Origin of the sequence: Halomonas sp. PGE1 (assembly GCF_013000985.1) — a bacterium.
Lineage (GTDB): Bacteria > Pseudomonadota > Gammaproteobacteria > Pseudomonadales > Halomonadaceae > Halomonas > Halomonas alkalicola.
In genome coordinates, this window is record NZ_CP053032.1 from 2185707 (window position 1) to 2239745 (window position 54039).

Consider the following 54039-nt stretch of genomic DNA (forward strand, 5'->3'; position numbering starts at 1 on the left):
CGTGGCCGATGCCCTGTCCTGCGGCGGTGATCAGGGCCGTCTTGTCCTTCAATCGCATGTCTCGGGCGTCCTCGGCAGGTATCGGATGGCGCGGGCCGTCCATGGGTTGTCTGGTATGACAGGATGCTAGGATGATGGTCGGTCAGAGTATGGCCCAGTTCCCGGCGGCTTGCCAACCCGAAGAAGACCCGCCGGTGACCACCGGCCCAACAAAAAGGCGGCCCGCAGGCCGCCTATGATCACCAGCGTGGAATCACCGTCTCGATCATTCCCGCTTGCCGTCCACCAGGCGGCTCACGCCGAGCGGGTTGCCCTCCTGAAGGGCCTCGGGCAGCAGGCCGGCCGGCAGGTTCTGGTAGCACACCGGGCGCAGGAAGCGGTGGATGGCCGCGCTGCCCACCGAGGTGGTGCGGGTGTCCGAGGTGGCGGGGAAGGGGCCGCCGTGGACCATGGCGTGGCACACCTCGACCCCGGTGGGCCAGCCGTTGGCCAGCACTCGGCCGGCCTTGCGCTCCAGCACCGGGAGCAGGGTTCGGGCGGCCTCGAGGTCGCCGTCGTCCATCTGCAGGGTGGCGGTGAGCTGGCCCTCCAGGTGCTCGGCCACGGCCCTGACCTGGTCGAGGTCGTCACACTCGACCACCAGCGACGCCGCGCCGAAGACCTCGGCCTGCAGTGCATCGCTCTTGAGGAAATCATTCGCCGAGGCGGCAAACAGCGCCGGCTGACAGGCGCAGGGGCCGTCGCCGAGCCGGCCTCGGGCGATCTCGCGGGCTTCGCCCACCAGGGCGCCCACGCCATCCTGATAGGCGGCGTGGATCCCCGGCGTGAGCATGGTCTGGGCCGAACTGTCCTTGATGGCTTCAGCGGCGGCCTCGATGAAGGCGTCCAGCGCCTTGCCTCGGACGGCGATTACCAGGCCCGGGTTGGTACAGAACTGTCCGGCGCCCATGTTCAGCGAGCCGATGAAGCCCTCGGCGATCTCCTGTCCGCGCGCCGCCAGTGCCTCCGGGAACAGGAACACCGGGTTGATGGAACTCATCTCGGCGTAGACCGGGATCGGCTGCGGCCGCGTCTGGGCGGTGGCCAGCAGCGCCAGGCCCCCGGCGCGGGAGCCGGTGAAGCCCACCGCCTGGATGCGCGGGTCGGCGACCAGCGCCTGGCCGATCTCCTTGCCGGCGCCGAACAGCAGCGAGAAGACCCCCTCGGGGAGCTGGCAGCGGGTCACGGCCGCCTGCACGGCACGGCCCACCAGCTCGGAGGTGCCGGGATGGGCGGAGTGGGCCTTGACCACCACGGGGCAGCCGGCGGCCAGTGCCGAGGCGGTGTCGCCCCCGGCTACGCTGAAGGCCAGCGGGAAATTGGAGGCGCCGAACACCGCTACGGGGCCCAGGGCCACGTGGCGTTGGCGCAGGTCGACCCGCGGCAGCGGCTGGCGATCGGGAAGCGCGGGGTCGATGCGCACATCAAGCCACTCGCCGGCACGTACCACGTCGGCAAACAGGCGCAGCTGGCCGCAGGTGCGGCCACGCTCGCCCTCGAGCCGCGCCCGGGGCAGGCCGGTCTCGGCCATGGCCCGGGTGATCAGCTCATCGCCGATGGCTTCGATCTCGGCGGCAATGGTCTCGAGAAAGGCCGCCCGCACCTCCGGCGAGGTCTCGCGGTACGCGGCGAAGGCCTCCTCGGCAAGCTGGCAGGCCCGGGCGACCGCGTGGCGGTCCAGGCCCGGATAGCCGGGGGCGAGGGCCGCGCCGCTGGCCGGGTCGATGGCGTGGATCACGGCCTGATCGCCGGTAACGGCCTCGCGGCCGATCAGGGAAGTGCCTTGCAGTGTCATGGGGACTCCTTCTGGGAAGTTCGGCTTCTCGAGAATTCGGCTTCTCGGGGATACGGCTTGTGGTACCAGGGCAGGCGTGCTACCTATCATGTCATCATACAGCCCTACACTAGGGCAATTCTCGCCGTGACGCCATTGCCCGGCCCCGCGGTCAAATCAGTCGGAGTTCTCATGTCACCCACTCGCCCTCGAGTCCGCCCCGACCAGCTACGGTCGCGCTGGTGGTTCGACAATCCCGACCATCCCGGCACCACCGCCCTGTGCATCGAGCGCTACATGAACCAGGGCATCACCCTGGAGGAGCTCACCGGGGGCCGGCCGATCATCGGCATCTGCCAGTCGGGCTCCGACCTGACGCCCTGCAACCGACACCACATGGAACTCGCCAAGCGGGTCAAGGATGGCATCCGCGCCGCCGGCGGCGTGCCCTTCGAGTTCCCCATGCACCCTATCCACGAGAACGTGCGCCGGCCCACGGCGGCGCTGGATCGCAATCTGGCCTATCTGGGGCTGGTGGAGGTGCTGCATGGCTATCCGCTGGACGGCGTGGTGCTGACCACCGGCTGTGACAAGACCACTCCGGCGGCGCTGATGGCCGCGGCGACGGTGAACATCCCGGCCATCGTGCTCTCCGGCGGCCCCATGCTCAACGGCTGGCATGGCGCCGAGCGCGTCGGCTCCGGGACCATCGTCTGGGAGATGCGCCGCCGGCTGGCCGCCGGCGATATCGACTACGCCGAGTTCCTGTCGCGCATCACCGAGTCCGCCCCTTCGGTGGGTCACTGCAACACCATGGGCACTGCCTCGACCATGAACTCCCTGGCCGAGGCGCTGGGCATGAGCCTGCCCGGTTCGGCGATGATCCCGGGCCCCTACAAGGAGCGCGCCATGGTCGCCTACCAGACCGGCGAGCGGATCACCGCGATGGTCTGGGAGGATCTTAGGCCCGGCGACATCCTCACCCGGGAAGCCTTCGAGAATGCCATCGTCACCTGCTCGGCGCTGGGGGGCTCCTCTAACGCGCCCATCCATGTCAATGCCATCGCCCGCCATGCCGGGGTCGAGCTGGACAACGACGACTGGCAGCGGCTGGGCCATTCGATTCCGCTGCTGGCCAATGTCATGCCCGCGGGGGCCTACCTCGGCGAGGAGTTCCACCGCGCCGGGGGCGTGCCGGCAGTGATGCATGAACTGCTCCAGGCCGGCCGGCTCCATGGCGAGGCGCTCACGGTCAACGGCCAGCCGCTTTCCGCCAACTTGGCGGGGCGCGAGACCCGGGACCCCGAGGTGATCCGCCGCTACGCCAATCCGCTGGTGGAACATGCCGGATTCCTCAACCTCAAGGGCAACCTCTTCGACTCGGCGCTGATGAAGACCAGCGTCATCTCGCCGGACTTCCGCGAGCGCTTCCTCAGTGACCCGGACGACCCCGAGGCCTTCGAGGGCCGGGTGGCGGTGTTCGATGGCTCGGAGGATTACCATGCGCGTATCGATGACCCGAGCCTGGGCATCGACGAGCGCACCATCCTGGTGATGCGCGGTGCCGGCCCGGTGGGCCATCCCGGCGGCGCCGAGGTGGTGAACATGCAGCCGCCTGAGGCGCTGATCCGCCGCGGCATCGAATCGCTACCCTGCCTGGGGGACGGCCGCCAGTCGGGCACTTCGGGGTCGCCGTCGATCCTCAACGCCTCGCCGGAGGCGGCGACCGGCGGTGGCCTGGCCTTGCTGGAGAGCGGCGACCGGCTGCGCATCGACCTGCGCCAGGGAGAGGTGATGCTGCTGATCGACGAGACCGAGCTCGCGGCGCGGCGGCAGCGGCTGGAGGCACAGGGGGGCTATCGCTACCCCGAGCACCAGACACCCTGGCAGGAGATCCAGCGTTCGATGGTGGAGCCGCTGGACCGCGGCATGACCCTGGCGCCGGCCACCAAGTACCGCGACGTGGCGCGCCGCAGCCCGCCTCGCGACAATCACTGAACGGGGCGGTGCCGATCGAGCACCGCGCCGGGAGCATTACCCATGCCGCATCCCGTCTTTTTGCCTGCGGGGCCCCGGGCGGGCAGCCTGAGCATCGTCCATCTCGGCCTCGGGGCCTTTCACCGCGCCCACCAGGCGGTCTACCTGGAGCGCTACCGCCAACGCAGCGGCGATACCTCCTGGGGCATCTGCAGCGCCAATCTGCGCTCGAGCATCGCCCTGGTGGATGGACTGCGTGAGGCGGATCATCGCTATCACGTGGCCCAGTTCACCGACAGCGAGACCGTTACCCTGCGCGAGATCGGGGTGATCGAGGAGGCCCTGTTTACCGGAAAGGACAAGCTCACCGGCCGAGACGCCAACGAGCGCTGGGGTCGCGACCTCGAGGTCCTGCTGGCGCGGCTGGCCGCCCCCGAGACCCGCCTGGTCACCCTGACCGTCACCGAGAAGGGCTACTTCCTCAACCCGGCCAGCGGCATGCTGCTCGCCGACGACCCCATGATCGCCGCCGACATCGCCGATCCCGCACGGCCGCGCACCGCGCCGGGGATTCTGGTGGCGGCGCTGGCGCGACGCCGCGCCCGGGGGATTGCGCCCTTCACGGTGCTCTCATGTGACAACATGCCGGACAACGGCCGGTGCGCCCGCCATGCCGTGGTCCAGCTCGCCGAGCGCCAGGACGCCACCCTGGCGGACTGGATCGAGCGCGAGGGGGCCTTCCCCAGCAGCATGGTCGACGGCATCGTGCCGGCCATGACCGAGGCCGATTTCACCAGGCTCTCGGCGCTGGGGATCGAGGACCCCAACGCCGTAGTGGCCGAGGCCTATCTCCAGTGGGTGGTGGAGGATGACTTCCCTCTGGGACGGCCGGACTGGACGGCCGACGGCGTGGAGATGGTCGCCGACGTCGCTCCCTTCGAGGCCATGAAGCTGCGTCTGCTCAATGCCAGCCACTCGCTGCTGGCCTACCTGGGGGCTCCTGAGGGCATCGAGACCGTCTACGAGGCAGTGAGCCGGGACGATCTGAGGGCCCTGCTGCGTCGCTACATGCTGGAGGAGGCGGCGCCGACCCTGGTCATGCCCGAGGGCACCGACCTTGCGACCTATGCCGAATCGCTGCTGGCGCGCTTCGCTAACGACAGCCTGCGCCACCGCCTGCACCAGATCGCCATGGACGGTAGCCAGAAGCTGCCTCAGCGCTGGCTGATCGGTACCTCGGCACGCCGTGAGAAAGGCTGGGAATCGCCTTGTATTGCCCTGGGCCTGGCGGGCTGGATCCGCTATACCGCCGGGCGGGACACCCGCGGCAACGCCTACGTGGTGGACGATCCCCTGGCGGCGCGGTTTGCCGACCTGCACGCCCGTCACGGGCAGGCGCCCGAGGCGCTGGTCGGTGTCTTCCTGGCCATGGACGATGTCGTCCCGTCGGCGCTGGCGGCGGATGCCGACTTCGCCGAGGCGGTGCTCGCCGCCTACCACCGACTGACCGAGCAGGGGCTCGACGCAGCGCTTGCCCACCTGACGTAGGGGCCAGGCGCCTCTACGCCAGTCCGGCGAGCGTCACCGTCGGTCAGCGAGCCAGCCAGCCGCCGTCCACCGCCAGCGCATGGCCGTTGACGTAGGCGGCGGCGTCGGAGCAGAGGAATATCGCTGCGCCGGCCAGGTCCTCGGGGGTCCCCCAGCGCCCGGCGGGGATCCGCGCCAGGATCTCGGCGCTGCGGTCGGGGTCCTCGCGCAGCGCCTGGGTGTTGTCGGTGGCCATGTACCCGGGGGCGATGGCGTTGACGGTGATGCCGTGGGCCGCCCACTCGTTGGCCAGCAGCCGGGTCAGGCCGAGCAGGCCGCTCTTGCTGGCAGTGTAGGAGGGCACGCGGATCCCGCCCTGGAAGGAGAGCACCGAGGCGACGTTGACGATGCGGCCAGGGGCCCGGCGCGCCACCAGGTGGCGGGCCACCGCCTGGGCCAGGAAGAAGGCCGCCTTCAGGTTCACGTCGATCACCGCGTCCCAGTCCGCCTCGCTGAACTCCAAGGCGGGGGCGCGGCGGATGGTGCCGGCGTTGTTGATCAGGATATCGATCCGCCCGGCCTGGCTCAGCGCCTGGTCGACGATGTCCGACGGGGCGTCGCGTCCCAGTTCCGCCGCAATGCCGGTATAGCGACGCCCCAAGGCCTCGATGCGCTCCCGGGTTTCGTCGGCCTCGCGGCGATTGACGCCGACGATGTCGGCGCCGGCCTCGGCCAGCGCGATGGCCAGGCCCTGGCCGAGCCCCTTGTTGCAGCCGGTGACCATGGCCACCCGGCCGGCCAGCGAGAAGCGGTTCATGACGCCCTCCAGGCGGCCTCGTTGACCAGGCTGATCGGACGGTCGCCGTTGAGTGCCAGGATGAGGTTGTCCACGGCGTGCTGGGCCATGGCGGTGCGCGTTTCGTGGGTGGCCGAGCCGATATGGGGCAGGGCCACCACGTTGGTCATGTGGGGCAGCGGCGATTCCGTCGACAGCGGCTCCTGCTCGAAGACATCCAGACCGGCGGCGCGGATGCGCCCCATCTCGAGCGCCTCGATGAGCGCCGCCTCGTGTACCACCTTGCCGCGGGCAATGTTGACGAAGATGGCCGAGGGCTTCATCAGGGTAAACTCGCGTTCGCCGATCAGGTGCTCGGTCTCGGGGGTAAGGGGGACAGTGACGCAGACGAAGTCCGACTCGGCGAGCAGCGCGTCCAGCTCGCGGTGCTCGGCGCCCAGCTCCGCTTCCAGCGCTGGCTTGGGTGAGGCGTTGGAATAGAGCACGCGCATGCCGAAGCCCAGTGCGCCGCGACGGGCGATGGCGGCACCGATGCGGCCGAAGCCGATCATGCCGAGGGTCTTGCCGTGGACGTCGCTGCCGAAGTGCTCGGGTCCCACGCCGGCCTGCCAGTCGCCGCGCTTGACCCACTCGGCCAGCTCCACGGCGCGCCGTGCCGCGGCCATCACCAGCAGGAAACCGGTATCGGCAGTGGTCTCGGTAAGCACGTCCGGCGTGTTGCAGAGCAGGATGCCGCGTCGGGTCAGCTCGTCAACTGGGTAGTTGTCGTAGCCCACCGAGATGGTGGCGATGGCCTCCAGGTTTGGGGCCGCATCCAGCAACTCGGGGGTGACGGTCAGGCTGGCACCGATCAGGCCATGGGCACCCGGCAGCGCGGCGCGGAAGTCGGGATCGTCGGCGGATGCGAGACCGTTGAAGGTCCGGACCTCGAACTGCTCGTCGAGTTGGGCAAGCTGGCTCTCGTTCAGTCGGCCGTAGGCCAGGACACGCTTCTTCATGAGTCAGGCTCCTTGTTGTTTGTGTTCCAGTCACGCGGTTTCCAGGGCGGCGAGACGCTCACGATTCGGCAGCCCCTCCATGTCGCCTACCACCTGCACGGCCAGCGAGCCGATCAGGTTGCCGCGTCGGACGGCCTCCCGGGCTGAACGGCCATCGAGAAGGGCGCTGATCACGCCCACGGCGAAGGCATCCCCGGCCCCCACGGTATCCACTACCTCGACCACCGCGAAGCCCGGCAGGGTAAAGCTCTCCAGCTGGCCATCCAGGATGCCGCGATAGTAGCTGCCTTCGGGCCCTAGCTTGATGATCACGGCCTGGGCGCCGCGTTCGAGATAGAAGTCGGCGATCGCCTCGGGGCTGTCACACCCGGTGAGCAGGCGCCCCTCGGCGAGGCCCGGCAGCACCCAGTCGGCACTGGCGGCCAGCCCGTTCAAGGTGGCGCGCATGTCGGCCTCGCTCGACCACAGGCTGGGCCGCAGGTTGGGGTCGAAGGAGACGCTGGCGCCCTTGGCGCGGGCCTGTTCCACCAGGTGTCGGGACAGCTCACGGGCGCTGGGTGAGAGGGCGGGAGGAATGCCGGTGGCATGGAGGTGGCGAAGGGTGGTGAAGTCGACGCCGTCGGTATCCCCTGGCGCGAGGTGGCTGGCGGCGCTGCCGCGGCGAAAGTAGGTGACGCGAGGGTCGGCACCGTCCTCGGCACGCTCCTTGAAGAGCAGGCCGGTGGGATGATCGGGGTCTACCCGCAGGTGGCGACAGTCCAGCCCTTCGGCCTCCAGCGTGCGGCGGATGAACGTGCCGAAGCCGTCGCTGCCGACCCGGCTCAGCCAGCCGACATGGAAGCCCAGCCGGGCCAGGCCGATTGCAACGTTGGTGTCGGCGCCGGCGATACGGCGCTGGAAGCGCTCCACATCGGCAAGCTCTCCGGGCCTTTCGGCGACGAACATCGCCATGGCTTCGCCGAAGGCGAGGATCTCTGGGCTGGGCGTCTGTGGCTGAGTCATGCTGTGCCTCATGTGAGCGGAAAGGTTGCCGTGTCGTCGCTGGCAGGGAAGGGGAGCCTTGCCGCCGTCCTGCCTCAGGCCGGACAGCGGGTGGAGCCTCTGGCGATCAGGATCGGCGCGTGGCGTCGTGCTGCGCCCTCGGGAGTGTCGAGATTAGCGGGCCCGGCCAGCAGGCGCTGCACGGCATCGCGCCCGATGGCGTCGGTGGGCTGGGCCAGCGTGGTGATGCCGGGGCCCACCAGGGCGCACCAGTCGAGCTCGTCGATGCCGATCAGGCCCGTGTCGCCGAGCCGGGCGCCCAGGGCCTGCAGGATGCGCGTCACGGCGAGGGTGATCTTGCCGTTGGCACAGAGCAGCGCCTTCGGCGAGTCGGTCGGTACAGCCAGGAAGTCGGCGATTGCCTGGCGCAGCGCAGCGTCGTCCTCCAGCGGCTGGCAGCGCACCTTGCCGCGCAGTTGGCGGGCCTCACAGCCGGATTGGTACCGCTTCAGCCGGGCCTTCCGAGAGCTGGCCCGGTCAGGAGGCTCGCTGATGTATAGCAGTTCTCGGTAGCCCCGGGCCTGGAGGTGATTCAGCGCCATGTCGATAGCCAGGGCATTGTCGAGACCCACTACCTTGGCGTTCAGGTCGGTCAGCTCCCGGTCGAGCAGCACCAGGGGAATGCCCTGGTCGATCAGTCGCTTCAGTTCGTGGTCAGGACTGCCGGTGATGTTTACCACCAGGCCCTCGACCCGGTAGGCGGTGAGGAGGGCCAGGTGCTCGCGTTCCTGGGCCGGGTCGTTGTCGGTATTGCAGACCAGCAGTGACAGCCCATGCTCTCGACAGGCCTGCTCCACGCCATGCATCACCGCGATGGAGAAGGGATTGCGAATGTCAGCGACCAGCATGCCGATCAACCGCGAGCCCGCGCCCTTGAGGCTCCGGGCCAGCTGGTTGGGCTGGTACCCCAACTGATCGGCTGCGTCGGCGATGCGCTGCTGAAGTTCACCGGAGAGTCGCTGACGTTCACTGCCGAAGTAGCGAGAGACGCTGGTCTTGGAGGCACCTGCAGCGCGAGCGACATCGAGAATGGTGGTGCGATGTGATGGATTCATTGGCTCAATGACCTGATGGAACCGTTACCATAGTAGTCAACACCGTGTTTTTCGCCAGTCATGCACCGCCCAAGAGGTAGCGTTGATGACCACGAGGCCTTAGACAGCGAGGAGAAGTCGGATTCTAATGTAGCGCTCGGCCTCAACTGTGCCTCGGATACCTAGAGGTTGATCAAAACCTTTATCTGTACGATGCGGTCTTGGGATTCACTATTTTCGAACTGCGAGGGACAAGCCGCCGATGGAAGAAGGAAGACGATCACGCCATGAGCTCCTTATAGGGAGAGGTCGCGACATCGCCGTTGCCGGGATGCTGGCCTTCACAGCCTCGAAACCTCCCGCTTTCGATGCAGGGGGTTCCAGCCGGTAGGGTGGCCGCGCCCGCCCGGGCGACGCATTATCCGCCGGAGGGGATAACGCACCAATAACCCCTCCAGAGGGTAATTTCCAAGTCATTCCACCCGCGGCGCCAGACCCGCCGCGGCCACCAGCGCCCGGGTGTAGTCGCTGCTCGGGTTCTCCAGCACCGCGAGGCAGTCGCCGCTCTCCACCACTTCCCCCTCCTTGAGCACCATGATGCGGTGTGCCATGGCGCGCACTACGGCGAGGTCGTGGCTGATGAAGAGGTAGCTCAGGCCGCGGCGGGCCTGGAGGTCGCGCAGGAGCGCCACCAGCTGCTTCTGCACGGTGCGGTCCAGCGCCGAGGTGGGCTCGTCGAGCACCAGCAGCTCGGGTTCGAGGATGATCGCCCGGGCCACGGCGATGCGCTGGCGCTGGCCACCGGAGAATTCGTGGGGGTAGCGGTCGGCGCAGTCCGCGGGCAGCCCCACTTCGGTGAGTGTGGCGGCCACGCGGCGGGCGACCTCGTCGGCGGAGAGCTCGGGGCGGTGGAAGCGCAGCCCCTCGCTGACGATCTCGGAGACCGGCAGGCGAGGGGAGAGCGAGCCGAAGGGGTCCTGGAAGACGATCTGGAAGCGCTGGCGCAGGCGGCGCAGGGCGCCGCCGGTGAGGGTATCCAGGCGGGTGTCACCGAAGGTGATCTCGCCGCGGCTCTGGGTCAGGCGCAGCAGCGCCAGCGCCAGGGTGGTCTTGCCGGAGCCCGACTCGCCAACGATGCCGAGGGTCTCCCCCGGCGCCAGGGTGAGCTCAAGCGGCCTGACCGCCTCGAACGCCGGCGGGCGCTTCATGAAGAGCTTCTTGGGACGCTGGAAGCTTACCCCGAGACCGGTGGCCTGCAGCAGCGGCGCCCCGCGGGGCACCGCCACCGGGCGCCCCACCGGCTCGGCATCGAGCAGGGTGCGGGTGTAGGTGCTGGAAGGCGCGTCGAAGACCCGGGCCACCGGCCCGGTCTCCTGCTCGCGCCCCTGATAGAGCACGCAGACCTGGTCGGCGTGGCGGCGTACCAGGTTGAGGTCGTGGGTGATGAAGAGCATGCCCATGCCGTGGTGGTCGCGCAGTTCGGCCAGCAGCGCCAGGATCTCCTGCTGCACGGTGACGTCGAGCGCCGTGGTGGGCTCGTCGGCGATGAGAAGCTCCGGGTCGTTGGCGATGGCCATCGCGATCATCACCCGCTGGCGCTGGCCGCCGGAAAGCTGGTGGGGCCAGGCGTCGATCAGCTCCTCGGGACGCGGCAGCTTCACCTGGCCGAGCAATTCGATGATGCGAGCGCGGGCGGCCCGCCCCGAGAGCCCCTGGTGCAGGCGCAGGGTCTCGCCGATCTGCTTGCCCACGGTATGCAGCGGATTCAGCGAGGTCATCGGCTCCTGGAAGATGAAGCCCACCCGGCCGCCGCGCAGCCCCTGCCAGTCGCGGCGTTTCAGGCGGCCAAGGTCGGTGTCACCCAGCCGCCGCTCGCCGCTGACCGCGGCATTGCCCGGCAGCAGGTCCATGGCGCCCAGCGCCGAGACCGACTTGCCGGAGCCGGACTCGCCCACTAGAGCCAGGGTCTCGCCGCGGTTCACGGTGAGCGTGAGGCGGTCCAGCACGGTGACGCCGTCGAAGGCGACGGAGAACTCCTCGAGGCGCAGCAGCGGGGAGCGGGGCGAGGGATCAGGCATCGGTCTGGCTCCGGGCGTTTGCAGTGGGCGCGCTCGCGGCCGGCACCGGGGTGGCGGCGTGGCGGACGTGACGGGGGTCGAAGGCGTCGCGCAGCCCCTCGCCGATGAAGACCAGCAGCGAGAGCATCAGCGACAGGCTGACGAAGGCGGTGATGCCGAGCCAGGGGGCATGCAGGTTGTTCTTGCCCTGGGCCACCAGCTCGCCAAGAGACGGCGAGCCCGGGGGCAGGCCGAAGCCCAGGAAGTCCAGCGCCGTGAGGGTGGTGATGGCGCCGGTGAAGAGGAAGGGCACGAAGGTGAGGGTGGCCACCATGGCGTTGGGCAGCACGTGGCGCCACATGATCAGCCGCGGCGGCAGCCCCATGGCCTTGGCGGCGCGCACGTACTCCAGGTTGCGGGCGCGCAGGAACTCGGCGCGCACCACGTCCACGAGCCCCAGCCAGGAGAAGAGCAGCATGATGCCGAGCAGCCACCAGAAGCCGGGCTGCACGAAGCTCGCCAGGATGATCAGCAGGAAGAGCACCGGCAGCCCCGACCAGATCTCGGTGAAGCGCTGGCCGATCAGGTCGGTCCTGCCGCCGAAGTAGCCCTGGATGCCGCCCACCAGCACCCCCATCACCAGGGAGCCGGCGGTGAGCACCAGGGCGAAGGCCACCGAGAGCCTGAAGCCGTAGATTACCCGGGCGATCACGTCGCGCCCCTGGTCGTCGGTGCCGAGCCAGTGGCGCCCATCCGGCGGCGCCGGCGACGGGCGCATCATCTGCATGTCCAGGGTCTGGTAGGAGAAGGGGATCGGCGGCCACAGCGCCCAGCCGTGCTCGGCGATCTGCGCCTGGACGAAGGGGTCGTGATAGTCGGCGGTGGTGGGCAGGAAACCGCCGAACTCGGTCTCCGGGTAGTCGACCAGCAGCGGCACATACCACTGGCCGTCGTAGCGCATCACCAGCGGCTTGTCGTTGGCGATCAGCTCGGCGCCGAGGCTCACCACGAAGAGCGCCAGGAACACCCAGAGCGAGACCCGGGCGCGGCGGTTGGCCTTGAACACCGCCAGGCGGCGGCGGGTGATCGGTGACACCTTGAACTTGGTGGCCATCGGCTCAGGACTCCCTCGTCTCGAAGTCGATGCGCGGGTCCACCCACACATAGGTCAGGTCGGAGATCAGCTTGAGGAGCAGGCCGATCAGCGTGTAGAGGTACAGGGTGCCGAAGATCACCGGGTAGTCGCGCTGCATCACCGCCTCGAAGCCGAGCAGCCCGAGTCCCTCCAGGGAGAAGATCACCTCGATCAACAGCGACCCGGTGAAGAAGATGGCGATCAGGGCGCCGGGCAGGCCGGCGATGATGATCAGCATGGCGTTGCGGAAGACGTGGCCGTAGAGCACGCCGCCGTCGCTTGCCCCCTTGGCCCGGGCGGTGAGCACGTACTGCTTGTGGATCTCGTCGAGGAAGCTGTTCTTGGTCAGCATGGTGAGGGTGGCGAAGCTGCCGATGGTCATGGCCACCACCGGCAGGGTGATGTGCCAGAGGTAGTCCTTCACCTTGCCCCAGGTCGAGAGCTCGTGGAAGTCCGGCGAGGTGAGCCCGCGCAGGGGGAAGAGGTCCCAGTAGCTGCCCCCGGCGAAGAGCACGATCAGCAGTATCGCGAAGAGAAAGCCCGGGATGGCGTAGCCGACGATCACCAGCCCCGAGGTCCAGACGTCGAAGCGCGAGCCGTGGTGGAGCGCCTTGCGGATGCCGAGCGGGATCGAGATCAGGTAGACCAGCAGGGTGGTCCAGAGCCCCAGTGAGATCGACACCGGCAGCCGCTCGATCATCAGCTCCACCACCGGCCGGTCCCGAAAGAAGCTGTTGCCGAAGTCGAAGGTGGCGTAGTCGCGCATCATGCCGAGGAAGCGCACGTGGGCGGGCTGGTCGAAGCCGAACTGCGCCTCGAGCTGCTCGATGAAGCGCGGGTCGATGCCCCGCGCCCCGCGGGACTCGTCGCGCACCATCACCTCGCCGCCGGCCTCGAGCCGCGTGCTGGCCATGGCATCGGCCCCCTCGAAGCGGGCCAGCATCTGGTCGATGGGCCCGCCCGGAGCGGCCTGGACGATGATGAAGTTGAGCAGCATGATCCCGATCAGGGTCGGGATCATCAGCAGCAGGCGGCGCAGGATATAGCGGCTCACGATGGGGCGTCCTTTTGCATATCAGGCTCTGGCATACCGGGTTCCGGCATCTCGGGCTTGTTGGCGACATCGCCAGCCGCGTCAGCGGCGACGCAGGCGCTGGTTGATCTCGGCTTCGCGCTCGGCGTTCACCCACCAGGCGGCCAGGTCCATGCCGTAGGCCGGGAAGGGCTCGGGCCAGCCGAACTTGTCCCAGATGGCGATGCGGGTCTCGCCGGAGTGGTAGTGGGGGATCATCGGGAAGCGCCACAGCAGCACCCGGTCCAGGGCGCGGGCGGTGACGTTGAGCGCCTCGCGGCTGTCGGCGCGGATCAGCCGCTCCACCAGGTCGTCCACCACCGGGTCGGCCAGGCCCATCAGGTTGCGGCTCTGGGGCGTCTCGGCGGCGGCGCTGGTCCAGAAGTCGCGCTGCTCGTTGCCGGGGTTGTTCGACTGCGGGAACTGCCCCACGGTGATGTCGAAGTCGAAGCGGCGCAACCGGTTGAGGTACTGGTTGATGTCGACGATGCGGATGCTGCCCTGGATGCCCAGGCGCGCCATGTTGCGCAGCATCGGCTGGGTGACCCGCTCCATGCCGGTATCGAAGAGCAGCACCTCCACGCTCAGCGGCTGGCCGGTCTCGCCGTGGACCAGGCGATTGCCCTGGACCTCGTAGCCCGCCTCGCGCAGCAGGTCCAGCGCCAGGCGTAGCCGTTCGCGCAAGTCCAGCGGGTGCTCGTGGGGCACCGGCTCCTGGAAGAGCCGCTCGGGCAGCTGGTCCCGCCAGGGCTCCAGCAGGGCCAGCTCCTCGCCCTCCGGCAGGCCCTCGGCGGCCATCTCGGAGTTCTGGAAGTAGCTCTCGGTGCGCCGATAGGCGTCGTAGAAGAGGTTGGCGTTGAGCCAGGGAAAGTCGAAGGTGAGCGAGAGCGCCTCGCGCACCCGGGGGTCCGCGAACTTGTCGCGGCGCAGGTTGAAGACGAAGGCCTGCATGCGGGCCGGCTGACCGTCCGGCACCGCCAGGCGGCGCACCAGGCCGTCGCGGTAGGCGGGGAAGTCGTAGCCGATGGCCCAGGTGGCGGCGCGGGCGTCGATTCGGTAGTCCAGCACCCCGGCCTTGAAGGCCTCCCAGGCGATGTCGCGGTCGCGGTAGTAGTCGTAGACCAGCCGGTCGATGTTGTGGCGCCCGCGCTTCACCGCAAGGTCCCGGCCCCAGTAGTCCGGGTCGCGCTGATAGACGATGCGTCGACCCGGGTCCACCTCCGCGATGCGGTAGGGGCCGGAGCCCGGGTGGGCGGCGAGGCTCGGCGCGGTGAAATCGCGCTCCTCCCAGTAGTGCTTCGGCAGCACCGGCAGCTGGCCGACGATCAGCGGCAGCTCCCGGGAGTGCACCTCGGCGAAGTCGAAGCGCACGGTGCGCTCGTCCAGGGCCGTGACGCTCTCCACGTCGGCGTAGTAGGCGCCATAGAAGGGGTTGCCCTGCTCGGTGAGCAGCTCGAAGCTGTAGACGACGTCGTCGGCGGTGACCGGTTCGCCGTCGTGGAAGCGCGCCTCGGGGCGCAGGTCGAACTCGATCCAGTTGCGCTCGGGGTCGAGGCGCATGCCCTCGGCCAGCAGGCCGTAGACCGAGAAGGGCTCGTCGGGGTTGCCCTCCACCAGGGTGTCATAGATCTCGAAGAGCCCCGCCGCCGGGGTGCCGCGGATGATGAAGGGGTTGGTGGAGTCGAAACTGCCGCCCACCGCGGCCTGGGTCAGGGTGCCGCCCCTGGGAGCCTCGGGATTGACGTGAGGGAAGTGGGGGAAGTCCGCCGGCAGCGCCGGCTCGTCATAGAGCGCCAGGCCATGGACGGTGGGCGTCCGATCCGTCGCCATCGGGTCCGGCGAGGCCGCCACCGCCGTGGCGGTCGTCAGCAGCCAGACGAGGGCAAGGCAGGCGGCCAGGGGCAGGCGGCACAGGGCTACGGGCATCGGCGACATCCTTGGTCGGTGGCAGCCGGCCCGCGGGGCCGGCATCGGTCGGCCAATAAGGTGTCAGGCCCCGGGCGGCTTGGCAAGCCTGCCGCCGCTCGGGGCGCCCTGCCTATCGGGAGGCGAGGCTCTGGCGGGGCAGGTCGAGGACCTGGCCAGGCTGGAGGATGTCGCCGTTGAGCCCGTTGGCCTGGCGGATCTGGGCGACGCTCACGCCCTCGCGAGAGGCGATGGCCGAGAGGCTGTCACCCTGCTGCACCACGTAGCGGGCTTCGCCGCTGCCGACCGGAGAGGCGGGCGTCTCCAGGCGGGCCATCAGGGTGTCGGCGCGGTCGGCGGGCACCAGCAGGACCCGGGCCTGGCCGGGGTTGGCGGTGCCGTTGCGCAGCGCCGGATTGAGCTCGGCCAGCTCGCCACGGCTGGCGCCCGAGAGGCGGGCGGCCTCGTCCAGGGCCAGGGGGCGATCCACGGGGATCTTGGCAAATGCCGGCGCGTCCTCGATCTCGGGGAGGGCGACCTGGTATTGGTCAGGATCGTTGATGATGGCGGCGATGGCCTTGAGCTTGGGTACGTAGTTCATGGTCTCCCGAGGCAGGGAGAGGCTCCAGTAGTCGCCGGCGTGGCCCTGGGCGATGGCGTTGCGGCGCGACCGGTTCACGGTGCCGGCGCCGGCGTTGTAGGCGGCCAGCGACAGCTCAAGGTCGCCGTCGTACCACTGGTCGGCCTGCAGCTCCAGGTAGTCCAGGGCGGCGCGGGTGGAGGCGACCACGTCCAGGCGGCCATCGTAGCCGTTGCCACGGCGCAGGCCCAGGGCGTCACCGGTGCCGGGCATGAACTGCCACAGGCCGGCGGCGCCGCGGTGGCTGCGGGCGGTGGGGTCGAAGGAGCTCTCGACGAAGGGGATCAGGGCGATCTCGCCGGGCAGACCGCGCTCCTCCACCTGCTCGACGATCCAGGCCAGCCACGGGCGGGCGCGCTCGGTGATCTCGACGATGTTATGGGGGCTCTGGCGATAATACTCGATCCACTCCTGGACCCGGGGCTCATCGAGGCTCTCCTGCCACTGGAAGCTGGCACGCAGCCGACTCCAGGCGTCGCGGGGCTCGAGGGCCAGGGCATCCCAGAAGTGCTGCTCTGTGGGCAGTCGATGGGCCTCGGCGGTCTGGGGGGGCGAGGCGGTGCCCTTGAGGGCGTTCTGGCGCTGTTCGGGGCTGAGGGTGGCGGCCTGGCTGTAGACGCCGCTGGCCAGCAGCGAGCCGATCAGGGCCGTGGTGCTGGCGAAGCCGATCAACTTGCGTCGCTTGGTGTGGTAGGTCATCCGGAAGGGTTCCTCCTGGTCGTGAGCGGTCCCGCCGACAGCGGGGCAATCCGCATGACGTCCAATCGGGGCTGTATCAAAAGTTGTCTTTCCAGCTGCGCAGCGTGGCGAAGGTGGCCGATTCGCTGTCGGTGTCACCATGGGCCGAGGCCGCCTGGCGTACGCCGGCGTCCTGGCAGCGCAGGAAAGGATTGATGCGCTTCTCGCGGGCCAGGGGGCTCGGCAGCGTGGGGCGATCGAGCTCCCGGGCGCGCTGGCACTCCTCCATGGCCTTGGCCACATCCGGATTGTGAGGATCCGCGGCCAACGCGAAGCGCAGGTTGGCCAGGGTGTATTCGTGGGCGGCGAATACCAGGGTATCGTCGGGCAGCGCCGCGAGCTTGCCGAGGGAGGCGTGCATCTGCTCGGGGGTGCCCTCGAAGAGCCGGCCGCAGCCGGCGCTGAACAGGGCATCGCCACAGAACAGCAGCGGCGGGATGCCGGCGGTGAAGAAGGCGATATGATCGAGGGTGTGCCCGGGTACCTCGTGCACCTCGAACAGCCTGCCCAGGGCACGGAACTCGTCACCCTGTCCGACCCGCTCGTCGATGCCGGCAATCTTCGGATTGTTGGGGCCGATGACCCGCGGCGCATAGCGTTCGATCAGCTCGGGCAGGCCGCCGGTGTGATCCTGGTGGTGGTGGGTGATCAGCACCGTGGAGAGGGTGAGTCCCTCCCGCTCGATCAGCTCGATTACCGGGGCGGCATCGCCCGGGTCGACCACGCAGATTTCGGAGTTCGTGTCCTGGCGCAGCAGCCAGATATAGTTGTCGCCAAACGCGGGAATCGGTGTCACGCTCAACATGGGCATGGCGTCCTGAATGGGCATGAACGGGTCGCAAAATCCGCCCAGAATGGAGGAACCTGCTGCCAATGTCAATTTCTCCCACGCTTTCGTCCCTGGCCGCGCTGGTGCGGGACGGGCGCCGCTTCTGGGCCACGCCCGGTGGTCAGGCGGTGCGTCAGGCCGAGCGCGCCTGCCTGGGGCCGGTGTGCGAGCGGCTGTTCGGCGGGCACAGCCTCGAGCTTGGCATGAGCGGGGCGCTGGCGGACATGTGCCCGGTGCGCCATCCCATGGCCTGGGCGCCGACCCGGGAGCTGGCCGAGCATCCCGCCACCCTGATCTGTCCTCTCGACGCCCTGCCGCTGCCCGACAGCTGCCTGAGCCTGGTGGTGATTCACCACCTGCTCGAGGTCGCGCCCGACCCCCACCGCACGCTACAGGAGGCCGCCCGGGTAACCCGCAATGACGGCCGGCTGATCATCTTCGGCTGGATGCCCCTCTCGCCGGGGGCCCTGCCGCGGGTGTGGCCCGGCCGGCGGCGGCGGCTGCCCTGGCGCGGCCACTGGCGCACGCCGGCTCGCCTGCGCGACTGGCTGGCATTTGTCGACTTCGAGATCGAGCGGGTAGACTACTGCGGCTTTCATCTGCCCGGCGGCATGCCCCGCAACGCCTCCCTCGAGACCCTCGGGCGGCGGCACAACCTGCCGCTCGGCGACAGCTATATGATCCAGGCGAGCCGACGCCCCCAGCTGGCCCAGCGCCAGGGGAGCTCGCTCGGTTTTGCCAGGCCCTTCGGGGGCTCGGCCCTGGGCGCGACCCGCCTGGGCCAGCCGCGAATGCTGCCCGAGCCATGCCCTCCCCACGACCAGGAAAGGATGACAGAGGTTGACTGAGACGCTGACCGAGAAGGTTGCCGAGACGGGCGCCGACGCCCTGCCCGAGGTGATCATCTATACCGACGGCGCCTGCCGCGGCAATCCCGGCCCCGGCGGCTGGGGCGCCCTGCTCAGGAGCGGTCAGCACGAGAAGGCGCTGAACGGCTTCGAGTCCCGCACCACCAACAACCGCATGGAGCTGATGGCCGCGATCATGTCGCTGCGCGAGCTCAAGCGGCCCTGTCGCGTGCAGCTGTGGACCGACTCCGAGTACCTGCGCCGCGGCATCACCGAGTGGATCCACAACTGGGTCAAGCGCGGTTGGAAGACGGCCGGCAAGCAGCCGGTGAAGAATGCCGAGCTGTGGCGAGAGCTGCTCGAGGAGACCCATCGCCACGCCATCGAGTGGCACTGGGTCAAGGGCCACAGCGGCCACCCGGGCAATGAGCGCGCCGATGCGCTTGCCAACGAGGCCATCGATGCGGCGCACTCCCGGGCCTGAGCCGGTCGTCGTCCTCCCCATCCTTCCTGAGCCAGAGAGTTTCCCATGCGCCAGATCATCCTCGACACCGAGACCACCGGCATCGACCCCCGGGAAGGCCACCGCCTGATCGAGATCGGGGCGGTGGAGATGGTCAATCGCCGGCTCACCGGCAACACCTACCACCAGTACATCAACCCCGAGCGGCAGATCGAGGCGGAGGCGGTGGGCGTGCACGGCATCACCGACGAGCGGGTGGCCAACGAGCCGCGGTTTGCCGAGATTGCCGATGCGTTCTGGGCCTTCATCGAGGGCGCCGAGTTGGTCATCCATAACGCTCCCTTCGACGTCGGCTTCATCGACCACGAGTTCGAGAGGCTCAATCGGGCGCGCGGCGAACCTCGCCTGGGCCCGGTGGCGGCGCACTGCGGGATCCTCGATACCCTGGTGATGGCCCGCGAGAAGCATCCGGGGCAACGCAATAACCTCGACGCCCTGTGCAAGCGCTACGAGATCGACAACGGCCACCGGGTGCTCCACGGCGCCCTGCTGGACGCCGAGATCCTCGCCGACGTCTACCTGGCGATGACCGGCGGCCAGACCGCGCTCTCCCTGGACGCCTCGGCCGGCGGTGACAGCGGCGTGGCCGGCAGCGGCGGGATGGCAATTCGCCGCCTCGCCCTGGAGCCGGGCCGCCTGGCGGTGCTTTCGCCCAGCGAGCAGGAGCTGGCCGCCCACCGCGCCAAGCTGACGGCGATCCGCAAGGCGTCCGGGGAGTGTCGCTGGGACCGCATGGGCGAGGGGGTGCCGCACTGATGCTGCGGCGTGAGCTGCCCCTCGAGGCGGCGGCGGGGCGCGTCATTCGCCTGGCCGAGGGGCGCATCGCTCCGGGGCCCGATGGCGACCTGCTGCAGCCGCCCCAGCCCTGGACGCCGGCCATGCAGCCGCTCTGCTACTGGCATGACGAGCCGGTGGCGCTGTCGTTGGAGGAGGCGCCGGAAGAGACCTGGCCGGATGGGCGGGGCTGGCTCGCCAGGTTGCCGGAGTCGCGCTTCGCGCTGCTCTCCACTGCCCTGCAGGTCGGCGCCTGGCTGCGCGACCATCGCTTCTGTGGCCGCTGCGGCACCCCCGCCGAGCGGCTCGACGCCGAATTCGCCATGCACTGCCGCACCTGCGGCCACCGCAACTACCCGCGCATCTCGCCCTGCATCATCACCCTGGTGACCCATGGCGATGCGCTGCTGCTGGCGCGCAGCCCGCGCTTCCCGCCGGGGCGCTACTCCACCCTGGCCGGCTTCATCGAGCCCGGCGAGTCCGCCGAGGAGGCGGTGCGTCGTGAGGTCTTCGAGGAGGTGGGGCTGCAGGTGGGGCGCATCCGTTACTTCCGCAGCCAGGCCTGGCCCTTCCCGCACTCGCTCATGCTGGGCTTCTTCGCCGAGGCGGCCAGTCGGCGCATCCGCATCGACGGCGTGGAGATCGCCGATGCGGCCTGGTACTCGCCGCGCCGGCTGCCGCAGCTTCCGCCGCTCTACTCCATCTCGCGGGCGCTGATCGAGACCCACCTGACCGAGGTGGCGGCCCGCTAGAACGACATCGGGCCGCCCAGGGCGGCCCGATGGTGGCGGGGCGTGCTGCCTCAGCCCTTGGGGAAGAGGCTGGTCAGCTTCGTGGCCAGCATCACGTTGCCGGTGGCCTTGAGCTTGCCGGTCATGAAGGCGGTCATGCCGTTGACCTCACCGTTCATGAGGCCCTTGAGGGTGTCGGTGGACATGCTCAGGCTGACGGAGGGATCGTCGTGCTCGCCCTCCTGGATGTCGAGGGCGCCGTCCTTGACCACCAGGTAGTGGCTGCCGGCATCGCTGAAGTGGAACTGGAAGACGTCATCCATGCCCTGGGCGGACTGGGCGTCGAAGCGGGACTGCAGCTTGTCGAGGGTGGAGAGGCTCATCGGGACTCCTGGGGGTGGGTGGGCATCGGTCATCAGGTTATTTCAAACGATTGTTTCATTCAAGCGCCTTGACGCTGCCCGGCACGCCTGGCGTGCTAGGGGGCATGGGCAGGCGCTCGGACACGGACAGGAGAGCATCATGAACGATTGGCTGGCCGATTTTGGCATGTTCCTGGCTCAGCTGGTGAGCCTGGTGGTGATCATCGCCCTGGCGGTGGCGCTGGTAGCCCGGGTGCGCGGCGAGGTGGGTGATCGCAGCCGGCTGCGCCTGGATGAGCTCAACGATGCCAGGGACTACCGTCGCCGCCGGCTGACCCTGGCCGCCAGCGAGCCCGGGGCCCGCAAGCGTCTCATCAAGGCCTTTCGCCGCGAGGACAAGGCCCGCGACAAGACCGGGCGCAAGGGGGAGAAGGCCCGGCAGTCCATCGCCTGGGTGATCGACTTCCATGGCGACCTGCGTGCCAGCGCCACGGGCAGGCTGGCCGAGGAGGTCTCGGCGCTGATCGATGCCGCCGACCAGGGGGATGAGGTGATCGTGCGGCTGGAGTCGGCCGGAGGGCTGGTGCATGCCTACGGGCTGGCGGCCGCCGAGCTCGACCGTCTGCGCGAGGCGGGCCTCAGGACCACGGTGTGCGTGGACAAGGTGGCGGCCAGCGGCGGCTACCTGATGGCCTGCGGGGCGGACCAGCTGCGCGCCGCGCCGCTGGCGGTGGTGGGCTCCATCGGCGTGGTGGCCCAGGTGCCCAACGTGCACCGGCTGCTCAAGCGGCACGACATCGACGTGGAGGTGCTGACCGCCGGGCGCTACAAGCGCACCCTGACCGTGTTCGGCGAGAACAGCGAGGAGGGGCGCGAGAAGTTCATCGACGAGCTGGAAGGGGTCCACGCGCTGTTCAAGCGTCACGTGGCCGAGCGTCGCCCGTCGCTGGATATCGAGGCGGTGGCCACCGGGGAGACCTGGTACGGGCGCGAGGCCCTCGAGCGCGGCCTGGTGGACGCCCTGGGCACCAGCGAGGCCTACCTGGTGGAGCGCATGAAGGAGGCTCGGGTGATCCACCTGCGCCTGGAGCCGCGCCGCCGCCTGGCGGATCGGCTCGGGGCGGCGGTCTCCGTCGGTGTGGAGCGGGCGCTGGAGAAGGGGCTCGAGGTGCTGGAGCAGAGCCCCCTGCGCCGCCGCTAGTCGGCCATGCCGAGCTGGCCCAGTGCCTCGATGATGGTCCGGGCGCTGTCGCCCTGCCAGGAGTAGTAGATGGTCTGGGAGGCCCGCCTGGTGGAGACCAGGTTCTCCCGGCGCAGGATCGCCAGATGCTGGGAGAGGGCCGACTGGCTGAGGGTGAGCCGGCTGTTGAGCTCGGTCACCGAGAGCTCCTGCCCGTCCAGCAGGCAGAGAATGCGCAGCCGGTTGTCGTTGGCCATGGCCTTGAGCAGCGCCGTGGCCCGATCGATGGTGGCGTCGCCTCCCGCGAGGAGGCGCGCTGCCGTGCTGTTGGAATTGCCCATGTGAATTCCCCGCGCTGGCAGGTGCAGAAGTGGTATGCCGTGCTGGCCCCGTGCCCTCAGGGGCCAGCGGCTCCGATCAGGCCGTTGTGATCGCTCCTTGGCGAGCGTCCTTTCCTCATTTAGGACTTGATTAAAGCATAGACCACCCGTCGGGGAGTGGAAGAGTGTCCCTGCGCGTTGAGAGAGGGTTGGCGCGCACCTCTGTTGTTGACAATGTTTCCCCTGATATCTCCTCCTTTTGTCGAAAGTTAGCCTATCGTATGAGGGCGTCGGCGGCCTGGTGCATTACAGTGTCAACAATCCTTCGATGTCACTGACCTGCCACAGGACGATCATGAGCACCTACGCCAACGAATTTCGCCGCTCCATCGAGCAGCCGGAGAGCTTCTGGGCCGAGCAGGCCCGTCGTATCCCCTGGTTCAAGGCGCCGACCCAGATCCTTCACTATGACGAGGCCAACCACGCCCGCTGGTTCGCCGACGGCGAGCTGAACATCTGCCACGCGGCGCTGGACCACCACGTGGAGCAGGGCCGCGGCGACCAGCCGGCGATCTTCTGGGACTCGCCGGTCACCGACAGCAAGCGCACCCTGACCTATCGCGAGATGCGCGACCAGGTGGCGACCTTCGCCGGCGCCCTCAGGGGGCTCGGCGTGGAGAAGGGCGATCGCGTGGTGATCTACATGCCCATGGTCCCCGAGGCGCTGGTGGCCATGTATGCCTGTGCGCGCCTGGGCGCCGTCCACTCGGTGGTGTTCGGCGGCTTCGCGCCCCACGAGCTCGCCGTGCGCATCGAGGACGCCACCCCCAAGGTGGTGGTGGCCGCCTCCTGCGGGGTCGAGGTCAACAAGGTCCTGCCCTACAAGGGGGTCATCGATTCGGCCGTCGAGCAGAGCAGCCACAAGCCGGATGCCTGCGTGATCTTCCAGCGCGAGCAGCACACCGCCGAACTGAGCGAGCGCGACCATGACTGGGCCGCCCTGATGGCCTCGGCCGAGCCCGCCGACTGCGTGCCGGTGAAGGGCACCGATCCGCTCTACGTGCTCTACACCTCCGGCACCACCGGCAAGCCCAAGGGCGTGGTGCGCGATACCGGCGGCTACGCGGTGGCGCTGGCCTACTCCATGGAGGCCATCTACGACATCGCCCCCGGCGAGGTCTTCTTCTCCGCCTCGGACGTGGGCTGGGTGGTGGGTCACTCCTACATCGTCTATGCGCCGCTGCTGCGCGGGGCCACCAGCGTGGTCTACGAGGGCAAGCCGGTGAAGACTCCGGACGCCGGCGCCTTCTGGCGGCTGATCAGCGAGTACCAGGTGAAGAGCTTCTTCACCGCGCCGACGGCGTTCCGCGCCATCAAGAAGGAGGACCCGGACGGCAAGCTGCTGGCCCAATACGACATCTCCTGCATGAAGGCGCTGTTCCTGGCCGGCGAGCGGCTCGATCCGCCCACCTTCCACTGGCTCGACGACCTGCTCGAGGTGCCGGTGATCGATCACTGGTGGCAGACCGAGACCGGCTGGCCCATCGCCGCCAACCTGCATGGCCTGGAGCCGATGCCCACCAAGGCGGGCAGTGCCACCGTGCCGGTGCCGGGCTTCGACGTGCAGATCCTCGACCGTGAGGGCGAGCGCATGGGCCCGATGGAGCAGGGCAGCGTGGTGATCAAGCAGCCGATGCCGCCGGGCTGCCTGGTGGGGGTGTGGGGCGACCCGCAGCGCTTCCACTCGGCCTACATGGCGGCCTTCCCGGGCTACTACCTGACCGGCGACGGCGGCTATGTGGACGAGGACGGCTACCTGTTCATCATGGGTCGCACCGATGACGTCATCAACGTGGCTGGCCACCGTCTCTCCACCGGCGAGATGGAGGAGGTCGTCGGCGCCCATTCCGCCGTGGCGGAGTGCGCGGTGATCGGCATCCACGATGCCCTCAAGGGGCAGCTGCCCATCGGCCTGGTGATTCCGAAGGACGGCTTCGAGGGGCGCGAGGACGACCTCGAGCAGGAGCTGATCGCCCTGGTGCGCGAGAAGATCGGCCCCATCGCCTGCTTCAAGCAGGTGCTGGTGGTGGACCGCCTGCCCAAGACCCGCTCCGGCAAGATCCTGCGCAAGCTGCTGCGCAGCATCGCCGACGGCAAGGAGTTCGGCATCCCCTCCACCATCGACGACCCGGCCAGCCTGCAGGATGTGCACGAGGCCATGAAGGCCCGCGAGGTGGGCGCCGCCCACGAGGCGCGCCAGGTCTGATGCCCTGACGGCATTCGCCAGACCGCCTCCATGACGCCGCCCCTCGGGGCGGCGTTCTTGCTGCTGGCATGGCAAGCGCCAGGCGAGGTCCGTATAATGCGCGACCGCACGCTGCCGCGGCAGCCCGTTCCACGAGGGTTCCCTCACCCCTCCCGTAAAAAAGGATGCTCCATGTTCGCGCTTTCCGATGCCCAGCAGCGCCGCCTGCTGGCAATGCTGGTCGGCTTCCATATCCTGGTGATCGCCGCCAGCAACTACCTGGTGCAGCTTCCCTTCACCCTGTTCGGCTTCCATACCACCTGGGGCGCCTTCAGCTTTCCGTTCATCTTCCTGGCCACCGACCTCACCGTGCGGCTGTTCGGCAAGGAGCCGGCCCGGGCCATCGTGATGCGGGTGATGCTGCCGGCCCTGGTGATCTCCTATGTGGTCTCGGTGGTCTTCCCGCGGGGCGGCTATGCGGGCCTGGGGGCGCTTGGGGAGTGGAACCTGTTCGTGGCCCGCATCGCCGTGGCGAGCTTCATGGCCTACCTGCTGGGCCAGCTCCTCGACGTGCACGTCTTCGACCGCCTGCGAGGCCTCAGGGCCTGGTGGGTGGCGCCGGCGATCTCCACCGTGCTCGGCAATCTGGCCGACACCTTCGCCTTCTTTTCGATCGCCTTCTACAACAGCCCCGACCCCTTCATGGCGGCCAACTGGCTGGAGATCGCCTGGGTCGACTATGTCATCAAGCTGGGCATCAGCCTGCTGTTCTTCGTGCCGCTGTATGGCGTGCTGCTGGCGACCCTGAGCCGCCGCCTGGTGGCGGCCACCGAGGCCGAGCCTGCCGCCGCGGCGGCGAGGTCCCGCCCCTGACACAGGCCGGGGAGCCGGCCAAGGAGAAAGTGCCATGACCGTAGAGCTCAACTATCTGGATACCGGTGGCGATGGCGTGCCGCTGGTGGTGATCCATGGCCTGTTCGGCAGCGCCGACAACTGGCGCTCCCACGTCAAGGCGTGGGAGGCGACGCGGCGGGTGATCACCGTGGACCTGCGCAACCACGGCCGCTCTCCCCACGTCGAGGGGATGGGCTACGACGCCATGGCCGATGATGTGACCCGCCTGCTCGACCGCCTCGAGGTCCCCAGCGCCCACCTGCTCGGCCACTCCATGGGCGGCAAGGTGGTGATCTCGCTGGCGCGCCTGGCGCCCGAGCGGGTGGCCTCGCTGATCGTTGGCGATATCGCGCCTGTGGCCTATGGCCACGACCACGACACGGTGTTCGCCGGCCTGCGCCGCCTCGAGGAGGGGAAGCCGGCCAATCGCCGCGAGGCGGACGACCTGCTGGGCGAGCACGTCAAGGAGCGGGCGGTGAGGTTGTTCCTTGCCACCAACCTGGAGCGTGGCGAGGAGGGCGGGCTCAGGCTGCGCCTGGGGCTCGACGAGATCCAGGAAGACTACGAGACCATCATGGGGCCGACGGCGGGCGAGGGTGCCTTCAGCGGTCCGACCCTGGTACTGCGCGGCGCAAACTCCCACTACGTCACCGATGAAATGCTGCCGGCCCTGCGGGAGGTGCTCCCCGAGGCCGAGGTGGTGACCCTGGAGGCCGGCCACTGGCTGCATGCCGAGCAGCCCGAGGCGTTTCGGCAGGCAGTGGAGACCTTTCTGGACCGGCTCGCGCCCCAGTGACGGTAGGTGCGCTGACGCTTGCGCCTAGGCGTCTGCCTGGCGCGCCGCGTGTTCCGTCAGCGGTTCGTCGCCCCGGCAGGCGCCGCGACAGCGCCCGAGCTGGCTCGCGAAGCAGGCGCCTCGTCCCTTTTCCAGCCCCAGTAGGCGCAGGCAGAGCCCCTGGTCGGCGGCGATCTGATGCAGCGCCTGGCGGGCATCACGGGCGCTGCGAAACAGGCCCATCATCGACTCGGCCTCTCGGCCGGTCAGGGTGTCGGCTTGACACAGTTCAGGACGGCTTGCCGCCATCGGCCAGGACCAGCCTACCAGTCGCCCAGAGCGGCGCAGGCGCCGGTTCATGATCGGCTGGCGCTCCTTGATCAGTCTCGCCTCCAGTAGCTGGGCGCCCAGGTCGCCGGCCGTTTCCCTCCAGTCGATGTGGCGCACCTGCTGGGCCAGGCGCATCTCGCGGTCGTCCCGGTGGTCGGCCTGGAAATGGCTCATGACCCGAGAGCGGATGTTGACGCTCTTGTCGATGTAAAGGGGCAGATCGTTCTCCCCGTGCATCAGGTAGACCCCGGGGGTGGCAGGAAGCGCCTGGATCATGCCCGGATCGAGGTGCGCCGGCAGGCTGGGGAGGCGGCGCTGGCGCTGGAGTTCGTCGGCCAGGCGTGTGGGGGGATGCGCTACCTGCCATTGTAGCCATAGGGCGAGCAGGGCCTCGGCGTCGGCCATGGCGCGATGGCGGGTCGCCGTGATGATGCCGTGGCGCTCCAGCAGGGCGGCCAGGTTGTGCTCACGCTCCTGCGGTGCCAGGCGCCGTGACAGGCGCAGGGTACAGATCACTTCGGCGCTGTATTCCACTCCGGCGAGCCGGAAGGCGTTGCGCAGGAAGCCGTAATCGAAGCGTGCATTGTGAGCGACCAGGACGGCGGGTCCGAGCCACTCCCGGAGCTCTTCGGCGACCTCGGCAAAGGTCGGGGCGTCCTCGACCATGGCGTCATCAATGCCGGTCAGTGCGCTGATAGGGGCGGGGATGCGTACCCTGGGGTTGATCAGCCGGTGCCAGCGGGAGGTCACTTCGCCGTGCTCCACGCGCAGGGCCGCAATCTCGGTGATGCGGTCCCGGGTGGTGCGGATGCCGGTGGTCTCGAGATCGAGGAAGATCAGCGGTTCGTCCATCACGGAGCGCCCAGGTCGACCCCGAGCCTGCCGACCGGGGTCAGGGTCTCGGTCAGGCCGCGCTCGTGGAGGAACGCCTCGAAGCGCGCATAGCCGCCCCGATCCAGGGCGGCGGGGCGGGCGCTCAGGCGCAGCAGCATGGGCAGCCAGGCGTCCCGGTTCGCCGGGGTGTCCATGGCGGGTTCCCGCTCCGCCAGGAGCGCCCAGGCCGCCTCGGGATGCTCCAGGCTCCAGGCGGTGGCTTCGGCGAGCGCCTCCAGCAGGCGCCGCAGTCTCTCTCGCTGCCCACCCACGCGGTCGCGGTTAGCCACCAGGATCAGCCCCTCGTGGCGTGGGATCCCGTGCTCCTCGAGTCGCAGCAGGTGGGTGGAGAGGCCTTCGTCGCCCAGTCGCCGGGGCAGGCCGAGGCGCTGTGGCGTCATCACGCCGTCCAGTCCCTGGTCGACCATCTCGTTCACGGCGCTGAAGTTGACGTCCACCAGTTCGAGTTCCTCGATGGCAATACCGTGGGGCTTGAGCAGCAGCGGCAGCAGCAGCTCGCGGCTCTCCTCCACCGAGTAGCCGATGCGCCTGCCCGCCAGCTGGGCCGGTGACGCCAGGTCGCCGTCGTCGCGCAGCAGGAGGCCCGCCAGGGGCAGCTCGACCAGGGTGCCGATCCGCACCAGCGGCAGGCCGCGATCCACCTGCAGATGCAGCAGCGGCTGACGGCTCACGGCGAGATCGATGCGACCGGCGGCCAGCAGTCGCGTCGGCAGGGTGGGGTCGGCGGGGGTGGTCAGGGTCACCTGCAGGCCCCGGCGCTCCAGCATGCCCCTGTGCAGGGCGATGAACAGGGCAGCGTGCTGAGGGCCCGGGTACCAGTCCAGCATGATCTCCAGGGGCTTGAGGGGCGGCGGCTCGAGGGGCTCGGGAGGCGTGAGTGCCACCCTGGGTCCCTCGTCGACCAGATCGCTCGTCGCATCGGCCTCCGGTGAGTCCGAGCTGTCCTGGGGAGCCGGGGCGGCGCCGATGGCGTCCTCTCCATCCGTGTGGCCGGTGGCATCGCCGGCCGGGGGCGGCGGTGCCGGCCTCACAACAGCGGACTCACTGCCTGCCTCCCGAGCCTTCTCGGTCGTCTTCTTGGTCGTCTCCTCGGCTGTCTCTTCTGACGGGGCCTCTGATGGCTCCTCGAGGGCCTGCTCCCGCGCCGGGATCTCGGGCACCAGGACGGTCGTCGCAAGCTTGGCGGGCGCCGGTGCGTCCCGGGGGAGGTCGGGCACCACCAGGGGCGGGGGCTCCTCGGCCGCTACGCTCGTCATCGGCGCCAGGCTCGAGAGTGCCGCCATCAGCAGGGTGAGGGCGGACGCCACGGCGGTCAGTCGCCTGGGCTGGGCGGGGTCGGGCATGCACGGGCTCCGGCAGTGGTGCCGGCATCTGGCCGGCTGGCGGCAGCAGAGTGTAGCCGCTCTCGGGAAGGGCTGACCAGCCCGGGCCGGCGGCGTCGCGCCGCTGCAAGCCGCATGCGATAATGGCCCTTCACCGCCTCGAGGATGCCATGGACGCCATCAATACCCTCTTCATGCTCAGCGGCCTGCTGATCGCGCTCAGCGTGCTGGCCAGTCGCCTCTCCAGTCTGGTGGGGCTGCCTTTGCTGTTGATCTTCCTCGGCCTCGGCATGCTGGCGGGGGAGGAGGGCCTGCTCGGCATCCAGTTCGACGACTATACCCTGGCCTTCACCATCGGCCACCTGGCGCTGGCGATGATCCTGCTCGATGGCGGGCTGCGCACCCGCCTCAAGACCTTCCGGGTCGGCTTCCGGCCGGCGCTCTCGCTGGCGACTCTCGGCGTCTTCATCACCAGCGGGCTGATCGGGCTGCTGGCCATGTGGATCTTCGACCTCTCGCTGCTGCAGGGGCTGCTGGTGGGGGCGATCGTGGGCTCCACCGACGCCGCCGCGGTGTTCTCGATGCTCAGCGGACGAGGCGTCAACCTCAACGAGCGGGTGGGGGCGACCCTCGAGATCGAGTCCGGCACCAACGACCCCATGGCGATCTTTCTGACCCTGGTGCTGGTGGAGATGCTGGTGGGGCAGGTGAGCGGCACCGCCGACACCCTGCTGCTGCTGGTCCAGCAGTTCGGGCTGGGCCTCTCCATCGGCGTGGGTGCTGGCTGGCTCAGCGGCAAGCTGCTGCGCTGGGTGGATCTGGCCCCCGGGCTCTACTCGCTGCTGGCGCTGGCACTGGGCTTCTGCGTCTTCGGCCTGACCAGCTTCCTCGGCGGCAGCGGCTTCCTGGCGATCTACCTGGCGGGGCTGATGATCGGCAACCAGCCCGGGCGCCACCTCAATTTCATCCTGCCGGTACACGATGGCCTGGCCTGGCTCAGCCAGATCGGCCTCTTCCTGGTGCTGGGGCTGCTGGTGACCCCCAGCGAGATGATCGAGTATGCACTACCGGCCAGCCTGGTGGCGCTGGCGCTGATCTTCGTGGCCAGGCCCCTGGCGGTGCTGATCAGCATCAAGCCCTTCTTCAAGTTCCGCTGGCGGGAGACCGGCTTCATCGCCTGGGTGGGCCTGCGCGGCGCGGTGCCCATCGTGCTGGCGATCTTCCCGGTGATCGGCGGGGTGGAGAACGCCTCGCTCTACTTCAACGTGGCCTTTGCGGTGGTGCTGCTCTCGCTGCTGGTCCAGGGGGGGGCCCTGGGCTGGATGGCGCGGCTGATGAAGGTCGAGGTGCCGTCATCGGTGACCCCCAACCAGCGCGGCCCGCTGGGCATCCTGCCGGAAAACGACTTCGAGATGTTCGTCTACCGGGTGGAGAACTCCGACCTCGAGGACGTGCCCATCCGGCTGCTGCGCTTCCCCTCGGGGGCGCTGATCTCGGCGCTGTTCCGCGACCATGTGATGTTGCACCCCAAGGGCAGCACCCGCCTGCAGCTTAATGACGTGATCTGCGTGATCGGCCGCAGCGAGGATCTGCCGGCGCTGAACCGGCTCTTCAACGGCGATGCCAAGCTCAAGCAGGAGCGCGCCTTCTTCGGTACCTTTACCTTCGCCGGTGAGGCGCGCATGCAGGATATCGCCGATGCCTACGGGCTGACGCTCAGCCAGGCGGAGAAGGAGATGACCCTGGCGGACTTCATCTCCCTGCGGGTGGGCGGGCATCCGGTGGTGGGGGACGACGTGGACTGGCACGGCATCCACTGGGTGGTCAGCGAGATGGAGGGCAACACCGTGACCAAGGTGGGGCTGAGGCTCTACTGAGCCGCGCTGGCCTGCTGGCGGATCTCGACGCCGACCTCCACGGAGGCCTCCGGCGTGGCCAGCCACATCATGCCGTCCTGTAGGGTCGCATTGAGGTCCATTCCCCGAGCGGCCAGCCTGCCGAGTTCGGCAACGGTCTCGGGCGCGACATCGATGACCGTGAGGTTGGCCAGGGTTCTCAGCTTGCCGGCGAGCTGCTCCCACCAGAGCCGGGAGCCGTGGCCGCCATAGGTGTAGATCACCACCTGCCGCGAACGGCCGCAGGCCCGGCGAATCTCCCGCTCGTCCGGCTGACCGAGCTGGATCCACAGCTCGATCTCGCCGGTGAGGCTCCTGAGCCACAGGTCCGGCTCGTCATCGGTGCTGACGCCGCGCCCGAAGGCCAGGTCCGGATGGGCGTGGCGCGCGAAGGCCAGCAGGCGCAGCATCATGCGCTCGTCGGTCTCCGACGGGTGGCGGGCAACGGTCAGCACGTGCTCGCCGTAGTAGTGCCGATCCATGTCGGCAACCTGCAGGCGCGCCTTGCAGATGGTGGCCTTCAGCGCCATGGCGCCCTCCTGGGAATGGTGGGGTTGGATGGCCAGAAACGAAAAAGGCACCCGCAGGTGCCTGATTCTCTTGATACGATGGCGGAGGGACAGGGATTCGAACCCTGGAAAGGCTTTCACCTTTGCCGGTTTTCAAGACCGGTGCATTCAACCGCTCTGCCATCCCTCCGGCTTACGGCGGTGAATATTACCAGCTTTCGGTGCCGGGTCAAGAGGGCCTTGGGATCAAGGCGTTAGCCAGGATGCCGTCAGGGTGCCAGACGTCATTCCGCGACCAGGGAGCCTGCCATGACCAGGAATGAATCCAACGCCTTTCCGGCCGCCGCCGTCTCCTGCGCGGTGGTAAGAGGAGGGCGGCTGTTGATGGTGCGGCGGCGCCACCCGCCCAACGCCGGACGGCTGGCGCTGCCGGGCGGCAAGGTGGAGGCGGGGGAGCCCCTCGCCGTGGCGGCGGAGCGCGAGCTGCTCGAGGAGACCAGCGTGCGGGCCAGGGCCGATGAGCCGCTCACCGCCTTCGATGTCATCGAGCGGGAGAGCGATGGCCGGCTGCGCTTCCACTACGTGGTGGTGGTGATGCGCATGGCGTGGGAAGCGGGCGAGCCGGTCGCTGGCGATGACGCCAGCGAGGCCCGCTGGATGGAGCTCGAAGCCCTGACGGCGGCCGCCGATGGGGTCTGCGCGACGGCCGCCGAGCTGGCTGCCCGGCTGCTGGGCGCAGGGAAACAGCGTTGAGCGATGCCCCATCAAGGGCTTGCGCGGGGAACCTCGAGTCGGCATTCTAGGTCCACTGCCACGACCAACCAAACACAGGGAGCACTGGATCCATGGCATACCAAGACACCCAGCTTACCCGTCAGCAGAGCCAGGCGCTCAGCACCAACAAGGTGCTGCGCAATACCTATGGCCTGCTCGCCATGACGTTGATGTTCTCGGCGGTGACCGCTGGCGCCGCCATGGCCATGGGCGTCGAACGGCTCAACATCTTCGTGTTCTTCATCGGCGCCTACGGCCTGATGTTCCTGGTGCACAAGACCGCCAATTCGGCCGCCGGCCTGCTGGCGACCTTCGCCTTCACCGGCTTCATGGGCTTCACCCTGGGGCCGATCCTCAACGCCTACCTGGCGCTGCCCAACGGTGCCGCCCTGGTCATGAACGCCCTGGCCATGACCGGCCTGACCTTCATCGGTCTCTCCGCCGTGGCGCTGGTCTCCAAGAAGGACTTCAGCTTCCTGGGCAACTTCCTGATGGCCGGTGCCATCGTGCTGATCCTGGCCATGGTCGCCGGGCTGATCTTCCAGATTCCGACCCTGATGCTGATGGTCTCCGCCGGCTTCGTGCTGTTCGCCTCGGCGGCGATCCTCTACCAGACCAGCGAGATCGTGCACCGGGCCGGCGAGACCAACTATATCCTCGCCACCATCACCCTCTATGTGTCGATCTACAACCTCTTCATCAGCCTGCTGTCGCTGCTCGGCATCATGAGCAACGACTGATCCTGGCGGGTCACGAGGACCTCGGCTGGCCCCGCCTCGGCGGGGCCAGCCTGTTTGTGGAGTGTCGAGTGCGATGATGCGCTACGCGATTCTGTTGATGGGGGCGCCCTACAGCAGCCAGGCCGCCCATTCCGCCCTGCGCTTTGCCCGGGCGCTGGTGGGGCGTGGCCACCGCCTGGAGGGGGTATTCTTCTACCATGACGGTGTGCACAATGCCGCGCGCCTGGCCACGCCGCCGCAGGACGAGCCGCACCTGGTGGACGGTTGGGCTGCGCTGGCCGCCGAGCACGGCGTGCCGCTGCAGGTCTGCATCGCCGCGGCGCTGCGCCGCGGCCTGCTCGATGAGCGCGAGGCGGCCCGCCACGGCAAGCAGGGCCACAGCATCGAGCCCCCCTTCGAGCTGACCGGGCTGGGGCAGCTGGTGGATCTTGGCCTGCACTGCGATCGCCTGGTCACCTTCGGACCCTGAGGAGTGCCCATGCCAAACGAAAAGGTACAAGGCGTCGACGGGGATCTGCTGGTCATCCTGCGTCACGCCCCCCCACGGCAGCAGCTGGCTGCGCGAGGGCCTGGATGCCGCCCTGGTGGCCGCCGCCTTCGGGCGCCGGGTGACGCTGCTCTTCATGGGCGAGGGCGTCACCGCTCTGGTGCCCGGCCAGGCGAACGGCCCCCTGGGGCAGAAGGGCACCGCGCCCACCCTCGAGATGCTCGAGATGTACGATATCGATACCCTGCTGGTGGAAGCGGAGGCGCTGGTGCGCTTTGGCCTGGCGGTCGAGGGGCTGATGCTTCCCGCCAGGGCGGTCGCGGCCGCGGAGCTGCCTGCGCTGACCGCCGACCATTCGCTGGTACTGACCTTCTGAGGGCGGCGGGGCCGCCTGGAGAGACCCTGATGCTGCTGCATATTCTCAATCGCTCGCCGGCCACCAGCGAGGTCTACCGCCAGGCGCTGGCCGCCATGGGGCCGGCCGATCGGCTCCTGATGATCGAGGACGGGGTGCAGGGCGCCCTGGAAAGCCTGGCGGGCCGCTTCGGTGACCTGCAGGGGCGCCTCTACGTGCTGGAGGAGGACCTCGCCGCCCGCGGGCTGGTGCCGCTCAGCGCCGACTCGGTGATCCGGGTCGATATGGAGGGCTTCGTCACGCTCACCGAAGAGGCGCAGCGCACGGTGAGCTGGTACTGATGGCGACCACAGAAATATACCGTTATCTAGCTGTTAACGAGCAACAGGTGGCTCTGGATCCGGAGGGATACCTGGTCGTCCTCGGTGACTGGACGCCCGAAGTCGCCAGGTGCCTGGCCGAGGAGGAGGGCATCACGCTGACCGACGAGCACTGGGAGGTGATCCAGGTGCTGCGCGACTTCTATCAGCGCTTCGAGCAGGCGCCGGCGATGCGGCCCCTGGTAAAGGCCGTGGCCAGGGCCCTGGGCGAGGAGAAGGGCCGTTCGATCCACCTGATGCGGCTCTTCCCCGGCAGCCCGGCCAAGCTCGCCGCGCGCATCGCCGGGCTGCCCAAGCCCACTCACTGCCTGTGAGCTACCCGTGAACTTCCTGGCGCATGCCTGGCTGGCCCGTGGCGGAAGTGATGACTTCCTGTGGGGCAACCTGATCGCCGACGGGGTGAAGGGGAGCGACCTCTCCGCCTGGCCGGAGGGGGTCGCCGCCGGCATTCGCCACCACCGTCAAGTCGACGCCTTCGTGGATGCGCATCCCGTCGTGGCGCGGATCCGTCGCCGGGCGCCCGATCGCCAGCGTCGCTATGCCGGGATCGCCCTGGACCTGGTGTGGGATCACTTCGTGGCGCGGGAGCTGGGCCTTCAGGCCGGGCACTCACCCCTGGTGGCCCGCACCTACCGGGTGCTGCGGGCCCGGCCGGCGCCGGCCCGCCTGGCCACGCTGGTGCCGGTGCTGGTGGAGCAGGATTGGCTGCATCGCTATGCGGATTTCGCCTTCACCTGTCGGGCGATTGCCGGTATCGGCCGTCGCCTCTCCGGCCCCAATCGGCTGGCCGAGCTGGTGCCCTGGCTCGAGGAGGAACAGCGGCGTCTGGAAGAGGAGTTCCAGCGCCTGTGGCCGGAAGTGCGCCAGGCGCTGGAGGTGCCGGCACATCCCTAGCCGGCGAGACGCTCAGGCCCCGCCGATCCAGAGGCAGTCGACCCTATCGCCCACCTCGAGGCGCGTCTCCGGCGGGACCACCGCCAGGGCATCCGCCGCGATGCAGGAGGAGAGCACCCCGGAGTTCTGGTCGCGGAAGGCGTGGGCACTGATGCCCTCCGTGCCGAATTCGAGGCGAACGCGCATGTAGTGCGCGCGGGGGCCGGTCTGGGTAGCAAAGGCGGCGCGCGCCGCCAGGCGCGGCAGCTCGAGCAGAGCCGGTGCGCCGAGCAGGGCGCCCATCAGTGGGCGCAGGAACAGCCAGGCCCCCACGAAGCTCGATACCGGATTTCCCGGCAGGCCCACGAAGCGGGCCTCGTGACCCTCGGCGGGGAGCCGCCCCAGGGCCAGCGGCTTGCCGGGCCGGATAGCCAGGCGCCACAGGTCCAGCTGCCCCAGCGCCTCCACCGCCGCCTTGACGTGATCCTCCTCGCCGACGCTGACGCCTCCCGTGGTGATCACCACGTCGGCCTCCCGGGCCGCCGCGGCCAGGGCCTGGCGGGTGCCCTCGGCATCGTCGGGAATCGCGGCGACCCGCACCACCTCGGCGCCGAACCGCTCGAGCAAGCGCCTGAGCATGGGGCGGTTGGAGTTGTAGATCTGACCCGGGCCGAGGGGGCGGCCGGGGTCGACGATCTCGTCCCCGGTGGAGAGCAGCGCCACCCGGGGGCGGCGGCGCACCGTCACCTCGGTGATGCCCTGGCCGGCGAGATGGCCGAGCGCCGCTGCCTCGAGGGGCTCGCCGGCCGGCAGCAGCTCGTCACCCGTGCTGACGTCGCGGCCGCGGCGGCGGACATTGTCGCCGGCCGGGACCTCCGGCGGGATGTGCACGCGCTCTCCATCGCGCTCGCAGCGCTCCTGCATCACCACGCAGTCGGCCCCCGGGGGGATGGCGCCGCCGGTGAAGATGCGTGCGCAGGTGCCGCGCTCCAGGGGGCCACCGGTAGCGCCCGCGGCGATGCGCTGGCTCACCCTGAGCCAGCCGCCGGCATCGCCGTGGTAAAGCGCGTAGCCGTCCATGGCGCTGTTGTCGAAGGGGGGCACGTCGAGGCGTGCCGGCACCGACTCGGCGAGGATGCGCCCGGAGGCCTCTTCGCAGGCGAGCCGCTCCCCGGGAAGGGGCATGACCCCTTCCAGCAGCGCCGTGAGCGCCGCCTCGACGGGCTTGAGATCAGCCATGTTGGCCTCGCTCGGGGATGACGAGATTCGCGAAGTTACACGGTTTGTGCCGACTGTCGAGCTGCTCGGCGAGGATGCCGTCCCACCCGGTGCGACAGGCGCCAGTGGAGCCGGGCAGGCAGAACACCACGGTGGCGTTGGCCAGCCCGCCCAGACAGCGGCTCTGCACCGTGGAACTGCCGATCTCCTCCCAACTGAGCTGGCGGAAGAGCTCGCCGAAGCCCTCGATCTCCTTGTCGAGCAGGACCCTGACGGCCTCGGGGGTGGAGTCCCTGCCGGTAAAGCCGGTGCCGCCGGTGGTCAGCACCACCTGGACGTCGGGGTCGGCGATCCATGCCGAGACCACCGCACGGATCCGGTAGATGTCGTCGGGGACGATCTGCCGATCGGCCAGGCGGTGGCCGGCCTCGGTCAGGCGATCCACCAGCGACTGGCCGCTGCGGTCGGTGGCCTCGGTGCGGGTATCGGAGATGGTCAGCACGGCGATGGCGAGGGGGAGCATCGGTTCGCTCATCGCGCCTTCTCCTGCTTCTGGGCCTCGCGCGCCGCGAAGGCGGCCTGCTGCTCTGGGGTCGCCTCCTGCTGGTAGTGCGCCTTCCACTCCGAGTAGGGCATGCCGTAGACATACTCGCGGGCTGCCTCGTAGTCGAGCGCCTCCCCGCGCTCCTCGGCGGCGCTGACCAGCCACTTGGAGAGGCAGTTGCGGCAGAAATCGGCCAGGATCATCAGGTCGATGTTCTGCACCTCCTTGTGCTCGTCGAGGTGCTTGAGCAGGCGGCGGAAGGCGGCGGCCTCGAGTTCGGTGCGGGTGGCGTCGTCGAGATGGTCCATGGCGCTCTCGTTCTCCCTGGGTGAGTTGGGTCAGGATGGAGCCAGCATAACAAAAGACACCGCCCGTAGGCGGTGTCGTGTGGGGGGTGGTTCAACGCCATTCATCCGGGGCGGGAGGCCGTCTCACTGCCGTCGCCATCGCTGGCACTGGCCTCGTCAAGGCGTTCCTCGGGCACCGCCTGGTCCTTGACCTCCTCGTACCAGAGGTTGTGGTGGTCCTTGGCCCAGGTCTCGTCCACGTAGCCGGTGGTCATGCCCTCCAGCGACCCCTCCGAGCCGATGGTGCCGATGTAGATGTGGCCCAGCGCCACAGCGGTAAGCCCCAGGGCGCCGACCCCGTGGATCAGGTTGGCCCACTGCATGGTGTCGCGGCTCTGGCCATAGTTGGGGAAATCCAGCACGAAGCCGCTGGCCACGACGGCAAGGCCGGCGGTGGCCAGCAGCCAGAACCACAGCTTCTCGCCGCCGTTGGCGAAGCCGGCATCGGGATGGCCCTTGCCCACCAGGCCGCCGCCCTGACGGAACCACTCGAGGTCGTGGCGCTTCGGCCAGTTGTGCTTGAGCACCCTGGCCAGCAGCACGATCAGCAGCACGCCGAACAGCGGGCCCAGGTAGTTATGGGCCAGCTTCGAGGCCGAGATCATCGCGCCCCAGACCGCATCGCCGAACAGCGAGCGAAACACGAACTTGCCGTAGAGCAGGTTCAGGCCACTGAGCGCCAGGACGATGAACAGCGTGGCCACCGTCCAGTGCAGCGAGCGCACGAACAGCGGCCAGCGCAACAGCTTGCGGCCGGTACGCGGCTCGCTGAGGTCCTTGCGACCGATGATCACGTAGAAGAGCGCAATCGCCGCGATCATCCCGCCCACGGCGATCAGGCCGAAGGGGGAGACCCAGCGGTTGCGCAGCTGCCGCCAGCGCTCGCCGCTTGAATTGACCAGGTTGTAGGTGGAGTCGAAGCGGGTGTCGCGGAAGTTGGCATCCACCTCGCCGCTGCGCACCTGGCGCCAGATATCGGGGCTGACGCCGCCCACCGCGGTAGCCGCTTCGCGTTCGGTCTCCGCCTGGGCCATGGCGGGAGTGGCGAGCAGTGCGGTCAGCGCCAGCAGCACCGCCAGCAGCAGCCCCCTCAGGGGCCCATTTCGGCACAGGCTCATGACATCACCTCCTAGCCCTGACGGGTCGCGTCATAGGCCAGCGCATCGGCCTGGGAGAGATCGCCGCCGCCGCGGGTGCGCTCCTGCTCGCGGCGCTGGTTGCCCGACCAGCCACCGTCGGGATGCCCGCGATGGATGACCCGTTGACGGAAGATATCGGCCACCGTCTGAGCGTCGCCGGCGAGCAGCGCCTTGGTGGAACACATCTCGGCACACAGCGGCAGCTTGCCCTCGGCAATGCGGTTGGCCCCGTACTTCTCGTACTCCTCCTCCCTGCTGTCCGCCGGTCCGCCGGCGCAGAAGGTGCACTTGTCCATCTTGCCGCGCTCGCCGAAGGCGTTCTGCTTGGGGAACTGCGGGGCGCCGAAGGGGCAGGCATAGAGGCAATAGCCGCAGCCGATGCAGAGGTCCTTGTCGTGCAGGACGATGCCGTCGTCGGTCTTGTAGAAGCAGTCCGTGGGGCAGACCGCCATGCAGGGGGGCGTCGTCGCAGTGCATGCAGGCCACCGAGATCGAGACCTCGTCGGCCTGGCCGTCGTTGAGGGTCACCACCCGCCGGCGCTGGATGCCCCAGGGGACATCGTTGGCGTTCTTGCAGGCGGTGACGCAGCCGTTGCAGTCGATGCAGCGCTCGGCGTCGCACATGAATTTCATCTGTGCCATGTCTTGTTCTCCTGGTCGCTGTCGATCGCTCAGGCGCGCTCGATCCTACAGATGGTGCATTTGGTTTCCTGCATCAGGGTCACAGGGTCATAGCCGTAGGTGGTCGCCGTGTTGGCTGCCTCGCCCAGCACATAGGGCGCCGCCCCCTCCGGGTAGCGGTCGTGGAGGTTCTCGCCCTGGAAGATGCCGCCAAAGTGGAAGGGCATGAAGGCCACCCCGCGGCCGACCCGCGGCGTGACCAGCGCCTTGACCCGCACGCGGCCGCCCTCGGCGCCCTCGACCCAGACGGTGTCGCCGTCGCGGATGCCGATGTCGTTGGCATCCGCCGGATTGACCTCGACGAACATCTCCTGCTGAAGCTCGGCGAGCCACGACATGGAGCGGGTCTCCTCGCCGCCGCCCTCGTACTCCACCAGGCGACCCGAGGTGAGGATGATCGGGTAGCGGTCGGAGTTGTCGTTCTCCTGGATGCTGCGATAGAGGGTGGGCAGCCGGAACAGCGAGCGGAAGTCGTCCCAGGTGGGGAACTGCTCGACCAGGTCGCGACGGGTGGTGTAGAGCGGCTCGCGGTGCTTGGGCACCTGGTCCGGGAAGGTCCATACCACGGCGCGTGCCTTGGCGTTGCCGTAGGGGGCGCAGCCGTGCTCGATGGCCACCCGCTGGATGCCCCCGGAGAGGTCCGTCTTCCAGTTCTCGCCCTCGGCGGCGGCCTTCTCCTCGTCGGTGAGGTCGTCCCACCAGCCCAGGTCCTTGAGCATCTGGTCGGTGAACTCGGGATAGCCATCGTCGAGCTCGCCGGCGACCGGGGCCGAGCCCTCGGCCAGCAGGTTCACGCCGTTGCGCTCGATGCCGAAGCGCGCCCGGAAGCCCATGCCGCCCTCCTTGACCGGCACGCTGGGGTCGTAGAGGTTGGGCGAGCCGGGGTGGGCGAACTCCGGCGTGCCCCAGCAGGGCCAGGGCAGGCCGTAGTAGTCGCCGTCGGCGGGACCGCCCTCGGCGCGCAGGTCCTCGAAGCTGAAGGTGTGCCAGTGCTTCTGGTGCTCCTTGAGGCGCTCCGGGCTCTGGCCGGTGTAGCCGATGGTCCAGGTGCCGCGGTTGATCTCGCGCAGGATGTCCTCGATCAGCGGCTCCTTGCCGTTGACCTGGATATGGCGGGTCAGCTCCTCGGCGAAGCCGAACTTCTCGGCCAGCAGGTACATGATCTCGTGGTCGGGCTTGGACTCGAACAGCGGCTCGATCACCTTGTCGCGCCACTGCAGCGAGCGGTTGGTGGCGGTCACGCTGCCGGTGGTCTCGAACTGGGTGCAGGCAGGCAGCAGATAGACGCCGTCGGTGCGGTCATGCATGACCGCGGCCACCGTGGGGTAGGGGTCGACGATCACCATCATCTCGAGCTTCTGCATGGCGCGGCGCATCTCGGGGCCGCGGGTCTGGGAGTTGACCGCATGGCCCCAGTAGAACATCGCCTTGAGTGCGGTGCGCTGGGAGATCGCCTCGTCCTCCTCGAGCACCCCGTCGACCCAGCGCGAGACCGTGATGCCGCTGCTGTTCATGGGCAGGCCGTCGTGGTACTCGGTCTGGTCGAAGCGGCCCTTGAGCCACTCGTAGTCGACGTCCCAGACCCGCGCCCAGTGCTGCCAGGCCCCCTCGGCCAGGCCGTAGTAGGCCGGCAGGGAGCTGGAGTCGAGGCCGAGGTCGGTGGCGCCCTGGACGTTGTCGTGGCCGCGCAGGATATTCGCCCCGCCGCCGGACTTGCCGATGTTGCCAAGGGCCAGCTCGAGGATGCAGTAGGCGCGGGTGTTGTTGTTGCCGGTGGTGTGCTGGGTGCCGCCCATGCACCAGACGATGCAGCCCGGCTTCTGGGTGGCCAGGCGCTGCGCCACGTCCCGCATGGTGGCCTCGGGCACGCCGGTGACGTCCTCCACCACCCTCGGGGTAAAGGTGGCGACCTCGGCGCGCACCTCGTCCATGCCGTAGACCCGCTGCTGGATGTACTGGCGATCCTCCCAGCCGTTCTCGAAGATGTGCCACAAGAGGCCCCAGATGAAGGCGACATCGGAGCCGGGGCGAATGCGCACATGGGTATCGGCCTTGGCCGCGGTGCGGGTGAAGCGGGGATCGGCGACGATGATGTCGCAGCTGTTGCGCTCCTTGGCGATCAGGAAGTGCTGCATCGCCACCGGGTGGGCCTCGGCGGGGTTGGAGCCGATGAACAGCATCGAGCGGCTGTTGTGCATGTCGTTGAGCGAGTTGGTCATCGCCCCGTAGCCCCAGGTGTTGGCCACCCCGGCGACCGTGGTGGAGTGGCAGATGCGCGCCTGGTGGTCGGTATTGTTGGTGCCCCACAGGGAGGCAAACTTGCGCAGCAGGTAGGCCTGCTCGTTGTTGAACTTGGCCGAGCCGAGCCAATAGATGCTGTCGGGGCCGTGGGCCTCGCGCAGCGCCAGGACCTTGTCGCCGATCTCATCGATGGCCTCGTCCCAGCTCATGCGCTGCCACTGGCCGCCGACCAGCTTCATGGGGTACTTGAGGCGCCGGCTGGAGTGACCATGCTGCCGCAGCGAGGCCCCCTTGGCGCAGTGGGCGCCGCGGTTGATGGGGTGGTCGAAGGCGGGCTCCTGGCGCGTCCAGATCCCCTCCTGCACCTCGGCGTAGGTGCCACAGCCCACCGAGCAGTGGGAGCAGATGGTGCGCTTGACCTCGACCGGCGAGTCGAGGACCGGCGTCTTGCCGCTTGCCTCGACGGGACGCATCATCCCGTGGCCCATGAAGCCGGCAGCCGCCAGACCCCCGGTGGCCGCGCCGCTGCGCTTGAGGAACTGCCGGCGGGAGATGCCGAGCCCCGCCGGGCGTGGGGTGTCTTGCTTGCGTGTCAGACGCATGGTGTCTTACCTCCTGACCTGGGCGGGGCGCTCAGTCGCGCAGGGTGGCGTAGTAGGTGCGGATATGCTCGGTTTCCCGGTAGTTCCTCTCCGCCGGTTCGCGCTCAGGGGAAGGTGGGGCGTCTGCCTGGCTGAGGCTGACATGGCCGATGACAGCGGTGGTACCGGCCAGGGCGCCGCCGGCCCCCAGGGTACGAAGGAAGCGGCGACGTTGGGTGTCGTGGGGTCGGTTCATGGCGTGGTTCCTCGAGTCAGGCGTTGGGACGTCTTGTTGATTGTTGTCGGTCGGGCCAGTCGAGTGGCCAGGGCGGCTAGCCGGCAGCCGGGTCGATCATGCGTACCGGTGACTCCTCGGCCATGGCCTCGAAGTGCGGCCGCTCCTGCGCCAGAAAGGCAAGGCCCAGGCGCCCAATAGCAGCGTAGATAGGGGGGGGCACCCTCGCCAGGTCGGCCAGGCAACGCTGCGCCCACGCAGTCAGGTGCCGATGGAAGAAGACCGCCTGGTCCGGGGTGCCGCCCTCGACCAGCAGCGCCATCACTTCGAACAGGGCGCCCAGATGGTCCTCGGGGTCCCGGCTCTCCTCGGCCCGGGCGATGCCCAGCCGGCGCAGGTCGCGCCGCAGGGCCACCAGGGGCTCGTCCATCAGGGTGCCGTGCAGGTACCAGGAGGCGTAGGGCGTGATATCCCCCTGAATCACCCCGACCAGCAGCTCGAAATGCGCCCGGGCGGCCGCCTCGGGGGAGGTCGTCCGGGCGGCATCGGTCAGCTCCTGCCAGGCGGCGGTCATCTCGCCCCCGTCCTCGTCGGGTTCGAGGTAGGCAAGGAAATCGAGCAGCTCGGCATCCGGCGGAGCGAGCAGCAGCCGGGCAAGCAGGCGGTAGATATCGGCGCGCAGGGCTTGCGTCTCCTCCACCTCGGCCACGGTCTGGCGGTTGTCATGCATGGCTACACCTTCAGCTGGCGTTCGGGGTCGCGGGCGAGCTCCTGCCAGACGTCCTGGACGCGGCAGTCCTCGCACATCTCGAGGCGTGCGCGGGCCTCGCCGGCGAAATAGGGGTGGTCGGCCAGCTTGCGCTGGATGCTGGCGATCGTGCTGGCGGTGGCGAAGGGCTTGCCGCAGCGGATGCAGGCGAAGGCTGGCTCCTCCTTGATCAGGCGGGTCTCGCGCCGCTCGGGCGCGGCGAGGAACCCCGGCGCGAGACGGATCGCCTGCTCCGGACAGCCGGCCGCACAGAGGCCGCACTGGATGCAGTCGGCCTCTCGGAAGGCCAGGCGCGGGGTGGTGTCGTCACCGCCGGAGAGTGCCGGGGTGGGACAGAGCGCCACGCAGCCCTGGCACAGCGTGCAGCGCTCGGTGTCCACCTCGATGGCGCCGAAGGGCGCACCGGCGGGCAGGGAGTGGCACTCGCCGCTGGGGGCCCCCTGGGCGGCCAGCCAGTCGAGGGTGGCATTGAGGCGCTCGCGCTTGCCACCCGCAGCCTCGGCCTGGGGGCGCGCGATCAGCGCCGCCTCCCGGGGCAGGGCGTCGCGTGCGCTGCCGTCGTCCTCGATGGGGAGCCATGCCAGACGCTCGGGGCGGTGCCCCAGGGCCGAGAGCAGCTCCCTGGCCTGGACAGCCTGGGCCTCGAGCTGCTGCTGCAGGGTCGGAGGGGTCTCGGCATCGCGCTGCAGGCGCACCTCGGCGGCGCCGGCCGCCAGGGCGGCGAGCCAGTGATCGAGCCCGGCGGCGCCGAGCTCCTCCAGCTCGATGTCGAGCACATGGCCGGCCGGCTCGGTGGCTTCACAGCGGCGGCGCGCCTCGCTGACGAAGCGCACCACCGGGTGCTCCCCCCCGGCCTCGCCATAGGCGCCGAGCAGCCCCGCGAGGTAGCCCTCCAGGGGGGCGGGGTGCGGCAGGCGATACTCGATGGCCCCGGTGGGGCAGGCGCTGGCACAGCTGCCCGCTCCGTGGCAGCGGTGCGGGTCGACCTCGATCCAGGCCTCGACCCGGCCCTGGCGGCTGGCCAGGGCGTCGGCCGGGCAGGTCTCCAGGCAGCGGGTGCAGCCGGGCAGGCCGCTGCGCTGGTGGGCGCAGAGATCGGCGTTGATCTGCACGTGACGAGGGGCTTCGAAGACGCCGACGGAGGCGGCCAGCGTCTCCAGCGCCTGGTCGGCCTCGGCGCTGCCCCAGCGCACGGCCAGGTAGCCCGGCGGGGGCAGCTCCAGGGTCAGGTGCGGCCGGGCGCCGAGGTCGAGGACCTGGTCGAAGCGGGGCCGCCCCAAGGTTGCCTGGGCCAGGTTCACACTCTCCCCGTCCAGCGCCAGGGTGGCCAGGAAGCGTCCCAGGTAGCCCTCGAGGCGCAGGGCGTCGGCGTTGGCGGCGGTATGGCAGGGCAGGGCGGCGGTAGCCTGCCAGATCTGCTCCAGCGCCGGGTCATCCTCGGCGCTGGAGCGCTCGGTCACCAGCAGGGCGATGCCCGGCAGCCGGTCGATCAGCGTGGCGGCGGCGCGCCGCGCGTCGAGTTCGCTGCCCAGGATCAGCAGATGGCCCTGGCTCTCGAACTCCACAGTCTCGGGAGCCAGGTTGGCCGGCCAGGAGATGCGGCGCCTGGCGGCGTCGCGGGCGGCACGGTTGCGCCGGTCATCCAGCGACGTCAGGGCGATGGGGGGGGGCATGAACACCTCTTGTTGTTGGGGGGTAGGGCTCCTCTCAGTCTTGTCGAGAATCGCTAATATGACCTATGCCACCTTGGTCGCGTCCGTCCGATGCCACATCCGGGGCGGGCGCGCCCGGGGGGTGAGCCTCGTCGTCGGCGCCCCGCGCTGGCTCCTCGTCAGGGGCGGCCTCCTCGATGGCTTCTTCGGGCTCGAGGGCCTCGTTGACCCGCCGGCTCCAGTGTCGCAGGCGTTCGGCGACCTCCCTGGTCATGGGCTCGAGCTGGCTGTAGTCGCCGTCGTAGTCGTCGAGGCCGTCGCGGACCTGGTAGTGGTCGGCCTGCCAGAGGCGGCGAAGGGCACGGCGGCGCAGCGCCTGGCTGACCCCCTCCTGCAGATAGCGGCTGACCTCGCTGCCGGGCGGCAGGCTCTCGGGGTCGGGGAGGGTATCGTCCAGCAGGGGGGGCGGGGCGTCCGGCTCGTCGCTGGCGGCCGCTGCCTCGTGCGGAGGTGGCACCGCCTCCGCCGAGGCGGCGGGCTCGGCCTCCAGGCCGCGCTTGCGGCGCGACCAACGCTCCAGGCGGTTCATGGCTGAGCCTCCCGGGCGCGTCCGGCGCCCTTGCGCTTCTTCTTGCGCTCCTCCACGGGCGCCTCGCCGTGGCGGGCCAGATAGGCCTCGATCCACACCTGGATGGCCAGGGGCATGGGGGCTTCGAGCACCTGCTGCTCGCCGTCCATCCAGGCGGCGGCCACGTCCTGGCTGGCGGTGATGGCGGCGGCGCTGGCGGGGCCGCCGGTAAAGCCGGCGCGCACGAAGAGGCGAGGGTTGCCCGAGGAGAGATTGAAGCGGTAGGCGGCGCGCTCGGTCATGGTGAGCTGCAGCCACAGGGTGGCATCGCCGCCCCGCTCCGGGGTCAGGTCCGCGATGTGCCACTGGGTAGCCCGGAAGCCGTTGATGGTGTGCTCACGGGCCGCCAGGGTGATGCCGACGGGGCGCAGATGGTGGGCGTCTGTCACGGCACGCTCCTGTTGTTGTGGATGGGGGGAGCCGAGGGCGGTGATGGCGGCGGTACTGGAGACAGTAAGGCGCCAGGGTGCCATGATGGTCAAGTCGCCGTCGGCACCCACCCACCACAGACGAGACGCCTCATGCCGTTCACCCGCAGCCATGCCCGCCTGCCCGCCACCCTGGAGATCGAGGTCCTCGACGAGTTCGGCGAGTCCCGTCGCCAGGCCATCGCCGCCGAGCGCGCGCTGACCCTCTATCTCAACAGGCGCGAGATTGTCACCCTGATGACCCTGGGCGATGACCCCGAGGCGCTGGTGGTGGGCTACCTGCGCAACCAGGGGCTGCTGACCAGCGGCGACGATCTCGTGGCGGTGCACGTGGACTGGGAGGTAGAGGCCGCGGCGGTGGTGACCCGACACCTGCCGGAGGATCTCGAGGAGCGTCTGGGGCATCGCACCGTGACCACCGGCTGCGGCCAGGGCACGGTGTTCGGCCGGCTGCTCGATGCGGTGCCTCGCCGCCCGCTGGCCGAGACGCCGCTGCGCCAGTCGACCCTCTATGCGCTGCTGGAGAACCTCGGCGAGCACAACCAGACCTACCGCAGCGCCGGAGCGGTGCACGGCTGTGCGCTGTGCCATCAGGCCCGGGTGCTGGACTTCGTGGAGGACGTGGGCCGCCACAACGCCGTGGATACCCTGGCGGGGCGGCAGTGGCTGGCAGAGGCGGATTCGGGGCAGGCGGATATCTTCTACACCACCGGGCGGCTCACCTCGGAGATGGTGCTCAAGGTGGCCCAGATGGGCATCGGGGTGCTGGTGTCGCGCTCCGGGGTGACCCAGAAGGGGGTCGAGCTCGCCAGCCGTTTCGGGGTGATGCTGATCGCCCGCGCCAAGGGGCGCCACTTCCAGGCGATCCACGCCGGCGAGCGCCTGGTGCTGGATGCCATCCCTCAGCGCCGCCCGGGAGACCGGGCGGCTGGCGCCAGGGGCTGACTCAGGCGGCGTCGACCCGGGTGCAGACCGACAGCACCACGGCATCCTCATCGCTCACCGAGATCAGGGCGTGGCCCATGTCGCTGTCGAAGTAGATGCTGTCGCCCTGTTCGAGCCGCAGCGGCTCGTAGAACTCGGTATAGAGCAGGATCTCGCCGTCGAGCACCATCAGGAACTCCTCGCCGTCGTGGCGCACCCACTCGCCGAACTCATCGAAGCTGCGCGCCCGGACGATGGTCTTGAAGGGAATCATGCGCTTCTGGGCCAGCTCGCAGCTGAGCAGCTCGTGCTCATAGGTGGGGGTGGGGTGCTGCTGCCCGTGGCCGCGGCGGGTCAGGTCGCGGCGGCCCATGGTACGGCTCTGCTGGCGAGGCGGCGTGAGCAGCTGGGGCAGGTCGATGCCGAGCCCGCCGATCAGCTTCTGCACGGCGGTGAAGGTAGGCGAGATCTGGTCGTTCTCGATCTTGGAGAGGGTGGAGCGGGCGAGCCCGGTGCGCTGGCTGACGTCTTCCAGGGTCCACTGGTTGGCCAGGCGGATCTCGCGCAGGCGCTCGCCGAGGCGCAGCGGTTCGACGAGCGGCTTGCGGCCCGAGGCGATGCGCAGGGCGGCGTCCTGATCGGTGGTGGCGGTCATCGGCAGAAATTCACTATCGGAAACAGGTTTCCTCAAGCTTATCACAGCCCGTCGGCGATAACGCCGTTCTCAGGCCGACCCGGCGCTGCCGTCGGCGGGGAACGTTTCCCGCCGACAGGAAACCTCAGGCCGAGGGTGCGGGGGCGTCGCCGAAGGGCTGGCCGAGCAGCGCCTTGAGGTGGGCCTCGACGCTGCGCCCCAGGGAGTCCAGGTGATAGCCGCCCTCGAGCACCGAGACCAGCCGGTTATCCGCGTAGAGGGCGGCGATCTCCATGGCCATATGGGTGATCCAGTAGAAGTCCTCCTCCTCCAGGCACAGCTCGGCCATCTCGTCCTCGCGGTGGGCATCGAAGCCCGAGGAGAGCAGCACAAGCTCCGGCTTGAAGCGGTGCAGGGCGGGCAGCCAGTCATCCTCTATGGCGCGGCGGAAGGCGGCGCCGTCGGTGCCGGCCTCCAGCGGGGTATTGACCACGTTCTGCCACTCGCTGCGCAGGTAGCGCCAGGGGTAGAAGGGGTACTGAAAGCTGGTACAGACCAGCACATCGGGGTCATCCTTGAAGATGTCGATGGTGCCGTTGCACTGGTGCACGTCGAAGTCGAGGATGGCGATGCGCCGCGCCCCGTACTTGGCGCGGGCGTGGGCGGCCCCCACCGCCACGTTGTTGTAGAAGCAGAAGCCCATGGCATCGGTGGCCTCGGCATGGTGGCCGGGGGGGCGCACCGCACAGAAGACGTTGTCGGCCTGCTGGCGAAAGACCTGGTCGACGCCGCGGATCACCGCCCCCGCGGCCACCCGGGCGGCGTTGAGGCTGTCCGGGTTCATCATGGTGTCGCTGTCCAGGGTGACGATACCCTCTTCGGGCACGCATTTGTCCAGGGCGCGCAGGTGGCGCAGGGGGTGGACCCGCGCCAGCTCCTCCTCGGTGGCCTCGCGGGTCTCGGACTGCATGGTCTGCTGCAGCAGCCCGGAAAGGGACAGCCTGGCGCGGATCGCCTCCAGCCGCAGCGGGCTCTCGGGGTGCTCGGGGCCCATGTGGTGGAGCTGGCAGTGGGGATGGGTGATGTAACCGGTGATCATCGGTGCCTCCAGGCTGACTGGCGTCACTTTACTTTGCCTAATCCCTTGCCAGACAGTGTCAATAGGTCGTACACAGTAGGCAGCCAATCCAGCCACCAGCCGTCGGGAGAGCGTCTTGAGCACCCGTTTCCTGCGTCACTTCTTCGAACCTCGCACCATCGCCGTGATCGGCGCCTCGGAAAAGGCCAGTTCCCTGGGCGGGTTGGTGATCCGTAACCTGCAGGAGGCTGGCTTTCCGGGCACCATCTGGGCGGTGAACCCCAAGGGGTACGAGAGCGTCTTCGGCCAGCCCGCCTTCGCGCGCATCGGCCAGCTTCCCGAGGCCCCGGACCTCGCTGTCATCTGCTCGCCGGTGGCCACGGTGCCGGGGCGCATCGCGCGGCTGGGCAGCATCGGGGTGCGCGCCGCCCTGGTGCTCTCCGGTGGCTCCCATCTGGACGAGGCCCGCGACGGCAAGGCCTCGATCCGCCAGCGCATGCTCGATGCCGCTCGCCAGTCGGGGATCCGCGTGCTGGGGCCCGAGTGCATGGGGCTGATCGTGCCGGGCCGCAAGCTCAACGCCTCCTATGCCAACCGGCCGATCAAGGCCGGCAAGGTGGCCTACCTGGGCCAGTCGGGCATGCTCGGCACGGCGATGATCGACTGGGCGGCGGGGCGCGGTGTCGGCTTCTCGCACCTGATCACCCTCGGCGACAGCGTCGACGTGATGCTTCCCGACCTGCTCGACTACATCAACCAGTTCTCGCCGACCCAGGCGATCCTGCTCCATCTGGAGAAGATCCTCGACGCCCAGCACTTCATGACCGCGCTGCGCGACGCCTCGCGCAACCGCCTGGTGCTGGCCATCAAGAGCGGCCGCACGCCCCAGTCGGACCTCACCGGCCTGCCGCCCACGCCGGGGGTCGCCAACCGCGACCAGATCTTCGATGCGGCCTTCTCCCGGGCCGGGGTGGTGCGCGTCCACGACTCCGACGAGCTCTTCGATGCGCTGATGACCCTGTCGCGCATGAAGCCGCTGCGCGGCGACCGCCTGGCGATCGTCTCCAACGGCCTGGGCCCCGCCATGCTGGCGATCGACAAGCTGATCCACGCCGGGGGCAAGCTGGCCTTGTTCACCGAGGAGACGCGCCGCGCCCTCAGGCAGGGCGACTTCGACATGAGCAAGCCAGGGGAGAACCCGGTGGACCTGGGCGGCAACGCCACCCCCGAGAAGTTCGTCGATGCCATCGAGATCGTGGCCGCCGACCCCGGCGTCGATGCCGTGCTGGTGGTGCATGCGCCGACCCGCCTGGCGCCCTCCAGGACCACCGCCGAGGCGGTGGTGGCCAACCGCAAGCGCTTTCGCCGCAACCTGCTGACCAGCTTCATGGGGCTCGAGGAGGCGCTCTCGGCGCGCCACGAGTGCAACCTGGCGGGGATTCCCACCTATGTCTCCCCCGAGAAGGCGATCAACGCCTTCATGCACATGGTGGACTACCAGCGGGTGCAGGCGCTGCTGCAGGAGACTCCACCCAGCCTGCCGTTTGCCACCACGCCGGACATCCGCGCCCGCTGCCGCACCCTGATCCGGGAGGCCAAGGCCGAGGGGCGCGAGACGCTCTCCCACTCGGAGACCGCCCAGGTGCTGGAGGCCTACGGCATTCCGGTGGCCCAGAGCCGCTACGTGGCGACCCCCGAGGAGGGCGCCGAGGCGGCGGAGGCGTTCGATGGCGCCATGGCGCTCAAGGTGGTGCACGAGGGGAACTGCCGGCCGTTTCGCTATCGCAAGCATCCCCACCGGGTCTCGGCGGGGCTGCTGCAGGACCTGAAGAGCCCCGAGCAGGTGGCCGAGGGGGTCGCGCTGCTCGGCGAACAGGTGAGTGAGAAGTATCCCGCCTTCAGGGTTCGCGAGTACTGCCTGCAGCCCATGCAGCGCGGCAAGCACTCGCTGCAGGTGTGCGCCGGGGTCACCCGGGACCCGGTGTTCGGCCCGGTGATCGTCTTCGGCATCGGCGGCTACAAGGTCAATATCCTGGCCGACCGCCAGGTGGCGCTGCCGCCGCTGAACATGACCCTGGCCGAGGACATGGTGGATCGCACCCACGTGGCACGCCTGATCCACGAGCACTCCAGCGACCCGCAGCGCGATATCGGCCGGCTATGCCAGCTGCTGGTCAAGCTGTCGCAGATGGCCAGCGACCTGCTGGAGCTGCGCGGCATGGAGATCAACCCGCTGCTGCTCAACCGTGACGAGATGGTGGCGGTGGACTTCGCCATGGACCTCGGCACCCCTGCCCGCTTCGCGATCATGCCCTACCCGGAGGAGCTGCGAGAGTGGGTGACCCTCAAGAACGGCTGGGAGGTGGAGGTGCGCCCGATCCGGGCCGAGGACGCCCCGCTGATCACCAGCTTCCACCGCCAGCTCTCCGAGGAGAGCATCCGCTTCCGCTACTTCCACAACAAGTCGGACCTCACCCAGCGCGACCTGTCGATGCTCTCGCACATCAACTACGACCGGCAGATGGCGTTCATCGCCGAACACCTGCAGGAGGATGGCAGCAAGGAGATGCTCGGCGTGGTGCGAGTGTGGAACGACCCGGACAACATCCGCACCGAGTTCTCGGTGATCATCCGCGATGACCTCCAGGGGCTCGGCATCGGCAGCCTGCTCATGAACAAGATGATCGACTACTGTCGCAGTGTCGGCACCCTGGAGATGATCGGCAAGATCATGGTGGACAACCACCCGATGCGCGCCCTGATGAAGCACCTGGGGTTCAGCCAGCGCTACAACATGGAGGAGCAGGTGGTGGATGCGGTGCTGCGCCTCAACGAGCCCCAGAGCGAATGGCAGCGCCATCGCCTGGAGAGCCTGCCCGACTGAGTGCGAACGCCACGCGGCCCCCAACGCGAGACCCCCGCCGGTGGCGGGGGTCTCGCGTTGTCGATCTGCGGTTTGTGTCGGGCCGCAGGGTCGCTCAGGGGGCCATGCGGAAGTGCTGCCACTGGCCGTCGCGGGCCTCGTAGCGGATGCGGTCGTGGAGGCGGCTGGGCTGGCCCTGCCAGAACTCGATCATGGTGGGCACCACGCGGTAGCCGCCCCAGTGCACGGGGCGCGGGATCTCCTGTCCCTCGTAGGCCTGCTCGAAACGGCTCTGGCGCTCCTCGATCCAGGTGCGCCCGGGAATCACCACGCTCTGGGTGGCCACCCAGGCGCCCAGCTGACTGGCCCGCGGACGGCTGGCGAAATAGGCGTCGGACTCCTCGGCGCTGACCTGTTCGACGCTGCCCTCGACCCGCACCTGGCGCGCCAGGCTGGGCCACCAGAATACCAGAGCGGCATTCGGGACATTGGTGAGCTCGCTGCCCTTGTGGCTGTGGTAGTTGGTGTAGAAGACCAGGCCCTGGTCGTCGATGTCCTTGAGCAGGACGATGCGCGCGTGCGGCAGCCCCTGGCTGTCCACGGTGGCAAGGGTCATGGCGTTGCCGTCATCGCCCTCGCTCTCGAGCGCGAGTGCCAGCCACTCCTCGAACAGCTCCATGGGGTTCTCGGTGGCCTGGGCCTCGTCGAGCTGTCCCCCTTCATAGTCGCGGCGGATATCGGCGATGTTGCGTGTCATGGAAATCTCCTCGAAGTTTCTTGCATGGTCGCCTCTGCGCGCCTTCAGCTCAACACCCTTTACCTTTATCGGGCGGGTTTTGTGACCCTAAGCATATGACGATGCGCGCTCAAGGTGTCCAGCCCAGCTGCACCATGGCCATGTAGGCCGCGGTGCCGCCGATGATGGAGAGCAGGGCGTTGCGCCGCCACAGGTGCAGCGTGACCACCGCCAGGGAGGCCAGGATCATCGGCCAGCCATTGGCCGCGGCGTTGAGCTGGCCCTCGGCCAGCGGGCGGAAGTCGCGCAGCGCATAGATCACCAGGATCATCATCACCGTGGGGGGCAGATAGCGGCCCAGGTGCAGGATCAGCGGGTGCTCGGCCTGACGGGCCAGGGCCACGAAGGGGATCACCCGGGTGGCGAAGGTGGCCAGGGCGCACACCGCGATGAACAGCAGCAGGGTGGTGTGGCTCATGGGCGACTCTCCTGGGGCCGGGCCGGGCGCTGGAACCGGTAGTGGGCCAGCAGTACCAGGCTCGCCGCGCCGATCGCGCCAAGCAGCAGGTGGCGGTCGGGCACCAGCAGCAGGGCTCCGATGCCCGTTGCCAGGGCAATCACGAAGGGCAGCGCCTGGCGCAGCCGGCGCGCCTGCTCCAGGGTGAGCACGATGAAGAGCGCGGTGAGGGCGAACTCGATGCCGCGGCTGTCGAATGCCAGGGTGCTGCCGATCAGCGCCCCGGCCAGGGAGCCGAGCACCCACCAGGCCTGGTTCAGCAGGCCGATGCGAAAGGCCAGGGCATGGTCCCGGGCGCGCTCCGGCGGCAGGGTGGTCAACAGCGAGTAGGTCTCATCGGTGAGCGAGAAGATCAGGTAGGGCTTGCGCCAGCCGGCGCCCTTGAAGCGCCTGAGCAGCGAGAGCCCGTAGAACAGGTGCCGCGAGTTGAGCATCAGGGTGGCCACCGCCACCTCGACCAGGCCGGCACCGGCGGCAAGAAGCGCCACCGCCAGGAACTGGCCGGCCCCGGCGTAGATGGCCAGCGACATCAGCAGGGCGGCCCAGACCGGGATGCCCACCTCGATGGCCAGGATGCCGAAGGCGGCCCCCAGCGGCAGGTAGCCGAACATCACCGGCACGGTCAGCGTGCCGGCCTCGCGCCAGGCGTTGGGCGATGACAAGAGGTACACTCCTTCTGCGGGCCACCGGCATGGGGGTGGTGTCGATGGAATCGCTCATGGTAAGCCAAAAAACTGGCTTTGGCAGCCCGGGGCCGGAGAATCCACTGCAATCAGCAAGGAGGCAAGATGACGCGACTGAAAGTCTGGGATGTGCCGACACGGCTCTTTCACTGGGGGCTGGTCGGCTGCGTGGCGCTGGCGTTCTACACCATGAAGACTGACGGGGCGCCCTTCATCTTCCCGATCGATATCCACGCCCGGGGCGGCTACGTGCTGATTGGCCTGCTGCTGTTCCGCTGGCTGTGGGGCCTGGTGGGCAGCCATCACGCCCGCTTCGGCAGCTTCCTCTATTCGCCGGCCACCCTGTGGGGCTATGCCCGGCGCCTGATGAGCGGGCGTCTGCCCCTCTTCGCCGGCCACAATCCCCTGGGCGGCCTCATGGTGATGGTGATGCTGCTGTCGCTGACCTTCCAGGCCGTCAGCGGCCTCTTCCTGACCGACGACATCTTCTTCAATGCCCCCCTGCATGGCCTGGTGGACCGCAGCACCGCCCGCACCCTGGCCGGGCTGCACCACCTCAACGCCAACCTGCTGATGGGGCTGATCGCGGCGCACCTGCTGGCCCTGGTGGTGCATCGCCTGAAGGGGGAGCGTCTGGTGGGGGCGATGATCACCGGCCGCAAGTCCCTGGCGGGCGAGCCCGAAGACGCCCCCTCGACCGGCGCCCAGGCCCGCCATCCCGCCCGTTCCTGGCTGGCCCTGGTGGTGATCACCATCGCCGCACTGCCGGTGATCTGGCTCTGGAACGCCTAATCGCCATCCGTGCGGCAATGTCATGCCAGATGCACAAAGAAAGCGGGGCGGCCTTTAGGCCGCCCCGCGCGATGTTGACGCTGCAACCGCAGCCGGGACCGTGCCTCAGTCCGCGCGGTAGTTGTCGTGGCAGCCGCGACAGCTGTTGACCACGGCCCCCATCTGGCGACGCAGGTCGCTGAACTCCGCCTGGTCATCGACCATCTCGGCCAGGGTCGCCGCCTCCCGGCGGAAGGTGGCCTGGCGCTCCTCGAAGACCGCCCAGTCGTCGCCGATGACCGCCAGCGCCCGCGTCTCGATGCCGTGACCATCCCCCTGCAGCGAGCCCTCGATGAAGGCCTCCCAGGGCAGGTGCGCGAGGGCCGCCAGGTTGCCCGCGCGCAGCGCGAACTCCTCGGCGTCATAGTCGATGTTGCCCTGGACCATGTCGCCCAGCGGGCCGGTCTGGAAGGCCATCACGCGCAGTGCGTCCTGGCGATACTCGATCGCCTTGTCGACCTCCAGCGCCTGGGCAGAGGCGGCGGCGAGCAGGGCGGCAGAGAAGCCGAGGGGGGCGAGCAGGGAGCGTCGGGTTGC

55 protein-coding genes and 1 tRNA gene (2 of these 56 running past the window's edge) are annotated in these 54039 nt (G+C 69.1%); 21 read left to right on the plus strand and 35 right to left on the minus strand.

Annotated features, from left to right (window positions below; all coding sequences use genetic code 11):
- Nucleotides 1-58: the beginning of an SDR family oxidoreductase gene (locus HIR79_RS10325; protein ID WP_169958292.1), read on the minus strand. It extends 692 nt beyond the left edge of the window; 58 of the gene's 750 nt are visible here — the first part of the coding sequence; the start codon lies at nucleotides 56-58; its stop codon lies off the left edge, out of view.
- 207 nt (nucleotides 59-265) lie between these two features.
- Nucleotides 266-1834, minus strand: coding sequence for an aldehyde dehydrogenase (NADP(+)) (locus tag HIR79_RS10330; RefSeq protein ID WP_169958293.1), 1569 nt, complete (start codon nucleotides 1832-1834; stop codon nucleotides 266-268).
- A gap of 171 nt (nucleotides 1835-2005) precedes the next feature.
- On the opposite strand from HIR79_RS10330, the gene HIR79_RS10335 reads away from it, so the two are divergent.
- Both HIR79_RS10335 and HIR79_RS10340 read left to right on the plus strand, forming a co-directional pair.
- A complete protein-coding gene (locus HIR79_RS10335; protein ID WP_169958294.1) occupies nucleotides 2006-3811 on the plus strand; it encodes an IlvD/Edd family dehydratase in 1806 nt (601 codons plus the stop codon).
- 42 nt (nucleotides 3812-3853) lie between these two features.
- Nucleotides 3854-5338: a mannitol dehydrogenase family protein gene (locus HIR79_RS10340; protein WP_169958295.1), complete on the plus strand. Its 1485-nt coding sequence runs from the start codon at nucleotides 3854-3856 to the stop codon at nucleotides 5336-5338.
- A 43-nt stretch (nucleotides 5339-5381) separates the two neighbouring features.
- Here HIR79_RS10340 and kduD read toward each other — a convergent pair whose 3' ends face one another.
- From kduD to gloB, 10 genes are all read right to left on the minus strand, one after another.
- A complete protein-coding gene (kduD, locus tag HIR79_RS10345) occupies nucleotides 5382-6134 on the minus strand; it encodes a 2-dehydro-3-deoxy-D-gluconate 5-dehydrogenase KduD (RefSeq protein ID WP_169958296.1) in 753 nt (250 codons plus the stop codon).
- Nucleotides 6131-7111, minus strand: a complete 981-nt coding sequence (locus HIR79_RS10350) for a 2-hydroxyacid dehydrogenase (RefSeq protein ID WP_169958297.1) — start codon at nucleotides 7109-7111, stop codon at nucleotides 6131-6133. The genes kduD and HIR79_RS10350 overlap by 4 nt, the downstream gene beginning before the upstream one ends.
- A 30-nt stretch (nucleotides 7112-7141) precedes the next feature.
- Nucleotides 7142-8113 carry a sugar kinase gene (locus HIR79_RS10355; protein ID WP_249322113.1) on the minus strand — a complete coding sequence of 324 codons (972 nt, stop codon included), beginning with the start codon at nucleotides 8111-8113 and terminating at the stop codon, nucleotides 7142-7144.
- Nucleotides 8114-8187: 74 nt separating this feature from the next.
- Nucleotides 8188-9207 carry a LacI family DNA-binding transcriptional regulator gene (locus HIR79_RS10360; protein ID WP_169958299.1) on the minus strand — a complete coding sequence of 340 codons (1020 nt, stop codon included), beginning with the start codon at nucleotides 9205-9207 and terminating at the stop codon, nucleotides 8188-8190.
- Between the two features lie 452 nt (nucleotides 9208-9659).
- Complete coding sequence (locus HIR79_RS10365) at nucleotides 9660-11264, minus strand: ABC transporter ATP-binding protein (RefSeq protein WP_169958300.1); 1605 nt, start codon at nucleotides 11262-11264, stop codon at nucleotides 9660-9662.
- The gene (locus tag HIR79_RS10370) at nucleotides 11257-12357 is read right to left on the minus strand and encodes an ABC transporter permease (protein WP_169958301.1); all 1101 of its coding nucleotides are present in this window, start codon (nucleotides 12355-12357) and stop codon (nucleotides 11257-11259) included. Before HIR79_RS10370 ends, HIR79_RS10365 begins: the two co-directional genes overlap by 8 nt.
- 4 nt (nucleotides 12358-12361) lie before the next feature.
- Nucleotides 12362-13432, minus strand: coding sequence for a microcin C ABC transporter permease YejB (locus HIR79_RS10375; RefSeq protein WP_169958302.1), 1071 nt, complete (start codon nucleotides 13430-13432; stop codon nucleotides 12362-12364).
- A gap of 81 nt (nucleotides 13433-13513) precedes the next feature.
- Complete coding sequence (locus HIR79_RS10380; protein ID WP_169958303.1) at nucleotides 13514-15376, minus strand: extracellular solute-binding protein; 1863 nt, start codon at nucleotides 15374-15376, stop codon at nucleotides 13514-13516.
- 112 nt (nucleotides 15377-15488) lie between these two features.
- On the minus strand, nucleotides 15489-16694 hold the full coding sequence (locus HIR79_RS10385; RefSeq protein WP_169958304.1) for a transglycosylase SLT domain-containing protein: 1206 nt from the start codon (nucleotides 16692-16694) through the stop codon (nucleotides 15489-15491).
- A gap of 76 nt (nucleotides 16695-16770) precedes the next feature.
- Nucleotides 16771-17538, minus strand: a complete 768-nt coding sequence (gene gloB, locus HIR79_RS10390; protein WP_169958305.1) for a hydroxyacylglutathione hydrolase — start codon at nucleotides 17536-17538, stop codon at nucleotides 16771-16773.
- A gap of 68 nt (nucleotides 17539-17606) precedes the next feature.
- Between gloB and HIR79_RS10395 the strand changes: the two genes are divergently transcribed.
- From HIR79_RS10395 to nudC, 4 genes are read left to right on the plus strand one after another with little or no spacing between them, the layout of a single operon-like run.
- On the plus strand, nucleotides 17607-18410 hold the full coding sequence (locus HIR79_RS10395) for a class I SAM-dependent methyltransferase (RefSeq protein ID WP_169958306.1): 804 nt from the start codon (nucleotides 17607-17609) through the stop codon (nucleotides 18408-18410).
- On the plus strand, nucleotides 18403-18894 hold the full coding sequence (gene rnhA, locus HIR79_RS10400) for a ribonuclease HI (protein ID WP_249322114.1): 492 nt from the start codon (nucleotides 18403-18405) through the stop codon (nucleotides 18892-18894). The genes HIR79_RS10395 and rnhA overlap by 8 nt, the downstream gene beginning before the upstream one ends.
- Before the next feature lie 45 nt (nucleotides 18895-18939).
- On the plus strand, nucleotides 18940-19689 hold the full coding sequence (gene dnaQ, locus HIR79_RS10405; protein WP_169958307.1) for a DNA polymerase III subunit epsilon: 750 nt from the start codon (nucleotides 18940-18942) through the stop codon (nucleotides 19687-19689).
- Nucleotides 19689-20459 carry an NAD(+) diphosphatase gene (gene nudC, locus HIR79_RS10410; RefSeq protein WP_169958308.1) on the plus strand — a complete coding sequence of 257 codons (771 nt, stop codon included), beginning with the start codon at nucleotides 19689-19691 and terminating at the stop codon, nucleotides 20457-20459. Before dnaQ ends, nudC begins: the two co-directional genes overlap by 1 nt.
- A 50-nt stretch (nucleotides 20460-20509) precedes the next feature.
- Here nudC and HIR79_RS10415 read toward each other — a convergent pair whose 3' ends face one another.
- Complete coding sequence (locus tag HIR79_RS10415; protein ID WP_169958309.1) at nucleotides 20510-20821, minus strand: SCP2 sterol-binding domain-containing protein; 312 nt, start codon at nucleotides 20819-20821, stop codon at nucleotides 20510-20512.
- 139 nt (nucleotides 20822-20960) lie between these two features.
- Between HIR79_RS10415 and sohB the strand changes: the two genes are divergently transcribed.
- The gene (sohB, locus tag HIR79_RS10420) at nucleotides 20961-22001 is read left to right on the plus strand and encodes a protease SohB (protein ID WP_119021106.1); all 1041 of its coding nucleotides are present in this window, start codon (nucleotides 20961-20963) and stop codon (nucleotides 21999-22001) included.
- Here sohB and HIR79_RS10425 read toward each other — a convergent pair.
- Nucleotides 21998-22321, minus strand: coding sequence for an ArsR/SmtB family transcription factor (locus HIR79_RS10425; RefSeq protein ID WP_169958310.1), 324 nt, complete (start codon nucleotides 22319-22321; stop codon nucleotides 21998-22000). The two genes, sohB and HIR79_RS10425, sit on opposite strands and share 4 nt — an antisense overlap.
- A gap of 307 nt (nucleotides 22322-22628) precedes the next feature.
- Here HIR79_RS10425 and HIR79_RS10430 point away from each other — a divergent pair, with 307 nt between their 5' ends.
- The 3 genes from HIR79_RS10430 to HIR79_RS10440 all read left to right on the plus strand — a co-directional run bounded on the left by HIR79_RS10430 (nucleotide 22629) and on the right by HIR79_RS10440 (nucleotide 26235).
- Entirely contained in the window at nucleotides 22629-24566 is a 1938-nt protein-coding gene (locus HIR79_RS10430) for a propionyl-CoA synthetase (protein ID WP_283241834.1), read from the plus strand.
- Nucleotides 24567-24737: 171 nt separating this feature from the next.
- Nucleotides 24738-25418 carry a 7-cyano-7-deazaguanine/7-aminomethyl-7-deazaguanine transporter gene (locus tag HIR79_RS10435; protein ID WP_169958312.1) on the plus strand — a complete coding sequence of 227 codons (681 nt, stop codon included), beginning with the start codon at nucleotides 24738-24740 and terminating at the stop codon, nucleotides 25416-25418.
- Between the two features lie 34 nt (nucleotides 25419-25452).
- A complete protein-coding gene (locus tag HIR79_RS10440; RefSeq protein WP_169958313.1) occupies nucleotides 25453-26235 on the plus strand; it encodes an alpha/beta fold hydrolase in 783 nt (260 codons plus the stop codon).
- Between the two features lie 24 nt (nucleotides 26236-26259).
- On the opposite strand, the gene HIR79_RS10445 is transcribed toward HIR79_RS10440, so the two are convergent.
- Nucleotides 26260-27396, minus strand: coding sequence for an exonuclease domain-containing protein (locus HIR79_RS10445; protein WP_169958314.1), 1137 nt, complete (start codon nucleotides 27394-27396; stop codon nucleotides 26260-26262).
- The gene (locus HIR79_RS10450) at nucleotides 27396-28781 is read right to left on the minus strand and encodes an ABC transporter substrate-binding protein (protein WP_169958315.1); all 1386 of its coding nucleotides are present in this window, start codon (nucleotides 28779-28781) and stop codon (nucleotides 27396-27398) included. The genes HIR79_RS10445 and HIR79_RS10450 overlap by 1 nt, the downstream gene beginning before the upstream one ends.
- Nucleotides 28782-28930: 149 nt before the next feature.
- Between HIR79_RS10450 and HIR79_RS10455 the strand changes: the two genes are divergently transcribed.
- Nucleotides 28931-30637: a potassium/proton antiporter gene (locus HIR79_RS10455; RefSeq protein ID WP_169959540.1), complete on the plus strand. Its 1707-nt coding sequence runs from the start codon at nucleotides 28931-28933 to the stop codon at nucleotides 30635-30637.
- On the opposite strand, the gene HIR79_RS10460 is transcribed toward HIR79_RS10455, so the two are convergent.
- On the minus strand, nucleotides 30631-31185 hold the full coding sequence (locus HIR79_RS10460; protein WP_169958316.1) for a YaeQ family protein: 555 nt from the start codon (nucleotides 31183-31185) through the stop codon (nucleotides 30631-30633). The two genes, HIR79_RS10455 and HIR79_RS10460, sit on opposite strands and share 7 nt — an antisense overlap.
- A 79-nt stretch (nucleotides 31186-31264) precedes the next feature.
- Nucleotides 31265-31354 (minus strand) — tRNA-Ser (locus HIR79_RS10465).
- 119 nt (nucleotides 31355-31473) lie between these two features.
- Between HIR79_RS10465 and HIR79_RS10470 the strand changes: the two genes are divergently transcribed.
- The 7 genes from HIR79_RS10470 to HIR79_RS10500 all read left to right on the plus strand — a co-directional run bounded on the left by HIR79_RS10470 (nucleotide 31474) and on the right by HIR79_RS10500 (nucleotide 34794).
- Entirely contained in the window at nucleotides 31474-31917 is a 444-nt protein-coding gene (locus HIR79_RS10470) for an NUDIX hydrolase (RefSeq protein ID WP_169958317.1), read from the plus strand.
- Nucleotides 31918-32009: 92 nt separating this feature from the next.
- Nucleotides 32010-32678 (plus strand): Bax inhibitor-1/YccA family protein, encoded by a 669-nt coding sequence (locus tag HIR79_RS10475; protein WP_169958318.1) that lies wholly within the window; start codon nucleotides 32010-32012, stop codon nucleotides 32676-32678.
- 76 nt (nucleotides 32679-32754) lie between these two features.
- On the plus strand, nucleotides 32755-33147 hold the full coding sequence (gene tusD / locus HIR79_RS10480; RefSeq protein WP_110068804.1) for a sulfurtransferase complex subunit TusD: 393 nt from the start codon (nucleotides 32755-32757) through the stop codon (nucleotides 33145-33147).
- Nucleotides 33148-33262: 115 nt separating this feature from the next.
- Nucleotides 33263-33541, plus strand: a complete 279-nt coding sequence (locus tag HIR79_RS10485) for a DsrE family protein (RefSeq protein WP_349304974.1) — start codon at nucleotides 33263-33265, stop codon at nucleotides 33539-33541.
- Between the two features lie 29 nt (nucleotides 33542-33570).
- Complete coding sequence (tusB, locus tag HIR79_RS10490; protein WP_169958319.1) at nucleotides 33571-33861, plus strand: sulfurtransferase complex subunit TusB; 291 nt, start codon at nucleotides 33571-33573, stop codon at nucleotides 33859-33861.
- Nucleotides 33861-34214, plus strand: coding sequence for a TusE/DsrC/DsvC family sulfur relay protein (locus HIR79_RS10495; RefSeq protein WP_169958320.1), 354 nt, complete (start codon nucleotides 33861-33863; stop codon nucleotides 34212-34214). Before tusB ends, HIR79_RS10495 begins: the two co-directional genes overlap by 1 nt.
- A gap of 7 nt (nucleotides 34215-34221) precedes the next feature.
- Nucleotides 34222-34794, plus strand: a complete 573-nt coding sequence (locus HIR79_RS10500; RefSeq protein WP_169958321.1) for an acyl carrier protein phosphodiesterase — start codon at nucleotides 34222-34224, stop codon at nucleotides 34792-34794.
- Nucleotides 34795-34806: 12 nt separating this feature from the next.
- On the opposite strand, the gene HIR79_RS10505 is transcribed toward HIR79_RS10500, so the two are convergent.
- From HIR79_RS10505 to HIR79_RS10555, 11 genes are all read right to left on the minus strand, one after another.
- Nucleotides 34807-36012 carry a molybdopterin molybdotransferase MoeA gene (locus HIR79_RS10505; RefSeq protein WP_169958322.1) on the minus strand — a complete coding sequence of 402 codons (1206 nt, stop codon included), beginning with the start codon at nucleotides 36010-36012 and terminating at the stop codon, nucleotides 34807-34809.
- Complete coding sequence (gene moaB, locus HIR79_RS10510; protein ID WP_169958323.1) at nucleotides 36005-36526, minus strand: molybdenum cofactor biosynthesis protein B; 522 nt, start codon at nucleotides 36524-36526, stop codon at nucleotides 36005-36007. The genes HIR79_RS10505 and moaB overlap by 8 nt, the downstream gene beginning before the upstream one ends.
- Nucleotides 36523-36843, minus strand: coding sequence for a DUF1244 domain-containing protein (locus HIR79_RS10515; RefSeq protein WP_169958324.1), 321 nt, complete (start codon nucleotides 36841-36843; stop codon nucleotides 36523-36525). The genes moaB and HIR79_RS10515 overlap by 4 nt, the downstream gene beginning before the upstream one ends.
- A 101-nt stretch (nucleotides 36844-36944) precedes the next feature.
- Nucleotides 36945-38000 carry a formate dehydrogenase subunit gamma gene (locus tag HIR79_RS10520; RefSeq protein WP_169958325.1) on the minus strand — a complete coding sequence of 352 codons (1056 nt, stop codon included), beginning with the start codon at nucleotides 37998-38000 and terminating at the stop codon, nucleotides 36945-36947.
- Between the two features lie 11 nt (nucleotides 38001-38011).
- Nucleotides 38012-38473 (minus strand): 4Fe-4S dicluster domain-containing protein, encoded by a 462-nt coding sequence (locus tag HIR79_RS10525; protein ID WP_249322115.1) that lies wholly within the window; start codon nucleotides 38471-38473, stop codon nucleotides 38012-38014.
- 219 nt (nucleotides 38474-38692) lie between these two features.
- A complete protein-coding gene (locus HIR79_RS10530) occupies nucleotides 38693-41545 on the minus strand; it encodes a formate dehydrogenase subunit alpha (RefSeq protein WP_169958326.1) in 2853 nt (950 codons plus the stop codon).
- Between the two features lie 31 nt (nucleotides 41546-41576).
- Nucleotides 41577-41780 (minus strand): twin-arginine translocation signal domain-containing protein, encoded by a 204-nt coding sequence (locus tag HIR79_RS10535; protein WP_169958327.1) that lies wholly within the window; start codon nucleotides 41778-41780, stop codon nucleotides 41577-41579.
- A 76-nt stretch (nucleotides 41781-41856) separates the two neighbouring features.
- Entirely contained in the window at nucleotides 41857-42489 is a 633-nt protein-coding gene (locus tag HIR79_RS10540) for a TorD/DmsD family molecular chaperone (RefSeq protein WP_169958328.1), read from the minus strand.
- Nucleotides 42490-42491: 2 nt separating this feature from the next.
- A complete protein-coding gene (locus HIR79_RS10545) occupies nucleotides 42492-44201 on the minus strand; it encodes a 4Fe-4S dicluster domain-containing protein (RefSeq protein ID WP_169958329.1) in 1710 nt (569 codons plus the stop codon).
- Between the two features lie 34 nt (nucleotides 44202-44235).
- Nucleotides 44236-44769 carry a DUF3306 domain-containing protein gene (locus tag HIR79_RS10550; RefSeq protein ID WP_169958330.1) on the minus strand — a complete coding sequence of 178 codons (534 nt, stop codon included), beginning with the start codon at nucleotides 44767-44769 and terminating at the stop codon, nucleotides 44236-44238.
- A complete protein-coding gene (locus HIR79_RS10555) occupies nucleotides 44766-45197 on the minus strand; it encodes a DUF3305 domain-containing protein (RefSeq protein WP_249322116.1) in 432 nt (143 codons plus the stop codon). Before HIR79_RS10555 ends, HIR79_RS10550 begins: the two co-directional genes overlap by 4 nt.
- Before the next feature lie 132 nt (nucleotides 45198-45329).
- Between HIR79_RS10555 and HIR79_RS10560 the strand changes: the two genes are divergently transcribed.
- A complete protein-coding gene (locus HIR79_RS10560; RefSeq protein ID WP_169958331.1) occupies nucleotides 45330-46181 on the plus strand; it encodes a formate dehydrogenase accessory sulfurtransferase FdhD in 852 nt (283 codons plus the stop codon).
- A 1-nt stretch (nucleotide 46182) separates the two neighbouring features.
- Here HIR79_RS10560 and HIR79_RS10565 read toward each other — a convergent pair whose 3' ends face one another.
- Both HIR79_RS10565 and HIR79_RS10570 read right to left on the minus strand, forming a co-directional pair.
- Complete coding sequence (locus HIR79_RS10565) at nucleotides 46183-46815, minus strand: helix-turn-helix domain-containing protein (protein WP_119021083.1); 633 nt, start codon at nucleotides 46813-46815, stop codon at nucleotides 46183-46185.
- Nucleotides 46816-46939: 124 nt separating this feature from the next.
- Nucleotides 46940-47893: a histone deacetylase family protein gene (locus tag HIR79_RS10570; RefSeq protein ID WP_169958332.1), complete on the minus strand. Its 954-nt coding sequence runs from the start codon at nucleotides 47891-47893 to the stop codon at nucleotides 46940-46942.
- Nucleotides 47894-48008: 115 nt separating this feature from the next.
- On the opposite strand from HIR79_RS10570, the gene HIR79_RS10575 reads away from it, so the two are divergent.
- The gene (locus HIR79_RS10575) at nucleotides 48009-50756 is read left to right on the plus strand and encodes a bifunctional acetate--CoA ligase family protein/GNAT family N-acetyltransferase (protein WP_169958333.1); all 2748 of its coding nucleotides are present in this window, start codon (nucleotides 48009-48011) and stop codon (nucleotides 50754-50756) included.
- 94 nt (nucleotides 50757-50850) lie between these two features.
- Here HIR79_RS10575 and pdxH read toward each other — a convergent pair whose 3' ends face one another.
- From pdxH to HIR79_RS10590, 3 genes are all read right to left on the minus strand, one after another.
- Entirely contained in the window at nucleotides 50851-51492 is a 642-nt protein-coding gene (gene pdxH, locus HIR79_RS10580; protein WP_169958334.1) for a pyridoxamine 5'-phosphate oxidase, read from the minus strand.
- Nucleotides 51493-51601: 109 nt separating this feature from the next.
- Complete coding sequence (locus HIR79_RS10585) at nucleotides 51602-51949, minus strand: branched-chain amino acid transporter permease (protein ID WP_110068722.1); 348 nt, start codon at nucleotides 51947-51949, stop codon at nucleotides 51602-51604.
- Nucleotides 51946-52650 carry an AzlC family ABC transporter permease gene (locus tag HIR79_RS10590; protein ID WP_249322117.1) on the minus strand — a complete coding sequence of 235 codons (705 nt, stop codon included), beginning with the start codon at nucleotides 52648-52650 and terminating at the stop codon, nucleotides 51946-51948. The genes HIR79_RS10585 and HIR79_RS10590 overlap by 4 nt, the downstream gene beginning before the upstream one ends.
- A gap of 126 nt (nucleotides 52651-52776) precedes the next feature.
- Between HIR79_RS10590 and HIR79_RS10595 the strand changes: the two genes are divergently transcribed.
- Nucleotides 52777-53463, plus strand: coding sequence for a cytochrome b/b6 domain-containing protein (locus tag HIR79_RS10595; RefSeq protein ID WP_169958335.1), 687 nt, complete (start codon nucleotides 52777-52779; stop codon nucleotides 53461-53463).
- A gap of 105 nt (nucleotides 53464-53568) precedes the next feature.
- Here the strand turns inward: HIR79_RS10595 and HIR79_RS10600 are convergent, their stop codons facing one another.
- Nucleotides 53569-54039 carry the 3' portion of a c-type cytochrome gene (locus tag HIR79_RS10600; protein ID WP_169958336.1) on the minus strand. Its footprint extends 6 nt past the window's final position, so the window shows 471 of its 477 coding nt (coding positions 7-477); its start codon lies beyond the right edge, outside the window — the gene reads right to left on this strand; the stop codon is at nucleotides 53569-53571.

What these genes read in the sequence shown, in the direction of transcription:
- HIR79_RS10330 (WP_169958293.1), bottom strand. Translation starts at nt 1,834, where the DNA reads ATGACACTGCAAGGCACTTCCCTGATCGGCCGCGAGGCCGTTACCGGC.
- HIR79_RS10335 (WP_169958294.1), top strand. Translation starts at nt 2,006, where the DNA reads ATGTCACCCACTCGCCCTCGAGTCCGCCCCGACCAGCTACGGTCGCGC.
- HIR79_RS10340 (WP_169958295.1), top strand. Translation starts at nt 3,854, where the DNA reads ATGCCGCATCCCGTCTTTTTGCCTGCGGGGCCCCGGGCGGGCAGCCTG.
- kduD (WP_169958296.1), bottom strand. Translation starts at nt 6,134, where the DNA reads ATGAACCGCTTCTCGCTGGCCGGCCGGGTGGCCATGGTCACCGGCTGC.
- HIR79_RS10350 (WP_169958297.1), bottom strand. Translation starts at nt 7,111, where the DNA reads ATGAAGAAGCGTGTCCTGGCCTACGGCCGACTGAACGAGAGCCAGCTT.
- HIR79_RS10355 (WP_249322113.1), bottom strand. Translation starts at nt 8,113, where the DNA reads ATGACTCAGCCACAGACGCCCAGCCCAGAGATCCTCGCCTTCGGCGAA.
- HIR79_RS10360 (WP_169958299.1), bottom strand. Translation starts at nt 9,207, where the DNA reads ATGAATCCATCACATCGCACCACCATTCTCGATGTCGCTCGCGCTGCA.
- HIR79_RS10365 (WP_169958300.1), bottom strand. Translation starts at nt 11,264, where the DNA reads ATGCCTGATCCCTCGCCCCGCTCCCCGCTGCTGCGCCTCGAGGAGTTC.
- HIR79_RS10370 (WP_169958301.1), bottom strand. Translation starts at nt 12,357, where the DNA reads ATGGCCACCAAGTTCAAGGTGTCACCGATCACCCGCCGCCGCCTGGCG.
- HIR79_RS10380 (WP_169958303.1), bottom strand. Translation starts at nt 15,376, where the DNA reads ATGCCCGTAGCCCTGTGCCGCCTGCCCCTGGCCGCCTGCCTTGCCCTC.
- HIR79_RS10385 (WP_169958304.1), bottom strand. Translation starts at nt 16,694, where the DNA reads ATGACCTACCACACCAAGCGACGCAAGTTGATCGGCTTCGCCAGCACC.
- gloB (WP_169958305.1), bottom strand. Translation starts at nt 17,538, where the DNA reads ATGTTGAGCGTGACACCGATTCCCGCGTTTGGCGACAACTATATCTGG.
- HIR79_RS10395 (WP_169958306.1), top strand. Translation starts at nt 17,607, where the DNA reads ATGTCAATTTCTCCCACGCTTTCGTCCCTGGCCGCGCTGGTGCGGGAC.
- dnaQ (WP_169958307.1), top strand. Translation starts at nt 18,940, where the DNA reads ATGCGCCAGATCATCCTCGACACCGAGACCACCGGCATCGACCCCCGG.
- nudC (WP_169958308.1), top strand. Translation starts at nt 19,689, where the DNA reads ATGCTGCGGCGTGAGCTGCCCCTCGAGGCGGCGGCGGGGCGCGTCATT.
- HIR79_RS10415 (WP_169958309.1), bottom strand. Translation starts at nt 20,821, where the DNA reads ATGAGCCTCTCCACCCTCGACAAGCTGCAGTCCCGCTTCGACGCCCAG.
- sohB (WP_119021106.1), top strand. Translation starts at nt 20,961, where the DNA reads ATGAACGATTGGCTGGCCGATTTTGGCATGTTCCTGGCTCAGCTGGTG.
- HIR79_RS10425 (WP_169958310.1), bottom strand. Translation starts at nt 22,321, where the DNA reads ATGGGCAATTCCAACAGCACGGCAGCGCGCCTCCTCGCGGGAGGCGAC.
- HIR79_RS10430 (WP_283241834.1), top strand. Translation starts at nt 22,629, where the DNA reads ATGTCACTGACCTGCCACAGGACGATCATGAGCACCTACGCCAACGAA.
- HIR79_RS10435 (WP_169958312.1), top strand. Translation starts at nt 24,738, where the DNA reads ATGTTCGCGCTTTCCGATGCCCAGCAGCGCCGCCTGCTGGCAATGCTG.
- HIR79_RS10440 (WP_169958313.1), top strand. Translation starts at nt 25,453, where the DNA reads ATGACCGTAGAGCTCAACTATCTGGATACCGGTGGCGATGGCGTGCCG.
- HIR79_RS10445 (WP_169958314.1), bottom strand. Translation starts at nt 27,396, where the DNA reads ATGGACGAACCGCTGATCTTCCTCGATCTCGAGACCACCGGCATCCGC.
- HIR79_RS10450 (WP_169958315.1), bottom strand. Translation starts at nt 28,781, where the DNA reads ATGCCCGACCCCGCCCAGCCCAGGCGACTGACCGCCGTGGCGTCCGCC.
- HIR79_RS10455 (WP_169959540.1), top strand. Translation starts at nt 28,931, where the DNA reads ATGGACGCCATCAATACCCTCTTCATGCTCAGCGGCCTGCTGATCGCG.
- HIR79_RS10460 (WP_169958316.1), bottom strand. Translation starts at nt 31,185, where the DNA reads ATGGCGCTGAAGGCCACCATCTGCAAGGCGCGCCTGCAGGTTGCCGAC.
- HIR79_RS10470 (WP_169958317.1), top strand. Translation starts at nt 31,474, where the DNA reads ATGACCAGGAATGAATCCAACGCCTTTCCGGCCGCCGCCGTCTCCTGC.
- HIR79_RS10475 (WP_169958318.1), top strand. Translation starts at nt 32,010, where the DNA reads ATGGCATACCAAGACACCCAGCTTACCCGTCAGCAGAGCCAGGCGCTC.
- tusD (WP_110068804.1), top strand. Translation starts at nt 32,755, where the DNA reads ATGCGCTACGCGATTCTGTTGATGGGGGCGCCCTACAGCAGCCAGGCC.
- tusB (WP_169958319.1), top strand. Translation starts at nt 33,571, where the DNA reads ATGCTGCTGCATATTCTCAATCGCTCGCCGGCCACCAGCGAGGTCTAC.
- HIR79_RS10495 (WP_169958320.1), top strand. Translation starts at nt 33,861, where the DNA reads ATGGCGACCACAGAAATATACCGTTATCTAGCTGTTAACGAGCAACAG.
- HIR79_RS10505 (WP_169958322.1), bottom strand. Translation starts at nt 36,012, where the DNA reads ATGGCTGATCTCAAGCCCGTCGAGGCGGCGCTCACGGCGCTGCTGGAA.
- moaB (WP_169958323.1), bottom strand. Translation starts at nt 36,526, where the DNA reads ATGAGCGAACCGATGCTCCCCCTCGCCATCGCCGTGCTGACCATCTCC.
- HIR79_RS10515 (WP_169958324.1), bottom strand. Translation starts at nt 36,843, where the DNA reads ATGGACCATCTCGACGACGCCACCCGCACCGAACTCGAGGCCGCCGCC.
- HIR79_RS10520 (WP_169958325.1), bottom strand. Translation starts at nt 38,000, where the DNA reads ATGAGCCTGTGCCGAAATGGGCCCCTGAGGGGGCTGCTGCTGGCGGTG.
- HIR79_RS10525 (WP_249322115.1), bottom strand. Translation starts at nt 38,473, where the DNA reads ATGGCGGTCTGCCCCACGGACTGCTTCTACAAGACCGACGACGGCATC.
- HIR79_RS10530 (WP_169958326.1), bottom strand. Translation starts at nt 41,545, where the DNA reads ATGCGTCTGACACGCAAGCAAGACACCCCACGCCCGGCGGGGCTCGGC.
- HIR79_RS10535 (WP_169958327.1), bottom strand. Translation starts at nt 41,780, where the DNA reads ATGAACCGACCCCACGACACCCAACGTCGCCGCTTCCTTCGTACCCTG.
- HIR79_RS10540 (WP_169958328.1), bottom strand. Translation starts at nt 42,489, where the DNA reads ATGCATGACAACCGCCAGACCGTGGCCGAGGTGGAGGAGACGCAAGCC.
- HIR79_RS10545 (WP_169958329.1), bottom strand. Translation starts at nt 44,201, where the DNA reads ATGCCCCCCCCCATCGCCCTGACGTCGCTGGATGACCGGCGCAACCGT.
- HIR79_RS10550 (WP_169958330.1), bottom strand. Translation starts at nt 44,769, where the DNA reads ATGAACCGCCTGGAGCGTTGGTCGCGCCGCAAGCGCGGCCTGGAGGCC.
- HIR79_RS10560 (WP_169958331.1), top strand. Translation starts at nt 45,330, where the DNA reads ATGCCGTTCACCCGCAGCCATGCCCGCCTGCCCGCCACCCTGGAGATC.
- HIR79_RS10565 (WP_119021083.1), bottom strand. Translation starts at nt 46,815, where the DNA reads ATGACCGCCACCACCGATCAGGACGCCGCCCTGCGCATCGCCTCGGGC.
- HIR79_RS10570 (WP_169958332.1), bottom strand. Translation starts at nt 47,893, where the DNA reads ATGATCACCGGTTACATCACCCATCCCCACTGCCAGCTCCACCACATG.
- pdxH (WP_169958334.1), bottom strand. Translation starts at nt 51,492, where the DNA reads ATGACACGCAACATCGCCGATATCCGCCGCGACTATGAAGGGGGACAG.
- HIR79_RS10585 (WP_110068722.1), bottom strand. Translation starts at nt 51,949, where the DNA reads ATGAGCCACACCACCCTGCTGCTGTTCATCGCGGTGTGCGCCCTGGCC.
- HIR79_RS10595 (WP_169958335.1), top strand. Translation starts at nt 52,777, where the DNA reads ATGACGCGACTGAAAGTCTGGGATGTGCCGACACGGCTCTTTCACTGG.